The organism is Veillonella intestinalis, assembly GCF_943192895.1.
GTDB classification, from domain to species: Bacteria; Bacillota; Negativicutes; order Veillonellales; family Veillonellaceae; genus Veillonella_A; species Veillonella_A intestinalis.
Genome location: NZ_CALPCB010000006.1, coordinates 114,583 through 171,825, shown reverse-complemented (window position 1 = coordinate 171,825; position 57,243 = coordinate 114,583). Strand labels below are relative to the sequence as shown.

Annotated in this window: 65 protein-coding genes and 1 riboswitch (1 of these 66 only partly in view); of the genes, 58 read left to right on the top strand and 7 right to left on the bottom strand. The window is 37.5% G+C overall.

Going from position 1 to position 57,243, the window contains the following annotated elements:
• The 25 genes from rpsN to NFR27_RS06325 form a co-directional block, all read left to right on the top strand.
• On the top strand, window positions 1-247 hold the 3' portion of the coding sequence (gene rpsN, locus NFR27_RS06445) for a 30S ribosomal protein S14 (protein ID WP_006555666.1). It extends 23 nt beyond the left edge of the window; the window shows 247 of its 270 coding nt (coding positions 24-270); the start codon falls outside the window, past its left edge; it ends in the stop codon at window positions 245-247.
• Between the two features lie 28 nt (window positions 248-275).
• On the top strand, window positions 276-674 hold the full coding sequence (rpsH, locus tag NFR27_RS06440) for a 30S ribosomal protein S8 (protein ID WP_115310812.1): 399 nt from the start codon (window positions 276-278) through the stop codon (window positions 672-674).
• A gap of 23 nt (window positions 675-697) precedes the next feature.
• Entirely contained in the window at window positions 698-1,243 is a 546-nt protein-coding gene (gene rplF / locus NFR27_RS06435) for a 50S ribosomal protein L6 (protein ID WP_115310813.1), read from the top strand.
• Between the two features lie 22 nt (window positions 1,244-1,265).
• Entirely contained in the window at window positions 1,266-1,637 is a 372-nt protein-coding gene (gene rplR, locus NFR27_RS06430; protein WP_443098519.1) for a 50S ribosomal protein L18, read from the top strand.
• 18 nt (window positions 1,638-1,655) lie between these two features.
• On the top strand, window positions 1,656-2,156 hold the full coding sequence (gene rpsE, locus NFR27_RS06425; RefSeq protein WP_115310815.1) for a 30S ribosomal protein S5: 501 nt from the start codon (window positions 1,656-1,658) through the stop codon (window positions 2,154-2,156).
• Window positions 2,157-2,174: 18 nt separating this feature from the next.
• Window positions 2,175-2,354, top strand: coding sequence for a 50S ribosomal protein L30 (rpmD, locus tag NFR27_RS06420; RefSeq protein ID WP_006555671.1), 180 nt, complete (start codon window positions 2,175-2,177; stop codon window positions 2,352-2,354).
• 22 nt (window positions 2,355-2,376) lie between these two features.
• The gene (rplO, locus tag NFR27_RS06415; RefSeq protein WP_251442980.1) at window positions 2,377-2,817 is read left to right on the top strand and encodes a 50S ribosomal protein L15; all 441 of its coding nucleotides are present in this window, start codon (window positions 2,377-2,379) and stop codon (window positions 2,815-2,817) included.
• 1 nt (window position 2,818) lies between these two features.
• Window positions 2,819-4,081 (top strand): preprotein translocase subunit SecY, encoded by a 1,263-nt coding sequence (gene secY, locus NFR27_RS06410; protein ID WP_251442977.1) that lies wholly within the window; start codon window positions 2,819-2,821, stop codon window positions 4,079-4,081.
• A gap of 13 nt (window positions 4,082-4,094) precedes the next feature.
• The gene (locus tag NFR27_RS06405) at window positions 4,095-4,658 is read left to right on the top strand and encodes an adenylate kinase (RefSeq protein WP_251442963.1); all 564 of its coding nucleotides are present in this window, start codon (window positions 4,095-4,097) and stop codon (window positions 4,656-4,658) included.
• A 3-nt stretch (window positions 4,659-4,661) separates the two neighbouring features.
• Window positions 4,662-5,432, top strand: a complete 771-nt coding sequence (map, locus tag NFR27_RS06400; RefSeq protein WP_251442961.1) for a type I methionyl aminopeptidase — start codon at window positions 4,662-4,664, stop codon at window positions 5,430-5,432.
• Between the two features lie 21 nt (window positions 5,433-5,453).
• Complete coding sequence (gene infA / locus NFR27_RS06395) at window positions 5,454-5,672, top strand: translation initiation factor IF-1 (RefSeq protein WP_005377071.1); 219 nt, start codon at window positions 5,454-5,456, stop codon at window positions 5,670-5,672.
• 29 nt (window positions 5,673-5,701) lie between these two features.
• The gene (rpmJ, locus tag NFR27_RS06390; RefSeq protein WP_006555676.1) at window positions 5,702-5,815 is read left to right on the top strand and encodes a 50S ribosomal protein L36; all 114 of its coding nucleotides are present in this window, start codon (window positions 5,702-5,704) and stop codon (window positions 5,813-5,815) included.
• Between the two features lie 22 nt (window positions 5,816-5,837).
• Window positions 5,838-6,206, top strand: coding sequence for a 30S ribosomal protein S13 (gene rpsM / locus NFR27_RS06385; protein ID WP_115310820.1), 369 nt, complete (start codon window positions 5,838-5,840; stop codon window positions 6,204-6,206).
• A 17-nt stretch (window positions 6,207-6,223) separates the two neighbouring features.
• The gene (gene rpsK / locus NFR27_RS06380) at window positions 6,224-6,613 is read left to right on the top strand and encodes a 30S ribosomal protein S11 (RefSeq protein ID WP_115310821.1); all 390 of its coding nucleotides are present in this window, start codon (window positions 6,224-6,226) and stop codon (window positions 6,611-6,613) included.
• Window positions 6,614-6,694: 81 nt separating this feature from the next.
• Complete coding sequence (locus NFR27_RS06375) at window positions 6,695-7,699, top strand: DNA-directed RNA polymerase subunit alpha (protein ID WP_251442958.1); 1,005 nt, start codon at window positions 6,695-6,697, stop codon at window positions 7,697-7,699.
• Window positions 7,700-7,711: 12 nt separating this feature from the next.
• Window positions 7,712-8,047, top strand: a complete 336-nt coding sequence (gene rplQ / locus NFR27_RS06370) for a 50S ribosomal protein L17 (RefSeq protein WP_251442954.1) — start codon at window positions 7,712-7,714, stop codon at window positions 8,045-8,047.
• A gap of 217 nt (window positions 8,048-8,264) precedes the next feature.
• Window positions 8,265-9,107 carry an energy-coupling factor transporter ATPase gene (locus NFR27_RS06365; protein WP_251442951.1) on the top strand — a complete coding sequence of 281 codons (843 nt, stop codon included), beginning with the start codon at window positions 8,265-8,267 and terminating at the stop codon, window positions 9,105-9,107.
• Window positions 9,098-9,967 (top strand): energy-coupling factor transporter ATPase, encoded by an 870-nt coding sequence (locus tag NFR27_RS06360; protein WP_251442949.1) that lies wholly within the window; start codon window positions 9,098-9,100, stop codon window positions 9,965-9,967. The genes NFR27_RS06365 and NFR27_RS06360 overlap by 10 nt, the downstream gene beginning before the upstream one ends.
• Complete coding sequence (locus NFR27_RS06355) at window positions 9,957-10,766, top strand: energy-coupling factor transporter transmembrane component T family protein (protein WP_251442946.1); 810 nt, start codon at window positions 9,957-9,959, stop codon at window positions 10,764-10,766. Before NFR27_RS06360 ends, NFR27_RS06355 begins: the two co-directional genes overlap by 11 nt.
• A 10-nt stretch (window positions 10,767-10,776) precedes the next feature.
• On the top strand, window positions 10,777-11,565 hold the full coding sequence (gene truA / locus NFR27_RS06350; RefSeq protein ID WP_251454726.1) for a tRNA pseudouridine(38-40) synthase TruA: 789 nt from the start codon (window positions 10,777-10,779) through the stop codon (window positions 11,563-11,565).
• 631 nt (window positions 11,566-12,196) lie between these two features.
• The gene (locus NFR27_RS06345; protein WP_308795422.1) at window positions 12,197-13,948 is read left to right on the top strand and encodes a 2-oxoacid:acceptor oxidoreductase subunit alpha; all 1,752 of its coding nucleotides are present in this window, start codon (window positions 12,197-12,199) and stop codon (window positions 13,946-13,948) included.
• Window position 13,949: 1 nt separating this feature from the next.
• Complete coding sequence (locus NFR27_RS06340; RefSeq protein WP_251442903.1) at window positions 13,950-14,828, top strand: 2-oxoacid:ferredoxin oxidoreductase subunit beta; 879 nt, start codon at window positions 13,950-13,952, stop codon at window positions 14,826-14,828.
• 215 nt (window positions 14,829-15,043) lie between these two features.
• Window positions 15,044-15,595 (top strand): QueT transporter family protein, encoded by a 552-nt coding sequence (locus NFR27_RS06335; RefSeq protein WP_251442900.1) that lies wholly within the window; start codon window positions 15,044-15,046, stop codon window positions 15,593-15,595.
• Window positions 15,582-16,079, top strand: coding sequence for a preQ(1) synthase (queF, locus tag NFR27_RS06330; protein ID WP_251442897.1), 498 nt, complete (start codon window positions 15,582-15,584; stop codon window positions 16,077-16,079). Before NFR27_RS06335 ends, queF begins: the two co-directional genes overlap by 14 nt.
• A 335-nt stretch (window positions 16,080-16,414) precedes the next feature.
• The gene (locus NFR27_RS06325) at window positions 16,415-17,518 is read left to right on the top strand and encodes a DUF362 domain-containing protein (protein WP_251442894.1); all 1,104 of its coding nucleotides are present in this window, start codon (window positions 16,415-16,417) and stop codon (window positions 17,516-17,518) included.
• A 353-nt stretch (window positions 17,519-17,871) separates the two neighbouring features.
• Here the strand turns inward: NFR27_RS06325 and rpsD are convergent, their stop codons facing one another.
• Entirely contained in the window at window positions 17,872-18,459 is a 588-nt protein-coding gene (gene rpsD / locus NFR27_RS06320; RefSeq protein WP_162099088.1) for a 30S ribosomal protein S4, read from the bottom strand.
• Between the two features lie 581 nt (window positions 18,460-19,040).
• On the opposite strand from rpsD, the gene NFR27_RS06315 reads away from it, so the two are divergent.
• Window positions 19,041-19,937 (top strand): LysR family transcriptional regulator, encoded by an 897-nt coding sequence (locus NFR27_RS06315; protein WP_251442892.1) that lies wholly within the window; start codon window positions 19,041-19,043, stop codon window positions 19,935-19,937.
• Between the two features lie 193 nt (window positions 19,938-20,130).
• Here the strand turns inward: NFR27_RS06315 and NFR27_RS06310 are convergent, their stop codons facing one another.
• Window positions 20,131-21,285, bottom strand: coding sequence for an iron-containing alcohol dehydrogenase (locus NFR27_RS06310; RefSeq protein WP_251442889.1), 1,155 nt, complete (start codon window positions 21,283-21,285; stop codon window positions 20,131-20,133).
• A gap of 200 nt (window positions 21,286-21,485) precedes the next feature.
• Between NFR27_RS06310 and NFR27_RS06305 the strand changes: the two genes are divergently transcribed.
• Entirely contained in the window at window positions 21,486-21,854 is a 369-nt protein-coding gene (locus NFR27_RS06305) for a CGGC domain-containing protein (RefSeq protein WP_251442886.1), read from the top strand.
• On the top strand, window positions 21,851-23,134 hold the full coding sequence (locus tag NFR27_RS06300) for a nucleobase:cation symporter-2 family protein (protein ID WP_277612539.1): 1,284 nt from the start codon (window positions 21,851-21,853) through the stop codon (window positions 23,132-23,134). Before NFR27_RS06305 ends, NFR27_RS06300 begins: the two co-directional genes overlap by 4 nt.
• Before the next feature lie 132 nt (window positions 23,135-23,266).
• Here NFR27_RS06300 and NFR27_RS06295 read toward each other — a convergent pair whose 3' ends face one another.
• Window positions 23,267-23,422, bottom strand: a complete 156-nt coding sequence (locus tag NFR27_RS06295; protein ID WP_202922098.1) for a hypothetical protein — start codon at window positions 23,420-23,422, stop codon at window positions 23,267-23,269.
• A 269-nt stretch (window positions 23,423-23,691) separates the two neighbouring features.
• Here NFR27_RS06295 and NFR27_RS06290 point away from each other — a divergent pair, with 269 nt between their 5' ends.
• Window positions 23,692-25,005: a sodium/glutamate symporter gene (locus NFR27_RS06290; protein WP_251442880.1), complete on the top strand. Its 1,314-nt coding sequence runs from the start codon at window positions 23,692-23,694 to the stop codon at window positions 25,003-25,005.
• A gap of 218 nt (window positions 25,006-25,223) precedes the next feature.
• The gene (gltS, locus tag NFR27_RS06285; protein ID WP_251442877.1) at window positions 25,224-26,498 is read left to right on the top strand and encodes a sodium/glutamate symporter; all 1,275 of its coding nucleotides are present in this window, start codon (window positions 25,224-25,226) and stop codon (window positions 26,496-26,498) included.
• Window positions 26,499-26,555: 57 nt separating this feature from the next.
• Here gltS and NFR27_RS06280 read toward each other — a convergent pair whose 3' ends face one another.
• Window positions 26,556-26,990, bottom strand: coding sequence for a EutP/PduV family microcompartment system protein (locus NFR27_RS06280; RefSeq protein WP_251442874.1), 435 nt, complete (start codon window positions 26,988-26,990; stop codon window positions 26,556-26,558).
• Window positions 26,991-27,279: 289 nt separating this feature from the next.
• Here NFR27_RS06280 and NFR27_RS06275 point away from each other — a divergent pair, with 289 nt between their 5' ends.
• The 22 genes from NFR27_RS06275 (at window position 27,280) to bcp (ending at window position 46,490) form a co-directional block, all read left to right on the top strand.
• A complete protein-coding gene (locus NFR27_RS06275; protein ID WP_251442871.1) occupies window positions 27,280-27,849 on the top strand; it encodes a cob(I)yrinic acid a,c-diamide adenosyltransferase in 570 nt (189 codons plus the stop codon).
• 71 nt (window positions 27,850-27,920) lie between these two features.
• Window positions 27,921-28,059: riboswitch (adenosylcobalamin (AdoCbl) riboswitch) on the top strand.
• Window positions 28,060-28,542: 483 nt separating this feature from the next.
• Complete coding sequence (locus NFR27_RS06270) at window positions 28,543-29,658, top strand: 1-propanol dehydrogenase PduQ (RefSeq protein WP_251442868.1); 1,116 nt, start codon at window positions 28,543-28,545, stop codon at window positions 29,656-29,658.
• Window positions 29,659-29,683: 25 nt separating this feature from the next.
• Window positions 29,684-30,031 carry an ethanolamine utilization microcompartment protein EutS gene (gene eutS, locus NFR27_RS06265; RefSeq protein ID WP_251442866.1) on the top strand — a complete coding sequence of 116 codons (348 nt, stop codon included), beginning with the start codon at window positions 29,684-29,686 and terminating at the stop codon, window positions 30,029-30,031.
• Window positions 30,032-30,047: 16 nt separating this feature from the next.
• On the top strand, window positions 30,048-30,620 hold the full coding sequence (locus tag NFR27_RS06260) for an ANTAR domain-containing response regulator (protein WP_251442863.1): 573 nt from the start codon (window positions 30,048-30,050) through the stop codon (window positions 30,618-30,620).
• 1 nt (window position 30,621) lies between these two features.
• Window positions 30,622-32,064 (top strand): sensor histidine kinase, encoded by a 1,443-nt coding sequence (locus tag NFR27_RS06255; RefSeq protein WP_251442860.1) that lies wholly within the window; start codon window positions 30,622-30,624, stop codon window positions 32,062-32,064.
• A gap of 85 nt (window positions 32,065-32,149) precedes the next feature.
• Window positions 32,150-33,583, top strand: a complete 1,434-nt coding sequence (eutA, locus tag NFR27_RS06250; RefSeq protein ID WP_251442857.1) for an ethanolamine ammonia-lyase reactivating factor EutA — start codon at window positions 32,150-32,152, stop codon at window positions 33,581-33,583.
• A 15-nt stretch (window positions 33,584-33,598) separates the two neighbouring features.
• Complete coding sequence (locus tag NFR27_RS06245) at window positions 33,599-34,963, top strand: ethanolamine ammonia-lyase subunit EutB (RefSeq protein ID WP_251442854.1); 1,365 nt, start codon at window positions 33,599-33,601, stop codon at window positions 34,961-34,963.
• A 14-nt stretch (window positions 34,964-34,977) separates the two neighbouring features.
• Complete coding sequence (gene eutC / locus NFR27_RS06240) at window positions 34,978-35,886, top strand: ethanolamine ammonia-lyase subunit EutC (protein ID WP_251442851.1); 909 nt, start codon at window positions 34,978-34,980, stop codon at window positions 35,884-35,886.
• A 17-nt stretch (window positions 35,887-35,903) separates the two neighbouring features.
• Window positions 35,904-36,557, top strand: a complete 654-nt coding sequence (eutL, locus tag NFR27_RS06235; RefSeq protein WP_251442848.1) for an ethanolamine utilization microcompartment protein EutL — start codon at window positions 35,904-35,906, stop codon at window positions 36,555-36,557.
• Window positions 36,558-36,567: 10 nt separating this feature from the next.
• Window positions 36,568-37,155: a BMC domain-containing protein gene (locus NFR27_RS06230; RefSeq protein ID WP_251442845.1), complete on the top strand. Its 588-nt coding sequence runs from the start codon at window positions 36,568-36,570 to the stop codon at window positions 37,153-37,155.
• Entirely contained in the window at window positions 37,152-38,624 is a 1,473-nt protein-coding gene (locus NFR27_RS06225) for an acetaldehyde dehydrogenase (acetylating) (RefSeq protein ID WP_251442842.1), read from the top strand. Before NFR27_RS06230 ends, NFR27_RS06225 begins: the two co-directional genes overlap by 4 nt.
• 83 nt (window positions 38,625-38,707) lie before the next feature.
• On the top strand, window positions 38,708-38,992 hold the full coding sequence (locus tag NFR27_RS06220) for a BMC domain-containing protein (protein ID WP_251442839.1): 285 nt from the start codon (window positions 38,708-38,710) through the stop codon (window positions 38,990-38,992).
• 86 nt (window positions 38,993-39,078) lie between these two features.
• Window positions 39,079-39,654 carry a hypothetical protein gene (locus NFR27_RS06215; RefSeq protein WP_251442836.1) on the top strand — a complete coding sequence of 192 codons (576 nt, stop codon included), beginning with the start codon at window positions 39,079-39,081 and terminating at the stop codon, window positions 39,652-39,654.
• Between the two features lie 12 nt (window positions 39,655-39,666).
• Window positions 39,667-40,302: a phosphate propanoyltransferase gene (locus NFR27_RS06210; RefSeq protein WP_251442834.1), complete on the top strand. Its 636-nt coding sequence runs from the start codon at window positions 39,667-39,669 to the stop codon at window positions 40,300-40,302.
• An 11-nt stretch (window positions 40,303-40,313) separates the two neighbouring features.
• A complete protein-coding gene (locus tag NFR27_RS06205; RefSeq protein WP_251442832.1) occupies window positions 40,314-40,913 on the top strand; it encodes a hypothetical protein in 600 nt (199 codons plus the stop codon).
• An 11-nt stretch (window positions 40,914-40,924) separates the two neighbouring features.
• Complete coding sequence (locus NFR27_RS06200; protein WP_251442830.1) at window positions 40,925-41,194, top strand: EutN/CcmL family microcompartment protein; 270 nt, start codon at window positions 40,925-40,927, stop codon at window positions 41,192-41,194.
• An 11-nt stretch (window positions 41,195-41,205) separates the two neighbouring features.
• Window positions 41,206-42,297, top strand: coding sequence for an ethanolamine utilization protein EutH (gene eutH, locus NFR27_RS06195; protein ID WP_251442828.1), 1,092 nt, complete (start codon window positions 41,206-41,208; stop codon window positions 42,295-42,297).
• A 10-nt stretch (window positions 42,298-42,307) separates the two neighbouring features.
• Window positions 42,308-42,754 (top strand): cupin domain-containing protein, encoded by a 447-nt coding sequence (locus NFR27_RS06190; protein WP_251442826.1) that lies wholly within the window; start codon window positions 42,308-42,310, stop codon window positions 42,752-42,754.
• A 52-nt stretch (window positions 42,755-42,806) separates the two neighbouring features.
• Complete coding sequence (locus NFR27_RS06185; protein ID WP_251442824.1) at window positions 42,807-43,280, top strand: hypothetical protein; 474 nt, start codon at window positions 42,807-42,809, stop codon at window positions 43,278-43,280.
• A 194-nt stretch (window positions 43,281-43,474) separates the two neighbouring features.
• Window positions 43,475-43,735, top strand: coding sequence for a hypothetical protein (locus NFR27_RS06180; RefSeq protein WP_251454721.1), 261 nt, complete (start codon window positions 43,475-43,477; stop codon window positions 43,733-43,735).
• Between the two features lie 99 nt (window positions 43,736-43,834).
• Window positions 43,835-45,880: an S-layer homology domain-containing protein gene (locus NFR27_RS06175; RefSeq protein ID WP_251454718.1), complete on the top strand. Its 2,046-nt coding sequence runs from the start codon at window positions 43,835-43,837 to the stop codon at window positions 45,878-45,880.
• Window positions 45,881-46,025: 145 nt separating this feature from the next.
• Entirely contained in the window at window positions 46,026-46,490 is a 465-nt protein-coding gene (gene bcp / locus NFR27_RS06170; RefSeq protein WP_251442820.1) for a thioredoxin-dependent thiol peroxidase, read from the top strand.
• A gap of 112 nt (window positions 46,491-46,602) precedes the next feature.
• Here bcp and pflA read toward each other — a convergent pair whose 3' ends face one another.
• From pflA to pflB, 3 genes are all read right to left on the bottom strand, one after another.
• Window positions 46,603-47,370, bottom strand: coding sequence for a pyruvate formate-lyase-activating protein (pflA, locus tag NFR27_RS06165; RefSeq protein ID WP_251442817.1), 768 nt, complete (start codon window positions 47,368-47,370; stop codon window positions 46,603-46,605).
• Window positions 47,371-47,455: 85 nt separating this feature from the next.
• Window positions 47,456-47,695 carry an autonomous glycyl radical cofactor GrcA3 gene (grcA3, locus tag NFR27_RS06160; protein ID WP_115310840.1) on the bottom strand — a complete coding sequence of 80 codons (240 nt, stop codon included), beginning with the start codon at window positions 47,693-47,695 and terminating at the stop codon, window positions 47,456-47,458.
• A 1-nt stretch (window position 47,696) separates the two neighbouring features.
• Window positions 47,697-49,847: a formate C-acetyltransferase gene (gene pflB, locus NFR27_RS06155; protein WP_251442814.1), complete on the bottom strand. Its 2,151-nt coding sequence runs from the start codon at window positions 49,845-49,847 to the stop codon at window positions 47,697-47,699.
• A 650-nt stretch (window positions 49,848-50,497) separates the two neighbouring features.
• Here pflB and NFR27_RS06150 point away from each other — a divergent pair.
• The 6 genes from NFR27_RS06150 to NFR27_RS06125 all read left to right on the top strand — a co-directional run bounded on the left by NFR27_RS06150 (window position 50,498) and on the right by NFR27_RS06125 (window position 57,225).
• The gene (locus NFR27_RS06150; protein ID WP_251442811.1) at window positions 50,498-51,109 is read left to right on the top strand and encodes a superoxide dismutase; all 612 of its coding nucleotides are present in this window, start codon (window positions 50,498-50,500) and stop codon (window positions 51,107-51,109) included.
• 207 nt (window positions 51,110-51,316) lie between these two features.
• On the top strand, window positions 51,317-52,123 hold the full coding sequence (locus NFR27_RS06145; RefSeq protein ID WP_251442796.1) for a hypothetical protein: 807 nt from the start codon (window positions 51,317-51,319) through the stop codon (window positions 52,121-52,123).
• 87 nt (window positions 52,124-52,210) lie between these two features.
• The gene (locus NFR27_RS06140) at window positions 52,211-53,332 is read left to right on the top strand and encodes an AAA family ATPase (RefSeq protein ID WP_251442794.1); all 1,122 of its coding nucleotides are present in this window, start codon (window positions 52,211-52,213) and stop codon (window positions 53,330-53,332) included.
• Window positions 53,332-54,945 carry a vWA domain-containing protein gene (locus tag NFR27_RS06135; protein ID WP_251442792.1) on the top strand — a complete coding sequence of 538 codons (1,614 nt, stop codon included), beginning with the start codon at window positions 53,332-53,334 and terminating at the stop codon, window positions 54,943-54,945. The genes NFR27_RS06140 and NFR27_RS06135 overlap by 1 nt, the downstream gene beginning before the upstream one ends.
• A 325-nt stretch (window positions 54,946-55,270) precedes the next feature.
• Complete coding sequence (locus NFR27_RS06130) at window positions 55,271-56,815, top strand: AbgT family transporter (RefSeq protein ID WP_251442790.1); 1,545 nt, start codon at window positions 55,271-55,273, stop codon at window positions 56,813-56,815.
• 59 nt (window positions 56,816-56,874) lie between these two features.
• The gene (locus tag NFR27_RS06125) at window positions 56,875-57,225 is read left to right on the top strand and encodes a peptidase dimerization domain-containing protein (RefSeq protein ID WP_251442788.1); all 351 of its coding nucleotides are present in this window, start codon (window positions 56,875-56,877) and stop codon (window positions 57,223-57,225) included.
• Window positions 57,226-57,243: the final 18 nt, after the last annotated feature.

The following is a 57,243-nucleotide window of genomic DNA, read 5'->3' as shown; positions in this document are numbered from 1 at the left end:
ACGCGAAAAGAAACGTGCAAAGATTGTTGCTAAATATGCTGCTAAGCGTGAAGCTTTAAAAGCTGCTGGCGACTACGAAGCATTGGCTCAATTGCCAGCAAATGCTTCCCCAACTCGTTTACATAATCGTTGCAACTTAACCGGTCGCCCTCATGGCTACATGCGTAAATTCGGTATTAGCCGTATTGCGTTCCGTGAACTTGCATACAAAGGACAGATTCCTGGCGTTAAAAAAGCCAGTTGGTAATTGGATTACGGGAGGAGGTTTTTAGAATATGGTAATGACCGATCCGATTGCGGATATGCTTACGCGCATCCGTAATGCAAATGCTGCTCTTCACGAAACAGTTGAAATTCCTGTTTCTCGCATGAAGGCTGCCGTTCTAGAAATCCTTAAAGAAGAAGGATTTGTAAAGAGCGTTGAAACCGTTGAAAGCGGCAAACATACAGTTTTAAAAGTAACATTAAAATATGGTTCCAATAATGAAAAAGTAATTACTGGAATTAAACGTATTTCCAAACCAGGTTTACGTGTTTATGCGAAGAAGGAAGAACTCCCTCGCGTACTAGGTGGTTTAGGTATTGCAGTTATTTCTACATCTAAAGGTGTAATGAGTGATAAACAAGCTCGTAAAGAAGGCCTTGGTGGCGAAGTACTTGCATACGTATGGTAATCAGGCAATAGGAGGTAGAAATAATGTCACGTATCGGTAGAATGCCTATCGAGATTCCTGCTGGCGTTACAGTAAATTACGAAAATCATGTAATGACTGTTAAAGGTCCAAAAGGTGAATTATCTCGTGAATTGCATCCGGATATGATTATTACTGTGGAAGGTAACACAATCACAGTAGCTCGTCCGAGCGAAGATAAAGCGCATCGTTCTTTACATGGCCTCACTCGCGCTCTTGTTGCTAACTTGGTAACAGGCGTTCATGATGGCTTTGCAAAAACATTGGAAATCAACGGTGTTGGTTACAGAGCGGCAAAACAAGGTAACAAATTAGTTCTTACTCTTGGCTTCTCTCATCCAGTAGAAATGGAAGCTCCTGCTGGTATTACCATCGATGTTCCAGCTCCTAACAAAATTATCGTTAGTGGTGCGGACAAAGAAGTGGTTGGTGCTGTAGCTGCTAATATCCGTAAATGGAGAGAACCAGAACCTTACAAAGGTAAAGGTATCCGTTACGAAGGCGAAGTAGTTCGTCGTAAAGCTGGTAAAGCTGGCGCTAAAGGCAAATAATATCAGTAGAATTTAGAAAGGAGTGAACATCTTGGCTCGTAAATCCACAAGAAATATTGCTCGAGCAAAACGTCATCTTCGTATTCGTCGTCACATTTCTGGTACGGCGCAAACTCCACGTTTGAACGTATTCCGTAGCCTTAGCAACATTTACGCTCAGGTTATTGATGACGTAGCTGGTACAACTTTAGTAGCAGCTAGCTCATTAGATAAAGAATTAAACTTGAACTATGGTGGCAACGTAACCGCAGCTAAAGCTGTTGGCGAATTAGTTGCTAAACGTGCTATCGAAAAAGGTATCGAAACAGTAGTATTCGATCGCGGTGGTTACATTTATCATGGTCGTGTCGCAGCCCTTGCAGAAGGCGCTCGTGAAGCAGGCTTGAAATTCTAAGAAGGAGGAACTTTAGACATGGCGAGAATTGACTACACCAGTCTTGATCTTAAAGAAAGAGTAGTATTCATCAACCGCGTAGCCAAAGTAGTAAAAGGCGGTCGTCGTTTTTCCTTCAGCGCTTTAGTTGTTGTTGGTGATGGCAACGGTCACGTAGGCGTTGGCTTAGGTAAAGCGGCAGAAGTGCCAGAAGCAATTCGCAAAGGCATTGATGATGCTAAGAAAAATCTTATTCATGTTGTTATTAAAAATGGTACTATTCCTCACAGTGTTACAGGTACGTTCGGTGCAGGCCGCGTATTCTTGAAACCAGCTGCAGAAGGTACTGGGGTTATCGCAGGTGGCCCAGTGCGTGCCGTTTTAGAATTAGTTGGTGTTCGTAACATCCTTACGAAATCCATTGGTTCTTCTAACCCTAACAACATGGTTCGCGCAACAATTGAAGGCTTAGCACAGTTAAAACGTGCCGAAGACGTAGCAGCTCTTCGTGGTAAAACTGTAGCTGAGATTTACGGCTAATAAGGGGGATTGACTGTAATGGCACAGGTAAAAATTACATTGACCAGAAGCTTAATCGGTCGCCCTGAAGATCAGCGCGCAACTGTAAAAGCTCTTGGCTTAAAGAAAACTAACTCTCAGGTAGTTAAAGAAGTTACACCTCAGATTCAGGGTATGCTTCACAAAGTTAGACATTTAGTTACTGTAGAAGAAGTATAATATAGATAAGGAGGTGCACTGAATGAAACTTCATGAATTAGCTCCAGCAGCAGGTTCTAAAAAGACTCGCACTCGTCGTGGTCGTGGTCTTGGTTCCGGTCTTGGTAAAACCTCTGGCCGTGGTCAGAAAGGTCAAAACTCCCGTAGTGGTGGTGGCGTACGCTCTGGCTTCGAAGGTGGCCAGATGCCTCTTTATCGCCGTTTACCAAAACGTGGTTTCAATAATGTGTTCGCTAAAGAATACGCGGAAGTTAACATTTCCCAACTTAACCGTTTCGAAGACGGTGCTACCGTTGATCCAGTAGCTCTTATCGAAGTAGGCATTTTGAAAAACGTTCGTGACGGTATCCGTATCCTAGGTAATGGTACGTTAGAAAAGAAATTAACAGTTATTGCTAACGGTTTTACTAAAACTGCCGAAGAAAAGATTGTAGCAGCAGGCGGAAAAGTAGAGGTGATCTAGGGTGCTAGAAGGCCTCTCGAACATCTTTAAAATAACAGAGCTCCGTAACAAAGTGGCGTATACGTTACTCATGTTTATCGTGTTCAGGGCAGGCGTTCACATCCCAGTTCCTGGCGTAGATGCCTCTGTTATTGAAAGCTTATTTACCTCTGGTGGCTTGTTCGGTTTACTCGACTTGTTTGCCGGTGGTGCCTTAAGTAAATTTTCCATTTTTGCCATGAGTATTACCCCATACATCAATGCGTCGATTATTATGCAGCTGTTAACAGCGGTGATTCCGACCTTTGAACAATGGAGTAAAGATGGTGAAGATGGACGTAAGAAAATTGCCAAAGTAACGCGATATGGTACGGTTGTTCTTGGTTTTGTCCAAGCTTTCGGTATGGCCTATGCGTTACGTGCCAATAGTGCATTAATTGACAACAGTTTCTTATCGGTAATTGTAATTGCTATCATCTTAACCGCTGGGACATGTCTTCTCATGTGGATTGGTGAGCAAATTACAGCATATGGCATTGGTAATGGTATTTCTCTTATCATCTTTGCTGGTATCGTAGCGCGTTTCCCAGAAGGGTTTAGCACAATTTACGAATACCTACAAGTAGGAACAATTAATATTTTCCAAGCTATATTATTTGCTATTATCGCCATTGCAATGATTGTCTTTGTAATTGCGGTAACTCAAGGTCAACGTCGTATTCCGATTCAATATGCTAAACGCGTAGTCGGTCGTAAAATGTACGGTGGCCATTCAACCTTCCTTCCTCTTAAGGTCAACCAGGCAGGTGTTATTCCAATTATCTTTGCGTCATCCGTTTTGATGTTTCCTGTGACGTTAGCTCAGTTTGTGCAGGTTGACTGGGTGAGAACACTAGCTAACTACTTTACATGGGGAACTCCATTGCAGACTATTTTATACGCTGTATTGATTTTCATATTTACTTACTTCTATACAGCAATCTCAATTAACATTACGGATATGGCAGATAATATGAAAAAATACGGTGGATTTATCCCAGGCATTCGCCCAGGTAAACCTACTGCTGATTATGTAGATCGCGTAATGACACGCATTACCTTCGCTGGTGCTATGTTCTTAGCATTAGTTGCTATTTTACCAAACTTTATTGGTGGTATTACAGGCATTGAAGGTGTGTATTTTGGTGGTACAGCTCTACTTATCGTAGTTGGCGTAGCATTGGATACAATGCAGCAAGTTGAATCATTAGTATTAACACGTCACTACAAGGGCTTTGTTAAATAGGAGGAAAATTGCTATGTATATTTTGTTAATGGGACCTCCCGGTGCAGGTAAAGGCACTCAGGCAACTCGTTTAATTGATAAATATGGTATTCCTCAGATTTCAACCGGTGATATGTTCCGCGCTGCGGTTAAGGAATGTACCCCTCTTGGTCTTGAGGCTAAGAAATACATGGATGCTGGTCAGCTCGTACCGGATAGTGTTACGGTGGGAATTGTACGTGAACGCCTTGCTAAAGATGATTGCAAAAATGGCTTCATTCTTGATGGTTTCCCTCGTACAACCGCCCAAGCAGTATCATTAGATGCTATATTAAAAGAAATGGGAATTGTTCTTGATGCAGTTGTGAACCTCAATGTTCCAAATGATGAATTAGTTCGACGCATCAGCGAACGAGCACGTCTTGAAAATCGTGACGATGATAAACCGGAAACAGTACAGAAACGTCTTGCTGTATACGACGAATCTACAAAGCCTTTGATTGATTACTATCGTAACAGTGGTTTATATGTAGAAATCAACGGATTACAGGATGTGGATACAGTATTTACAGATATCATTAACGCGTTGGAGAAATAATCAATGATTATTTTGAAATCGGAACATGAAATTGAGTATATCCGTCAGGCATGTAAGCTTACCGCTGAAACATTGCAACAGCTTATTGCAGTAGCTAAACCAGGTGTTAGCACCTTGGAATTAGATCAATTTGCCGAAGAATATATTCGCAGCCATGGTGGTGAACCAAGCTGCAAAGGTTACTATGGGTATCCTGCAACAATTTGCGCTTCTATCAATGATGAAGTGGTACATGGTATTCCCAATGCTCATCGCAAACTGAAGAATGGTGATATTATTAGCATTGACCTTGTGTCTTCAGTAAATGGGTATCATGGGGATTCCTGTGTAACCATTCCTATTGGGAAGGTCAAACCTCAGGTTATGAAACTTCTCAAAGTGACAGAAGAAAGCTTGTTTAAAGGTATTGAACAAGCTGTTGTCGGGAACAGAGTGGGAGATATCTCTCATGCTGTTCAGACGTATTGTGAAAAATTCGGATTTGGAGTGGTACGTGACTTTGTTGGTCATGGTCTTGGTCGTGAAATGCATGAAGATCCACAAATTCCAAATTACGGTCCGGCTGGGCATGGCCCTCTTTTAAAGCCGGGTATGGTGCTTTGTATTGAGCCAATGATTACTATGGGTACTTACGAAGTGCAAGTTCTCGGTGATGACTGGACAGCTGTCACCCGTGATGGCAAACCAGCGGCTCACTTTGAACATACAGTGGTTGTTACTGAAAACGGCCCTGAAATTTTGACCATGCGTGATGAACCCAGGTTGATAAAATAACCAGTAGCCGGAGGAAATGATATGTCAAAAGAAGACGTTATTGAAGTGGAAGGTACGGTCGTTGAAGCTTTACCAAATGCCATGTTTCAGGTAGAACTTGAAAATGGTCATGTGGTACTTGCTCATGTGTCAGGCAAAATGCGTATGAATTTTATTCGTATCCTTCCCGGTGATAAAGTTACTATGGAACTGACACCATATGACTTAAATCGTGGTCGTATTACCTACCGTTTTAAATAGTAAGCGGCAGCGACACAAAGGAGGTACTTATGAAGGTTAGACCATCAGTTAAAAAGATATGCGAAAAATGCAAAATCATTAAACGTAAAGGCCGTGTAATGGTAATTTGCGAAAACCCGAAACATAAACAAAAACAAGGATAATTGATAGGAGGTGGATGAATAGATGGCACGTATAGCCGGTGTAGATTTACCACGTGACAAACGTGTGGAAATTGGTTTGACTTATATTTATGGTATCGGACTTACTTTGTCCAAAGAAATTTTGGAAAAAACAGGTATCAATCCAGATACTCGCGTTCGTGACCTTACTGAAGATGAAGTTGCGAAAATCCGTGCTCTTCTTGATGAAGAGTACAAGGTTGAAGGTGACCTTCGTCGTGAAGAAGCACTTAACATTAAGCGCTTAATTGAAATCAACTCCTATCGCGGGAAACGTCATCGTGCGGGATTGCCTTTACGCGGTCAACGCACTAAGACAAATGCTCGTACTCGTAAGGGTCCTAGAAAAGCAATTGCTGGGAAGAAGAAATAATAAAGGAGGGATAAAGCGTGGCTAAAAAGGTAGTAAGAAGCAAAAGAAAAGAAAAGAAACACGTTGAATCTGGTGCGGCTCATATCCGTTCCACATTTAATAACACTATCGTAACAATTACTGATACAAACGGTAATGCCCTTTCCTGGGCCTCCGCTGGTGGTCTTGGATTCCGTGGCTCCCGTAAGAGCACTCCATTTGCGGCTCAAATGGCTGCTGAACAAGCTGCTAAAGCTGCTATGGAACATGGCTTACGTCAGGTTGAAGTATTCGTAAAAGGTCCAGGCTCTGGTCGTGAAGCTGCAATCCGTGCATTGCAAGCTGCAGGTCTTGAAGTTAACAGCATTAAAGACGTTACTCCAATTCCTCACAATGGTTGCCGTCCTCCAAAACGTCGTCGTGTATAATTTATAGTTTAAGCGATCGCTTGGAGCGGTCGCTATGATATACTATAGATGAAAGGCGTGTTTAATAGGAGGATTGTCCTGATGAGCGAAGAAAAGAAATTAAAAATCGAGAAAGTTGAAGTACGCGATGACGGTCGTTATGGTAAATTCGTCTGTGAACCATTAGATCGTGGCTACGGGATTACGCTCGGCAATAGCTTACGTCGAATTCTGCTTTCGTCTTTAGATGGAGCGGCCATTACTTCCATTAAGATTGATGGAGTGCTTCATGAATTTTCTACCATTCCTGGTATTCGTGAGGACGTAACGGATATAATTCTTAACCTCAAACAGTTATGCCTTCGCTTAGATAGCGAAGCACAGCTTCCTTTGGATCTTCATATTGATATTCAAAAAGAAGGTGTGTTAACTGCTGGTGAATTTGGACGAAATTTCCCACCTGAGGTAGAAATTTTAAATCCTGACCTCGTAATTGCTACGATGGATGAGGTAGCTCATCTAGTAATGGATGTGCGCATTGAACGTGGTAAAGGTTATGTGCCATCCACGAAGAATAAAAAGGATGATGATGTAATTGGTCGAATTCCTATCGACTCTATTTTCTCTCCTATTCTTCGAGCAAAATATGAAGTAAGTGATGTGCGCGTAGGCAACGAAATGGACTTTGATAAACTTACTCTTGAAGTAGTTACCAATGGTTCTATTACGGCCGCTGAAGCTGTAGCACGTTCTGCCAACATTATGATTGGTTACTTAAAGAACTTCACTAAATTAGCACATTCTGCTGAGGAATTTATTGTTCCTGGAGTAGATGATACTGATGGCCCTGCTGCAGATGCGTTACCAGCTGGTGACGAACCTGATGATGGTCCATCCAAAATCCTTATCGACGATTTAGAATTATCTGTTCGTGCATATAATTGTTTAAAACGCGCAAGCATTAATACAATTGCGGACCTCTTGGATAAGAGCATGGATGATTTAGGTAAGGTACGTAATTTAGGTAAAAAATCCATTGATGAAATTGAAGAAAAACTTCAAAATCATCCATTGGGACCATTTTACTTGAAGAAAAAAGGCGAATAAGGAGGATGACTAATGTATAGAAAATTAGGCCGTGACAGCTCTGCTCGTAAAGCATTATTCCGCGGTATGTTAACATCTTTCTTCCAGTATGATCGTATTGAAACGACTGAAGCTAAAGCTAAAGAACTTCGTGGTTTAGCTGACCAGATGATCACTCTTGCAAAACGCGGTGATCTTCACGCTCGTCGTCAGGTACTTGCATATCTTATGGATGAAGATGTAGTTAAGAAATTATTTGACGAAATTGCTCCAAAATATGCTGATCGTCAAGGCGGTTACACTCGTGTGATTAAAACTGGCCTTCGTAAAGGCGATGCAGCTCCATTAGCAATTATTGAGCTCGTTTAGTAATTAGGAAGTCGGTGTTGCAACAGATGTTAGCAACACCGCTTTTTTCATGTTATACTGAAATATAGTGGCATTGATACTATAAAAATAAAGGCTAATAAATTGTAAAATAAAAGGATAGATTAACAACCTACTTGTAAATCGTAGGTTGACGAATGACCGCTATTTTTATATTATCAATATAGTAATTATGTATACATTAAGTTGAGGATAAATAATGAGTACACAAGACATTATGATACAGACTAATCATATGAGTCATACCTATGAAGATGAGTCTGGCAATGTAGTATATGCCTTAGATGATGTAAGCCTTACGATTCGTAAGGGTGAATTTGTTAGTATTATTGGCACGAATGGGAGTGGCAAAAGTACCTTAGCAAAGCATTTTAATGTATTATTAACACCTACAAAAGGGACTGTTACAGTACTAGGTATGGATACCAGTGATGTTGACCATTTGTGGGATATTCGTCAGCATGTAGGCATGGTATTTCAGAATCCAGACAATCAAATCGTGGCTGCTGTTGTAGAGGAAGATGTGGCCTTTGGTCCAGAAAATCTTGGCATAGCACCCGAAGAAATTCGTAGCCGTGTCAATGAAGCATTAAAAAGTGTGAATATGACAGAATATGCCTTACATTCACCAGGTTTACTTTCGGGTGGTCAAAAGCAGCGAATCGCTATTGCTGGTGTATTAGCTATGAAGCCTGACTGTATTGTATTAGATGAACCGACGGCTATGTTGGACCCAGTAGGACGTAAAGAAGTATTAGAGACTGTTCATCGTTTAAATAAAGAAGAAGGCATTACCATTGTTTATATTACTCATTTTATGGAGGAAGCGGTTACATCTGATCGTGTAGTGGTAATGAAAAATGGTAAATTACTACATGAAGGCACGCCAAAAGAAATTTTTTCACAAGTACCAATGTTAAAAGACTTAGGTTTAGATGTACCTGTGGCTGCTGAAGTAGCTGCTAAATTGCGAAAAAATGGGATGAATTTACCGGCTGATATTATTACGGAGGAAGAGTTGGGGGACCAATTATGCCAATAGTATTAGACTCTGTTTCTTATGTATATGGTGAAAATACGCCATATCGTAAAGAGGCATTAAAAGGAATTAATTTAACAATAAAAGAAGGCGACTTTGTTGGTATTATTGGCCATACTGGCTCTGGTAAATCAACTTTAGTACAACATTTAAATGGTTTACTGCACCCTACAACAGGAGTTGTTACTATTAATGGTGTTGATGCAGCTCTTAAGACTGAAGAAGCTAAGCTAATGCGTCACAAAGTGGGCATGGTGTTTCAGTATCCAGAGCATCAGCTATTTGAAGAAACTATTGCGCAAGATATTGCTTTTGGGCCTAAAAACTTAGGTCTTAGTGATGATGAAGTGGCTAAGCGAGTGCGCGAAGCTATGGATTTTGTAGGCTTAGACTATGAAACCTATGCAGAACGTTCGCCCTTCCAATTATCTGGTGGGCAAATGCGGCGTGTCGCCATTGCTGGAGTAGTGGCTTTAAATCCTGATTATTTAATATTGGATGAGCCGTCAGCAGGGCTAGACCCTTTTGGTCGTGAAGAGATTTTCCAGAAAATTATGGAACTTCATGAGAAAAAAGGCATTACAGTCGTCCTTGTATCACACAATATGGAAGATATTTCGCGCATGGCTAATCGCTTAATTGTGATTGATAATGGACAAATTCAATTAGATGGTAAACCGCTAGATATTTTTATGAACAAACGCCAAGAATTGCAAGAGGCTGGTGTGGATGTGCCGCCTGTTTCAAAGTTAGTTGAATATTTGCGAGGTCGTGGCTTACCTGTATCACAGCAAGTTATTTCTGTGGATGATGCAGTGAGCGCGATTGAAAGAACGTTAAAGGAGGTACACCATGCTAAGTAATATTACAATTGGCCAATACTTCCCAGGCGATTCTTTTTTACACCGTATGGACCCACGGGCTAAGATTATTGCTACTATGATTTTTATCGTAGCTATATTTTTAGCAGAAACTACCCTAGCCTATGTAGTTGTGGGCTTATTTACGGTCTTTACAGTGGCCTTATCTCGATTGCCTATGCGCCTTGTATGGAACTCTATTAAGCCGTTGTGGATTATTATAGTATTTACTATGACAATTCATATCTTTACTACACCAGGGACAGTTCTTTGGGAGATGGGCTTTTTAAGAATTACTGAAGAAGGTTTGCGCATGGGGAGCTTTATGGCCGCGCGATTAGTATTTTTAATTATCTTTTCTTCTTTGCTCACATATACTACCTCTCCGATTCGTTTGACCGATGGAATTGAGCATTTATTAAATCCTTTTCGGCGTATTGGGGTACCGGCCCATGAATTAGCTATGATGATGACAATTGCGCTACGTTTTATCCCTACTTTATTAGAAGAAACAGACCGCATTATGAAAGCACAAGCTTCAAGGGGCGCTGATTTTACGACTGGGAGTATTATTAAGCGGGCTAAGAATATGGTACCGTTATTAGTCCCTTTATTTATCAGTGCCTTTCGCCGAGCTGATGAATTAGCCGTTGCTATGGAAGCCCGTTGTTATCGTGGGGGGCAGAATCGTACTCGTATGCGTGAATTGACCATTACTTCGTATGATTACATTGGTGTTGCGGGTATACTTGTAGTGACAGGTGTACTTTTAGTATTGCGGTTTTTCCCAATTACAATTTAAGGAGCTTGCATTGGAAATAGTACAACGTAATATACGCTTAATTGTTGCCTATGATGGCACGGAATTAAATGGCTATCAAAGTCAACAGAATGGGATTACGGTGCAAGATTGTTTAGAAAAGGCGTTAAGTCGTGTGTGTAATGAGCCTATTTCTATTTATGGTGCTTCTCGCACTGATGCAGGGGTACATGCTCGTTTTCAGGTCGTTACTTTTTTTACATCAGGACGAATTCCCGTAGAAAATTTAACTCGTGCCCTAATTGCTCATTTACCACCTTATATTGTCATACGACGAGCCGAAGAAATTCCCTTAGATTGGAAACCCCGTTGGAATATTGTAGGGAAGGAATATGTATATACTATTTATAATGATGTTGTAGCCGATCCCTTGAATATGCGCTATCATTGGCATGTGAAAAAGCCTTTGAATCATGAGGCTATCTTGTTGGCTGCTCGCTATTTAGAAGGTACGCATGATTTTACAACCTTGCAAGGGGCTAACTCAACACCGGCCAATCCAGTTAAAACTATATATGCGGTTGTTCCTTTGTTTGAAGGGGATACACTACGTTTACACGTAATTGGCGATGGTTTTTTGTATCATATGGTTCGTAATATTGCAGGTCTTATAGTAGATGTAGGGCTTGGGCGCATTCAACCAGAGGCAATTCCCGATTTATTAGCGCAGCGTGATCGGCGCTGTATCGGAAAAACAGCACCAGCTCAAGGCTTATGCTTGGAAGAGATATTTTTTGATGAAACTAGGCGGACTGAAGTATTGAAATCACTAGGGCGCTAAACTAATTGAATTAGGCTGATTATTCTAAATTGTTTTAGTATAGTAAAAGGGTACAAAAGAGTAGGGATATATCATTTGCTCATAGGCATGGTTATAATTCCTTAATTTAGTATGATATTTTCTTAGATTGAGATATTTCATTACTGAATGGTTTAAATCAAATTACTAATATAATGAGTTAAATTCTAGTTTTGTTAGTTGAATCTTTGCATTTAAAATTAATAAAATATAAAATTTATATGGACGTATTGTAGTTTAGATGATTCTAAAAGGCGTATCTATTTGAGTGGTATGGATGGCATACTATGACTATAGATACGCCTTTTTTACTTCTTAGTGAGCAATACATTTCATAGTAAAATGTATATCTAAAAAATTCATTATAGAGTATAAAAATTAATAAATGAAGAATTAATATTCCGTTTGATATCCTGATGATATATTTTATACACTATAGAATGTACGTAATTTATAAGCTATAATTAGCCTTGCAGGCTAGTCATAATGGAAACCTTAGATTGTGAGAAGTTGTTTGCTGATTTTGTATAAAAATGTTAAAATGATAAGTAGTTGAAAGATTTTACAGATCCACTATACCATGTAATGTTTAATCCTAAGGAGGGTGAATCTTTTGCAAAAACGTAAAGATTTTATCTGGAAAATGGGTGGCCAGCAGGGCGAAGGTATCGAAAGCTGCGGCGAAATTATGGCCACAATCTTAGCTAAAGAGGGGTACTCTTTATACAGCCAACGTCTCTTTGCATCTCGTATTAAAGGCGGGCATACAACCTTTGCATTGCGCATTGCGTTAGAACAGATTATGACTGTTGGCGAATCCGTTGACTTCTTGGTAGCATTAGACCAAGAAACCGTTGATATGCACGGTAATGAAGTTCGTAATGGTGGTTACATTATTTGCGATAGCAAAGTAAACCCTGACTTCTCTAAATTTGAAGGGGCACCAGTTACTTGCTTAGCTGTACCTATTACTGAAACAGCTATGAAACAAGGCTCTTTGCTAATGCGTAATATTGTAGCATTAGGTATGTCTGTAGCTCTCTTAGGATTTGATAAAGCTCCATTTAAGAAAGCTATTTCAGAACGTTTTGCTAAAAAATCACAAGACGTAATTGATAAAAACTTAAGCGCTTTTGAAGACGGTTATACTCTAATCGTTGAAAAACGCGGTGAAGGCGACGTAGATACATTACCAGTACCAGAACCTAAAGATCAGATGTTCTTATTAGGTAATGAAGCGTTAGCGTTAGGTGCTATTGCTGCTGGTTCTCGTTTTATGGCATCCTACCCAATCACGCCAGCTTCTGAAGTTATGGAATACATGATTAAGAAAATGGACAAAATTGGGGCGACTGTTGTTCAAACAGAAGACGAAATTGCTGCCTGCATGACTGCGATGGGTGGTGTATACGCTGGTGTGCGTGGCTTTACTTGTACGTCTGGCCCTGGGTTAAGTCTTATGGCTGAATCCTTGTCCATGGCATCCATGGCTGAATTACCAATGTTAGTTATCGACGTACAACGTTCTGGCCCATCCACTGGTATGGCAACTAAAGTTGAAACGTCCGATATTAATGCAGCTTGTCATAATGCACATGGTGACTATGCGAATATCGTTATTTCGCCAACTAGTATTGAAGAATGTTTCTATGAAATTCAAAAAGCCTTCAACTTGGCTGAAATTTATCAATGTCCAGTTATCTTCATGCCTGACTTACAACAAGGTTTGAATAAACAATCTGTTCCTTCCTTTGATTTGAACCGTGTGCCAATTGAACGCGGCAAAATGATGAAAGAAGAAGATTTACCAGAATTAGAACGTCCTCATTACTTCAAACGTTTTGAATTAACTGAAGATGGTATTTCACCTCGTACTATTCCTGGTATGAAAAATGGTTTATTCTTATCCACTGGCCTTGAACATAATGAAGAAGGTAAACCAGCAGAAGCACCAACTATGCACGTTAGTCAAACTGACAAACGTCTTCGCAAGTTGAGTACAGTAGCTGATGTATATGAACCATTCCTTAACAATGCTAAACATGATGAGTGTGATGTATTGGTAATTGGTATTGCTTCTAGCCGTGGTGCTATTGAAGAGGCTGCTGCTGAATTGGAAGCGGAAGGTGTTAAAGTTAACCACTTACAACTTCGATTGATTAAACCATTCCCTAAAGAACAACTTATGCTTTTCTATGAAAAAGCTAAAAAAGTTGTTATTTGTGAACAAAATGCAACAGCACAATTAGCTGACTTATTCCGTATTAACATGCCTAATAAATGTAAGCTCCATAGTTGCTTAAAATATGATGGTAATCCATTCACAGCAACCTATGTTAAAAAAGCAATTAAGGAGGTTTTATAATATGGCTCAAGTGACTGATTTTAGAAATGATATTCGCCCTAACTGGTGCCCTGGTTGTGGTCACTATGGGGTACAAGCGGCCATTACTGATGCTGTGACTCAGTTAGATATTTCTCCTGAAAAATTAGCTGTTATCTCTGGTATTGGTTGTTCTAGCCGTATTGGTGGCTATTTCTATGCTTACGGTGCCCATACTACACATGGTCGTGCGTTACCATATGCACAAGGTGTAAAATTAGCTAACCAAGATTTAGATGTTGTTGTTTGCGGTGGTGACGGTGATGCTTTCGCTATCGGTATGGGACACACTATCCATGCATTTAAACGTAATGTAAATATTACCTATGTTGTTATGGACAACCATGTATATGGCTTAACAAAAGGGCAAACATCCCCTCGTTCTGACATTGGTTTTGTAACAAAAACATCACCACATGGTTCCTTTGAGTCTCCATTGCCAATTTGCGAAACTGCAATTGCTGCGGGCGCTACATTTGTAGCACAAGGCTACATGACAAACCGTGCTGAATTAGTAGAACTAATCAAACAAGGTATGCAACATGAAGGGTTCTCTTTCATTAACGTATTTAGCCCATGCGTAACATATAATAAACGTAATGGTTACGATTATTTTAAAGATAACTTAACTTCATTAACAAAAATCGAAGGCTATGATCCTTCTAATCGTGCAGAAGCTTTAAAAACATTAGGTGACTATCAAGGGTTATTGACTGGTTTAATTTATCAAGATACAACTAAACCATGCTTCGAAAAAGCATTAGCTGATGCTAATGGTGGACCTCATGCTCGTGCATTGGTACATGATGTAGTAAAACCAGATGCAACTATGTTCCAAGGCTTATGCGATGAATTTAAATAATTAGATTGAATTTGGTGATAGAAAAGGTGAGCAAGTTTTTGTAAATTTAACTTTTTCTATATAAAATCAATTACATACGGTAACAGTTTATGATATAATAAGTCGTAGATGTTACACCACTAACAGGCGATGCGTAGGTATCGCCTGTTAGCATGTATGTAGTGAGACAGTTCGTAACCATCCTGTCTTTAAATAAAACTAAGGAGATTTTAAAAATGAATACTTTAAGTACAACAAAAAAGCTGACTATTTCAGGTCTATGTTTAGCCTTGTATATTGTGATTATGATGGTCACGCAAGGCTTTGCGTTCGGTCAATATCAGGTGCGTATTGCTACGGCGCTATATGGTTTGGCCGCTTTATTTCCATTTTCTATTTTGGCCTTTGGCTTTGGCAATTTGATTAGTAATTTAATCATGGGGGGCTTAGGTCCGATTGATGCCATTGGGGGCTGTATAGTAGGTCTAGTTACTACGAGTGGTATTGTATTAGGGAAGCGGATGGGACTTGGTAATTGGATTGTTATTCCATTTATTACATTGGTACCAAGTTTAGTAGTTCCTTTATGGCTATCTCCTATTTTAGGCGTGCCTTATGTAGTATTAGTATCCTCTTTATTAGTGGGGCAAGGGATTTCTGCAGTAGTGAGCTTTTTTATTGTAAATGGCTTAGAACGTTTTAGCCATTTAATTATGGGTACAACACCAGTTGTGGTGGAGGATGACATAGATTTACAAAGGGAGGTGCCATCATATGGCAAGCGGTAGAACAAGTGAAGAATTGCAAGGTGTACATGGATTAGGGCAAAGTACAACCTATCCAACTGACTATGCGCCAGATGTGCTAGAAGCATTTCCTAATAAACATCCTAATAATGATTACTTTGTTAAATTTAATTGTCCAGAATTTACCAGTCTTTGTCCTATGACTGGGCAGCCTGATTTTGCGACAATTTATATTTCCTATGTGCCTGATGAGCGTTTAGTAGAAAGTAAGTCCTTAAAGCTTTATTTGTTTAGTTTCCGCAATCATGGCGATTTTCACGAAGATTGTGTAAATATTATTATGAAGGACTTAATTGCCTTAATGAGCCCTAAATATATTGAAGTGTGGGGGAAATTTACGCCTCGTGGTGGTTTAGCTATTGATCCTTATGCTAATTATGGCAAACCAGGGACAGAATGGGAACAGGTAGCCAAAGAACGTTTACATTTCCATGATATGCAGCCAGAACGTGTAGCATATCGCTAGTATGGTATTGATAAGTGGTTGCGTTTTATGGTGTTGTGTAATTTAAAAAATTAAAGATTTAGATAAGATAGGCTCTTATGGGTTCTAATTTATATAATGTTTATATAATCACTGGACATCCAAAGGAGCCTATTTTTTTAATAGAGTAGTATGGACTAAATTGAATAAAAAGAAATATGGACTAAATTAAATAAAAGGAATATGGGCTAAATTGATAAAAAGGTATATATCAATTCTTTCTCAATTACGGCTATATTTGATATAATATAAATAGAGTTAATTGAGCCTGAGGAGGCTATAATTTCTTTGTAAAAAGTAAAGGAGATGGCATAGGTATGTCAGAGGTATTTTTTACGTCCTTACGGACTCGAGTAGGGGAAAGTTTATTAGATAAATTAGAGCGCTTAGTGCGTCGTGCAGGGATGGATAAAATTGATTTTAACAATAAATATGTGGCTATTAAATTACATTTTGGAGAACCAGGGAATTTAGCCTTTATTCGCCCTCAATATGTAGCACGAATCGTTCAGTTAATTAAAGAATGGGGTGGCAAGCCATTCTTAACAGACTGTAATACTTTATATGTAGGCGGTCGTAAAAATGCCCTTGACCATTTAGAGTCGGCGTATCAAAATGGTTTTAATCCATATAATACAGGGGCTCATGTAGTCATTGCAGATGGGCTTAAGGGGTTAGATGAAGTATTGGTGCCAGTGCCAGATGGAAAGCATGTAAAAGAAGCTAAAATTGGGCGTGCGTTAATGGATGCGGATATTATTATTTCGCTTACTCATTTTAAGGGCCATGAAGCAGCTGGCTTTGGTGGCGTAATTAAAAACATTGGTATGGGTGGTGGCTCCCGAGCTGGTAAAATGGAACAGCATAGTGCGGGCAAACCATTTGTACAGCAAGAAATTTGTGTAGGTTGTCATAAATGTGAACAATATTGTGCGCATGATGCGGTTCATGTTACGGATGGTAAGTCTTTTATTACTGAAGAAAAATGTGTGGGCTGTGGTCGTTGTGTTGGTGTATGTCCAGTAGATGCGATTTCACCAATGTGGGATGAAGCCAATACTGTATTAAGTGAAAAAATGGCTGAATATACAGCGGCTATTGTGCGCAATCGTCCACGATTCCACATTAGTTTTGTTATGGATGTATCACCATACTGTGATTGCCATGGTGAGAATGATATGCCAATCGTACCTGACGTAGGGATTATGGCCTCTTATGATTTAGTGGCTTTAGATCAAGCTTGTGTGGATAAAGTAAATGCGCAGCCACCTATGCCAGGTAGTATGCTCGATGAAAAGGAAGAAAAAAGTTGGGATCATTTCCATACTATTGCGCCTGAAACTGATTGGGAAGCTGCTTTAGTACGAGCTGAGCAATTAGGCTTAGGTACACGAAGCTACTCCATTGTGGAAGTAAAATAAACTGAAATATATGGCAGTAAATAGGGAGTACAAAAAATAAACAATTTCAGCAAATAGCAAGACCAAATTGTAATGAGTAGAAATATTTGATTTTAGTAAATAAAAAAGAATCTAAAAACGGCTAGGAGTAGACTTAATTAGTTTACTTCTAGCCGTTGCTTTTTTGTAGATTTTCTACTTAGTATTTTAGCTGATTAGTTTTACAGATTGCTTTTGCTGATTAGATTTACTGATTGTTCTTGCTGATTATTGTAAATGAGTATTTAAAATAATTATTTTAAATGATTCTAATTGGTTTACATCGCATTATAATAAAAAAGCCTCCCAAAAGGGAGGCTTGAAATAGCAAGCTATTATTTGGAGTACAATTCGACGATGAGCGTTTCGTTAACTTCGATTGGAAGTTCAGCACGTTCAGGAAGGCGAGTTAAAGTACCTTTGAAAGCTTCTAATTCTTTAGTAATGTAAGGAAGTTCGAAAGAACGAAGTTCCTGGAAGTTAGATTTGAACATTTCGTTGTCACGGGATGCTTCGCGAAGTTCGATTACATCACCAGGTTTGCACTGGTAGGAAGGAATGTCTACGCGACGACCGTTAACAAGAACGTGGCCATGGTTAACCATCTGACGGGATTGACGGATGGAGTTACCAAAACCGATGCGATATACAAGATTGTCAAGACGGCATTCTAACAAGATTAACATGTTTTCGCCGGTAACACCTTGCATTTTTTTCGCTTTATCATAATAGCGTACGAACTGGCGTTCTAGCAAGTTGTAGTATGCTTTAACTTTTTGTTTTTCTAATAATTGTGTGCCATATTCAGACATTTTTTTCTGACGTTGGTCTTTTTTTACGCGCTTTAAAGCTTTGGAGTGACCGAAAACGTTCACACCGAAGCGACGACATAACTTAAAGCGTGCTTCTCTTCTCGTTGCCATGTGATTATCACCTCATGATTAAAAATAAAAAATATAAAATTAGTGTACTCAGAAAGGTACTCGATAATAATAGCACAAATACAAGTTCAGTGTCAATTATTTCCTAGCTTTTTTGCAATTCTTCTATAGTAGGTATTTACACAAATAGTGCAAAGGGCTTTTTAAAAGCTCTTTATAGAAGAAAATAGAGTTTTGTTGAATTTATATGCCAATATTTTGCATATTGTGAAAAATATATGAGTTTCTGACAGGTTTTTGAAATAGAAAATTATAAGAAAATTTAACAGTTATGTTTGTTTTAATTATATACATTAAAAAGGGGAAAATAATCTCATTGCTTTAGTATAGTATAAATGTTATTTAACAATAGACAGTTGATAAATTCAGTTGTAGTAAGCCTCTTTTAATTCATTAAAGTGATAAAAATGTAAAATTTTTGTATCTATCTCTTTTCTAAATTAATGAATACATGGTATACTAAGGTAAAGAAAAAAGAGATACCTTCAATTATTAATGGGGGTATTTTTTAGTATTAATTATGAACGTATGATTATGTATTGCGTAAAAAGGAGATGATACGAATGGATGAACTACCTACTCTGCAAGAGTTGCAAAGTTTTATCACGTATAGCAAAATGGGCAATTTTACGTTAGCGGCTCAAGCTGCTAACATTACACAATCTGCTTTTAGTGCGCAGATGAAAAAATTGGAACGCTTAGTGGGGGTTAAGTTAATCGCCCGATCCACTCGTGGTAGCCGACTAACAGCAGAAGGTGAAAAGTTCTTACCAGAGGCGGAGCATATCATTGAAACGCTAGAACGAGCTATTCATAGCATCCGTTTAGCGAATAAATTGGAACGACCTATGTTAAATGTCGGAATTTTGCGTAGCATTGGCGACGTACGGATGAATGCTCATGTATCATATTTTCAACAAGCTAATCCAAATTTCTCTATTTCCATTTATGACATGGAAGAAGAGGAAATGTTGCTAGATCTTCGTGAAAACCGTATCGATATTGGAACTTGTTACTTACCAAATAACAAGGATATGAGTAGCTATGAAAGTATTGCTATTCGTGAAGACTCGGTTGTTTATTATGCACCAAGACGTGAATTTCTAGGAGACAAGCAATTAACTTGTGAAGAATTATTAGATTATCCAATGGTAATGTACCCGCCTAAATATTTTATGAGTCATCGATTGAAATCTTACTTCTCTGAAGAAGGTCGTCAATCCTTGCCTCAATTAGTTCGTTTGTCTAATCCATATGCTATGATTGATTATTGTCAACGCAATGATGCGGGGGCGTTAATTTCTCGTCACTTATTGGATACGTTAGGCATTACGGAAGGTTTTTATGCACTAGCTAAGCCATTAAATTTACAGGTTTGCTTCGTATATCGTAATAATAATTCTAAATGGGATACAATGAAGACATTTATGGATTATATTGTACAAAAAGTAGGTCAGTAATATTGATGTGCACAAAGCTATAGTGCGAGTAAAATTTTATAATGGATTACCCATTCCTTATACTTTGCTATAGTGATATGTAAGTAGTGATTAAAAACGCGGTTTGAACCGAGGGGCTCAAACCGCGTTTATCATTTTTTTTAAGTGAGTAGACATTTTGTTTATATGAGTTAAGACTCTGTTGTATTACCTATTAAAAGTCGATAGGTTTGCCATAATAGGCTGCTTCGTAAATCTTTTTAATATCTTCTACAGTAGGTTTACGTGGGTTAGTTAATGTGCAAGCATCTTCGACAGCCCGTGGGCTCATACGGTCAAGCACTGCATTAAAGTCTGCTTCGCTAATTACTGTATTTTGTCCTTCTTTAATAGTTCGTGTTAGACCAAGCCGTTGGTTTAGATTCCATATAGCATCTTCTAGGCTATCAATACCTAAAATACCTTCTAATTTAGCATATTTGGAGGTAGCTTTTTTATTGTATTGAATAATATATGGCAATAAGATGGCATTCGCTTCGCCGTGAGTAAGATGGAATTCACCACCAATTTTATGTGCCATACTGTGTACAATGCCTAACGAAGCGTTCGTAAAGGCCATACCTGCCATAGTGGAAGCGTTGTGGATTTTTTCACGAGCGACCATATTATCTGGCTCTTTGTAAGCTGTTTCTAAGTATTCAAAAATAAGTTGAATCGCATGAAGTGCTAATGGGTCAGTGTAGTCATCGGCTGCTTTTGATACATAGGCTTCAACGGCATGAGTCATAACATCCATACCAGTTTGAGCCGTAATAAGTGGTGGCATTTTAGCGGGGATACGATTATCTAAGAGGGCAATATCAGGGACCATATCTGGTGATACGAGTGGATATTTAATATTATTTTCTGTATCAGTGATTACACTAAAAGCAGTGATTTCAGAAGCGGTGCCGCTAGTGGAAGGAATACAAATTAGCTTTGCTTTGGTGCGCAATTTAGGGAAATTAAATTTTACAAGTTCCATAAAGTCATACCCTGGATACTCATAGTATACCCACATAATTTTGGCTGCATCCATAGGGGAGCCGCCACCTAATGCCACAATCCAGTCTGGCTGAAATTCAGCCATTTTAGCGCCCCCTTCAATACAGGTTTTGATGGAGGGATCTGGTTCTACGCCGTCAATGATTTGCACTTCCATGCCTGCCTTTTCAAGTTGGGCTTTAGTTTCATCTAAGAAACCGAAACGGCGCATAGAGTTGCCACCAGTTACGATAGTAGCGCGCTTACCTTCAAGTTTAGCTAGATGACAGAGGGCGTCATTGCCGTGAATAATTGTGTTAGGAATGCGAAATGTTGTGTAAGCCATAGTAAACCTCCTTATATAATTATAATCCGAACGATATTATAGTTTCATTGTACGCTTCTTCTTGAATAATATCAATGATTTAAAAGCAATTTATTAATGAAAAATATGAATTATGGAATATAGTTTATAAGTGCTAAATTATTTTATATTTGTGGTAAGCTATAAAGTAAGTACTCGTCTAATTAAGTTAAGGAGATAGAATGAAAAAAATAGCAATTTTAGTTAATGAAGATACCATGCAACGCTGCTCCTGTGGTGGTTGTTTAGGTGCTTTTATGGGAAAACGAGATTCGTTTGCTCGTTATGAAAATGAGGAAATTGAGTTAGTTGGTTTTACTCATTCAGGTGGTGATTTAGCTAAGAAGATAGCTACCTTACGGAAAAAAGGGGTAGATGTAGTTCATATTTCTACTTGTACTAAAAGTAAGAATGAAGATTACGAAGCAATTGCAGAGGCATGTGCAGAATATTTTGATGTAGTGGGCTATACTCATGGGAGTCCTGATGGTAAAGGAACTGGTAAAATGGCTCTTGAATTAAAAGCACGTACACCTAAGGAGGCTGAATGATGGAATTACAAAAAAGTCAAACTTTTTTCTTAGGTTTGCAACATGTATTAGCTATGTATGCAGGGGCGGTTATAGTGCCTATTATTGTAGGTAGTAGTTTAGGCCTTGACACTATGCAGATTGCGTATTTGATTGGGGCTGATTTACTGACCTCTGGGATTGCAACATTATTGCAAGTTTGGCGCAACCGATTTTTTGGTATTGGTTTACCGGTTGTACTAGGTTGTACCTTTACCGCTGTGTTTCCTATGATTGCCATTGGTAAGGAATTAGGCATGGGTGCAATCTATGGTGCTATTATTACCTCTGGACTTATTGTATTTCTTATTTCCCATTGGTTTGGTAAATTAGTTAGATTTTTCCCGCCAGTAGTAACGGGCTCCATCGTAACCGTTATTGGGGTAACTTTAGTGCCAGTAGCTATGAATAATTTGGCTGGTGGTCAGGGGAGCCCTGATTTTGGAAGCGTTTTAAATCTAACCTTAGGCTTTCTGGTACTAGCTTTTATTTTGATTTTAAATCGTGTATTTAAAGGCTATATTCAAGCTATTTCTGTGCTACTAGGGTTAGTATTTGGTACTTTATTAGCTTTATGCTTAGGCCTTGTTGATTTAACTCCTGTTATGGAAGCTTCATGGGCTCATATTCCACAACCGTTTTACTTTGGCTTGCCAACGTTTCACGCTAGTGCGATTCTTACCATGACAATTGTAGCGATGGTAAGTATGGTAGAGTCTACCGGGGTATTTTTAGCACTTGGTGAAATTTGTGAGCGGAAATTGACGCCTAAGGATTTAGCCCATGGATATCGGGCAGAGGGGTTAGCATCTATTATTGGTGGTATTTTTAACTCCTTCCCTTATACTACCTTTTCACAAAATGTAGGTTTAGTAGAACTATCTAAGGTACGAAATAGTATAGTCATTGTAGTATGTGGTATTTTATTGGTGATTTTAGGCTTAGTGCCTAAATTTGCAGCGTTAGCTACGATTATTCCTACCCCAGTATTAGGGGGCGCCATGGTTGCCATGTTTGGCATGGTGTGTTCTGCAGGGATTCGCATGTTAGGAAAAGCTGATTTTAATGATTCAAATACGATGCTTATTGCTGCTTGTTCTATTACGTTAGGGCTTGGTGTAACTGTGACACCTAATTTATTCGCTCAATTTCCATCGGCGATTCGGATTTTATTAGAAAGTGGTATCGTAGTAGGTGCTTTAACAGCAGTGGTACTGAATATTTTATTTAATTATGATAAAATCCGTCGTAATGAAATGTAAATTATAGGGCAGACTGATAATAGCTTGTTTGGAATGCTACAATTTATAAATAATATATGGGTTAATATAAAAAGACTATCCTTGACCTAGGGCAAGGATAGTCTTTTTGTGTTATGTAGATACGTGAGTAGCCTATTTGAAAAGTGCATAGTAGATAACGTAAAGCCAGCCAAAAATCCCGTGGATAATAGCCCAAGGGATAGAATGCCAGTTGGCATAGCTGATAACCATAGCTAAGGCAGATCCAAAAGAAATGCCAGTAGTTACGGTGGACGATAAGAATTTCATATGAAAACCTCCTTGCCATGTAAAATCTCATATAGAGAGAAAATATAAATAAGTAACAGAAGTTTCTGTTACTTTAATATGATTATAACGCATTATATATTATTTTGTACAGTTTTCATGAAAGTAACATTTAGCTAAAACATTCTATATTCTATATTTTTAAAAAATTTAATTATCAAGCAGGAGAAATAATATTATGTATAGAAGTAATGTATAGTATGTTTGTCAGGTATGATTAATGTGTTGTAGTTTTGTTAGGAGGCCTTACTATGTCTTTTGTATGGGAACAAGGTGTTCCAGTGATTCAGCTCGATATGTTGGCTACGTTGGCATTAGCTATGTTGCTACTATTATTAGGGCGTTATTTAGTTAATCGTATTACGTTGCTAAGTCGTTTTTGTATTCCTGCACCTGTAGCTGGGGGGGTATTATTTTCCATCTTAATGTTAATTTTACAGCAAACAGGTATTTTATTAATTAAAATGGATACGTTATTACAAACGCCCTTTATGTTGGCTTTCTTTGCTACAATTGGGTTAATTGCTAGTTTGCGATTAGTAAAAAAAGGTGGCAAGTTACTTTTATTTTATTGGGCGTTATGTGCTTTTTTATCGTTTATGCAAAATGTGATTGGCGTAACTTGGTCAGAAGTATTAGGTCTTGATCCACTCCTTGGGGTACTAATGGGAGCTGTTTCTATGGAAGGGGGCCATGGCAATGCGGCTGCTTTTGGGCCTGAAGTAGAAGCTATGGGCGTATATGGTGCTACCGCAGTCGCTATGGCGGCGGCAACTTTTGGCCTCGTTTCAGGGGGCTTAATTGGGGGACCAATTGCGCGTTTTTTGATTCAAAAATATAACTTACATTCTACTGAAGTTGAAGAAGAAAAAGCGGCTGAAGGCAAACCGGTTTTAGATCGAAAGACGCAGCCTGGTGATGCCACGACTATTGAAGAAGCTACTACAGTAGAAGCAAAAGAACAAATGGCAGAAGGGGAAGAAGTTTCCTATGAAGTGGCAGCGCATGTGTTTATTATTCATGGTGCGTTAGTGGCCTTATGTATGGTGGTAGGCTTGGAATTGGCATCTTGGATAAAAACAGCCTTTGGTATTGCTGTACCTAGTTATGTAGGAGGCATGTTCTTTGCTGTACTTTTACGTAATGTAAACGACCAGTTTAAAATTGTTAAATTGCATACACCAACAATTGGCCTTATTGGTGATGTATGCTTAGGTATTTTCTTGTCCATGGCGTTGATGACCTTAAAACTTTGGGAATTAGCTGATTTAGCGTTACCAATGCTCTTAATTTTAGGCTCTCAAGTTGTGTTTATGATTATCTATAATTTATTTATTGCTTTCCCATTATTAGGAAAGTCCTATGATGCGGTAATTATGTGTGCTGGTATGGCTGGTCATGGTTTAGGGGCGACACCGAATGCGATGGCAAATATGAAAGCTGTTACGGAACAGTTTGGCCCATCTACCAAGGCCTTCCTTATCGTGCCATTGTGCGGGGCATTCTTAGTTGATTTATTTGCTGTGCCTTGTATCGTATGGTTCATTAATTATTTTGCCCATTAACTTTATAAAAATTCTTCTATAAAAGCATAGGCTCATTTGAAGAGTATGTTTGAAAGTAAATTGGAAAATTTGACTCTTATAATTAAAAATAGACGAATTTTAGATGAAGATAGAATATATTAGACGTATTAAAATTAAATTTGCTAGTAAATAGTAAATTTAAAACATTATATCCGCGTGATATATGTTAGGGTAGTTACACAAAGGAGGGCAAAGGTATGTCATTTTTATGGGAGCAAGGTGTGCCAGTCATTAAGCTAGACATGATTGCTACGCTAGCATTGGCTATTTTGCTATTATTGTTTGGCCGTGTACTAGTAAATCGCATTAGTATTTTAGGTCGTTTTTGTATTCCTGCACCAGTAGCAGGGGGCTTATTATTTTCTATCCTTATGCTAGTATTACAACAGTCCGGACTTTTACTTGTAAAAATGGATACCTTATTACAAGTGCCTTTTAGTTTGGCGTTCTTTACCACTATTGGTTTGATAGCTAGTTTACGCTTAGTAAAACAAGGTGGTAAATTACTACTTGTATATTGGTTCTTCTGTGCGTTGTTATCTTTAATGCAAAATTTAATTGGTACTTCTTTGGCCCAAGTATTAGGTATCGATCCTCTACTAGGAGTACTTATGGGCGCTGTATCTATGGAAGGTGGTCATGGTGCGGCAGGTGCCTTTGGTCCTGAAGTGGAAGCGATGGGTGTTTATGGTGCAACGGCCGTTGCTATGGCGGCAGCTACCTTTGGTCTTGTTTCAGGGGGCTTAATTGGTGGGCCAATGGCGAAGCATTTACTAAATAAATATAATTTGCACTCTACGGAATTAGAAGACGTAGCTGTAGAGGGCACTGCTACTGAGGGTAGTACTTCAGCTAAAGCTGAGACGTCTACTGCAGAAGAAAGCGAATATGTAACAAATGAAGTATCGGCGCATTCTTTCTTGCTTCATAGTGGTGTAATTGCCATCTGTATGAGTGTAGGCCTATGGGTTGCATCTTGGTTAAAAGGATCTCTAGGGATTGCTTTACCAAGTTATGTAGGGGCTATGTTCTTTGCCGTAATTTTGCGAAACCTTAATGATCAATTAAAAATTGTGAAACTTCATACGCCAACAATTAATTTAATTGGTGATGTGTGCTTAGGTGTCTTCTTGTCTATGGCGTTGATGACCTTAAAACTTTGGGAGTTAGTAGATTTAGCAATTCCAATGCTTGTAGTTTTAGGTGCTCAAGTACTTTTCATGATTTTGTATTGTTTATATGTAGTATTCCCTATGCTTGGTCGTTCTTACGATGCCGTAATTATGTGTGCGGGGATGGCAGGGCATGGCCTTGGGGCGACACCAAATGCGATGGCGAATATGAAGGCTGTTACTGAAAAATATGGCCCATCGACCAAGGCATTCCTCATTGTTCCTTTGTGCGGGGCTTTCTTGATTGACCTATTTGCCTTGCCTTGTATTGTGTGGTTTATTAATTACTTTGCCCATTGAGGTAGTTGTAGTGCAATGAAAAAACGAGTGATAACTTTGTTATCACTCGTTTTATTATTATAAAGAATTTAAATAGTTTAATAGTGATTTTATACCAGTTTCATCGTGAGCGCCTACTTTGAAAATTGGAGAAGCTCCTGTCATTAGCAGTTGTTCTTCAATATAGTTAATATCATCTGTTTCATCGGCTAGATCCATTTTGGTAATAATTCCTATAGCTGGTTTATTAAAAAGACTAGCAAACCCAGGTGGAAACATTTGCTCTTTTTCTTTGGCTGAGATAAGGAAGCCTAAAATGTCAGCCTCAGCAGAGGTTACTAATAGAGCGTTATACATGAGCCTATGTTGTACAAATTCACCAGGGGTATCAATAATATTGTCATGAAACTGTACAGTTTGTGTTTTGGCATAAGTAATGTCAGCCCCTTGAATACGTTGAGTGAGTGTTGTTTTACCAACGCCAATAGGACCAATAAACATAATCTTTTTCATAAGACACTCCTTTTATGAATAGTTAAGTTGTAAAAGGAATGTTAAACAGGAGTCTAATTTGGTGTGTAATTTCAAGATACCGCAATTTAATAAAAAAGTAAATAGATAAAAGTAAATAGATAAGTGAAATATATAAATTAAGAAATTGACAAAATGATTACTTATTTGTATTATCAAAGTAACACAATGGGGTGTAAGTAACAGCATTGAAGCTAATATATGATTAATTTATATTAGGGTATTTTGTTTATTAAATATACCTAGATGTATATAAAGAAAGGAGCTTTTTATGCGTATTTACACAAAAACTGGAGATAAAGGTATGACTCGCTTAGTGGGGGGCGTAGCTGTGGCAAAAGATTCAGATCGAGTTGAAAGTTATGGCACAATAGATGAATTAAATTCATGGGTAGGGTATGCAATCTCTCAATTTAGTGAAGACTTTGTTGCTGAAAGAAGCGAGTTGCAATATTTACAACACTTTTTGTTTGATGTAGGAACTGATTTAGCCACACCAGAATCTTTAGATCGTTCGCTTACATTACCAGATGGGGCAGTAAGTTGGCTAGAAGAACGGATTGATGTGTATACAGAAGCGGCTCCGGAAATCAATCGTTTTATATTGCCAGGAGGCACATCAGAAGCGAGTATGATGCATGTAGCTCGTACTATTGCTCGCCGTGCAGAGCGTAGGATAGTTCGTTTGCAAACTACCGCAAGAGTGTCGTCAGAGTTGGTAATGTTTGTTAATCGACTTTCTGACTATTTTTATGCATTGGCTCGTTATATCAATGCAAAACAAGGTCGTGAAGACATATATTATAGTCGTAGTGCTGAAGTATTTCATAATGGAAAGTAGAAATACATTAGCGGTGTTTAATGTGACAGGCGCTTGCCTTGGCAAATTATATGTGCTACTATTACTATAAGATTAATAGAGAAATGGAAATCATCGATGGAAGTTAGTGAAAATCTAACACGGTCCCGCCACTGTGAAGGCTTTGCCTAAGTCAGGTCTTTCGTGATTTTCATCGCACATGCTGTTTCGAGGTAAGACAGGATGTTGTTTTTGTGGCCTTAAGGGCTACTAATTCATTGTCTGATGCGAGGAACTGAATGGCAGTATTAGTCTAGTTTTGCACAAGGTAGTGCAATCAGTGAAGGATGATGCGAGGCTTTCAGTGGTGAAAACATTAGACACAATGGAGTGAGGTATTGTCCTTATTAAAATGAAGAGCATGATGTGATTCATGCTCTTTTGTTATATTATAAATAAAAGCCTTTATTTAATAGGGTTATAGTAGTTAAATGTTTTAGTAGTTTTATAAATCATCTGCATTATGCGTAAGAAATATGCGAAAAAAAGGATATGTATACGTATTAGGCATAAGTAAAAATGATGAAATTCATTGACTTTTTGTTTGGTAAAGTATAAATTATGGTTATAAGGTTATTCGTGTACAACGGCGTACATGGTTTGCAATGAAGCTTAAACGGAAGAGGTGTGTTCCGTGAAGGCTTCTTTTTTTGTTTGTTAAACAGGAGAACATGTATGCAGAAAATAAAATTTCCTACGACCTTATGGGTCGGGGCAGATGTGTTGCAAGGACTTCGTGATCTCCCCGTGAAAAAAAGTTTTGTTGTGACAGACCCTTTTATGGTTCAGTCAGGCATGATTAACCAAGTTATTGAAAACTTAAAACATACTGAAGTTACAATTTTTAGTGACATTGTACCAGATCCACCTACTGAAGTAGTAGCAGCTGGCGTGAATCGTGTTTTAGAGAGCAAACCAGATGTTATTATTGCTGTTGGCGGCGGTTCGGCTATAGACGCTGCAAAAGCTATGTTATACTTTAGTAAGCAAGTTGATAATACACGTAATATTGAGTTTGTAGCAGTACCTACAACAAGTGGAACTGGCTCAGAAGTTACTAATTTCTCAGTTATTACAGTAGCTGAATCTGGCATAAAACACCCTATAGTAACTGATGAAATTCAACCCAATATTGCAATTTTAGATACACGGTTAGTTTTGAGTGTACCTCCAGCTATCACGGCTGATACAGGTATGGATGTATTAGTTCATTTGATTGAGTCCTATGTATCTTCTAATGAAAATGTTATGGCTAAAGCTCTAGTAGAATATGCAGTTCAACTTGTTTTCAAATATTTGCCAGAAGCTTATACGCATGGAGATAATGTAGAGGCTAGAGAACAAATGCATGTAGCTTCTTGCATGGCTGGGATGGCATTTAATTTAACTAATTTAGGTTTGAATCATGGTATGGCTCATGCAATTGGTGGACGTTTTCATATTCCTCATGGCCGAATTAATGCGATTTTATTGCCTCATATTGTGGCTTTTAATGGCAGTCAAACAACGAGTGAAGCGGCTAAACGTTACACTCGATTGGCAAATATTATTGGAGCGACGTCTTCGGCTAATCCGCGAATGGGAGTTGCCGCACTAGTAAGAAAAATAAAGCAGTTACAGCAGACCGTAAAAGTACCTATTTCGTTGAGTGAATGTGGGTTTAAATCAAATGATGTATTAGCTGCTAGTGATGATATTGCTCAGGCTGCATTAGCTGATGCTTGTACGGCTGCTAACCCGAGAGTACCTACTTTAAGTGATATTAAAGCTTTACTAGAAGCAATCATATAACTAGTAGGTATGAAAAGGAGTGGCTATGGAAGAAAAACAGCGCATGATTCAGGAATATGTTCCTGGGAAACAGATAACGTTGGCGCATATTATTGCCAATCCAGCAAAAGAGATTTATAGTAAGCTAGGATTGCCAAGTGATGTGTATAATGCATTAGGAATTTTAACTATTACACCTGCTGAGGCAGCAATTATCGCTGTTGATATTGCTACAAAAAGTGGTGATGTTAAGATTGGTTTTGTAGATAGATTTTCTGGTTCAGTTGTTATTTATGGAGATGTAAGTTCAGTTGAAACTGCTTTGAGTGCAGTTGTTGATGGGTTACAAGGAATTTTAAAATTTGCACTAGGTTGTGAGATTACAAGAACTTAGTAAATAAAGGAGATATATGCGAGGAACTATAGTTATTGTCGATGATGAGCCAATAACTCGGTTAGATATTAAAGATATCTTGACGGAAGCGGGCTACGAAGTAAGTGGCGAAGCAGCCGATGGCTTTGAAGCGGTAGAAGTATGCCGAAAGGTACGACCAGATTTAGTATTAATGGATATTCAGATGCCTGTGTTGGATGGGTTAAAGGCAGCCAAAAAAATTGCTCAGGATAAATTGGCTAAAAGTATTGTATTTTTAACAGCTTATGGTGATTTTGAAAATACAGAGAAAGCTAAAAAAATTGGTGCTACAGGTTATTTAATTAAGCCAATTGATGAGAAATCCTTAATTCCAACAATTGAAATGGCCATTGCTAAAGGGCAACATACAGAAACTCTTGAGCAGGAGATCGAAGATCTTAAGACTCGTCTGGAAGAACGAAAAATCATTGAACGGGCAAAGGGAATTTTGAGTCAAGAATTTAATATTTCAGAAGAAGAAGCATATAAAAAATTAAGACGTTTAAGTATGGATAGACGGGCTAAAATGAGCGAAATTGCAGAGTTAATTATAATGGATAGTGAATAATATGAGCCATGATATAGCAAGTTTAGAAGAGGCTGTATTACGTGAATTATGTGTCGAGTATTCTAATTTAACATCTGAAGAAGTTCAAGAGCTTGTCAAAGTAATTTATAATTTAGCGGATTCAGTATTGTACCCTGATGCGGATGTTTTTATTGACATTTATAATGAAGTGAGTAAATCTGCGTTAGTGGTGTATCATAGACAGCCATTAATTAAAGAATCCATGTATGCTAATAAGGTAGTAGGTTTGGATGCTTTATTAGAAAATGAACCAGGTGTTTTGAGGTCTATGCAAACAGGGGTAAATTCTATTGGTTTAATTGCAGTTTCGCAAGAAGGCAAATTGATTACACAAAGTATTTATCCCATTAAGCTTAAAGAAAAAACGCTAGGTGTTTTGATTATAGAAACCGATGCTAGTGCACCGACAGTAGGTAATACAGCAGAGCCTAAGTTGAGTACAATTATACGTGGTGAAGAAGAGGCAGATAATTTTTTTGTTGACCGATTATCAGAAAATGTGCTTATTTTTGATGGTGATGGATATTTAGTTACGGCTAATGAAGGAGCAAAACAATTATATCGTCAATTAGGATATAGAGATGAAATTATTGGTATGTTTTATGATAATTTGACATTAGATTATTTGACTTTTGATTATATTAAGTATCGAGCTGAGCGAGCTACTAATAATTGGTTTTTTGATGCTGAAACTAGATTTTTACAGTATTATTTCACTATAAAATATAGTTGGATTAAAACAAATCAGCGATTGGTAGTTATCATTCAAGACACTACAGAGTTTAAAAAACGTGAAGAAGAAATTGTGCTGAAGTCAGTAGCAATTAAAGAGATTCATCATCGTGTAAAAAATAATTTGCAATCTATTGTATCACTTCTTAAAATTCAAGAGCGACGTGCTCAATTAGATGAAACAAAAAAAGTTTTACATGATAGTATTTCTAGAATTATGACTATTGCATCAACTCATGAATTGTTGTCACAACAAGTAGATAGTTATACTTCATTGCAACAAACATTGACGACGGTTATTCATAATTTTCATCATATGTTTGGCAATTTTAGAGATATAGAAATCTTCTTGCAAGTAGATGATAATGTCTATATTACTACAGATCAAGTAGTAACAGTTTCACTAATTGTAAATGAACTATTACAAAATATCTTTGATCATGCTTATTTACCAGAACAATCTGGTAAGGTACAAATTATAGGTAAAGCTATAGATTCTATGATATCAATTGAAGTTTCAGATGATGGTTGTGGTTTCGATGTAAAGACTGTCAAAGCAGATAGTCTAGGTTTATTAATAATTAATGGGTATGTAAAAGATAAGTTAAAAGGTAAATTAAATATTGAGTCTAATAAATCGGGAACGAAAGTAAATTTTCGTTTTCAAAAAAGCAACGATGTAGTTGTATAGCAAAAAGCAAAGGCGCTTAAGCAAAAGAAAGTAAGTTTTTTCTTGTGCTTAAGCGCCTTTTTGTATCCTTCAGAAAGGAGGATGTATGAATAAAGAGACATTGTTAACAGTAGGTATAGATTTAGGCACTTCGACTACACAATTAATTTTATCTGAATTGACGGTGGAGAATTTTGCGTCAGCTTTTACTGTGCCTAGAATAGAAATATCTGATAAAAAAGTAATTTACAGAAGTGAAATTATGTTTACACCTCTATTAGCACAGACTGAAATTGACGAAGAGCAAATTAAAGAGTTTGTTGCAAAAGAATATAAACGTGCTGGAATTGCAAAAGAAGATATTCAAATGGGTGCTGTTATTATTACTGGAGAAACTGCACGTAAGTCAAATTCAGCTAAAGTATTACAGGCATTAAGTGGATATGCAGGTGATTTTGTAGTTGCTACCGCAGGCCCTGATTTAGAAAGTATTATTGCCGGGAAAGGTGCAGGTACAGAATCCTTATCACGGCAATATAGAGGTAGTATTGTTAATTTTGATATTGGTGGAGGAACAAGTAATTTAGCTGTTTTTCAGGCCGGCGATGTTATTGATACAGGTTGTTTTGATATAGGTGGACGACTTATGAAGATTGATCCTACTAGTAAGATGGTAACCTATATTGCACCTAAAATTATGACGATTATCGAGAAAATGGGTTTGCCATTGGGCCTAAATAAACGAGTTACGCCTGAGGATATAATGCCTGTTATTGATGAGCTTGTAAAGGCACTGGAACAGTCTATTGGTTTAGGTGATGGAACCCCATTTTATGATTTATTAATTACGCACCATGGACTTAAGAAATCAGGATCCATAGAGGCTGTAACTTTTTCGGGTGGTGTAGCTGATTGTATTCGGAGTGATCAAGTTTCAGACTGGTTTCAATTTGGCGACATAGGTTTATTATTGGGCAAAAGAATTAGAGAGTCAGAATTCTTTAATACTTGTAAAGTATTAGATACAGTTGAAACTATACGAGCTACAGTAGTTGGTGCTGGCTCACATACTGCTGAGGTTAGTGGTTCCACTATTAGTTATACCGAGGAAATATTACCGATTAAAAATATACCAGTACTAAAACTGGCTAAAGATGATGAAGCTTTAGATTCTGTATCTATGGCTAAGCAAATCCAGAATAAATTAGAGTGGTTTGTTACTGATGGACAACATACTAATGTAGCACTTTCGTTAGTGGGATTAAAATCTCCTTCGTTTGCTGATATTCAACGATATGCAGCTGGGATTACAGAAGGATTATCTACATTACGTGAGCAAGGATATCCATTAATTGTTATTGTTGCAGAAGATATGGCTAAAGCTTTAGGTAATAGTATATATGCTTTATTACCAGAAAAAAGTTCTTTTGTATGTATTGACTCTATTCGAGCAGAGAACGGAGACTACATAGATATAGGTACGCCTGTGGCTGGTGGCAACGTGTTGCCGGTCATTATTAAGACATTAGTATTTAATTAAAGGAGTGATGAACGCATGATTTTAAAAACTCGACTCTTTGGCAATACTTACGAGTTTGCTTCTGTGAAAGAAGTATTAGCTAAAGCCAATGAAGAAAAATCGGGAGACCGATTAGCTGGGGTTGCTGCTACTACAGCAGAAGAACGTGTAGCGGCAAAAACTGTATTAGCACAACTTACATTGAATGACTTATATAATAATCCTGTTGTGCCTTATGAAGAGGATGAAGTAACACGTATTATTGTAGATCAAGTAAATACTCGAATTTTTAATTCAATTAAAAATTGGACAGTAGAAGAGCTTCGTGAATGGATTTTGTCAGATACAACTACAGATAATGATATTAAATTTATTTCACGTGGCTTAACATCTGAGATGGTGGCAGCAGTATGTAAGCTAATGTCTAATATGGACTTAATTGTAGGCGCTAAAAAAATTCGCATTGAAAAAACAGCAAATACTACAATTGGTAGACCAGGTACATTTTCTGCGCGTTTACAGCCAAATCATACAACTGATAATATTGATGGAATTATGGCATCTGTTATGGAAGGTTTATCTTACGGTATAGGTGATGCAGTTATTGGTTTAAATCCCGTAGATGATTCTGTTGAAAGTGTAAAACGAATTTTAAATAAATTTGAAGAATTTCGTAGCGAATGGGCAATTCCAACACAGACTTGTGTATTAGCGCATGTAACAACTCAGATGGAAGCTATTCGTCAAGGCGCACCTACAGGTCTTGTATTTCAATCGATTGCAGGATCTGAAAAAGGAAATACGGCATTTGGTTTAAGTGGTGCTACGATTGAAGAGGCTAAAGCACTTGCTTTAGAACAAGGTCAAGTAGCAGGACCTAATGTAATGTACTTTGAAACGGGGCAAGGTTCTGAATTGTCCTCAGATGCTCATCATGGTGCAGATCAGGTAACTATGGAGGCTCGCTGCTATGGATTTGCTAAAAAATTCGATCCATATATTGTGAATACTGTAGTTGGTTTTATTGGACCAGAATATTTATATGATTCTAAACAAGTAATTCGTGCAGGTCTGGAAGATCATTTTATGGGGAAACTAACCGGTATATCTATGGGTTGTGACGTATGTTATACAAACCATATGAAAGCAGATCAGAATGACATGGAAAATTTAACAATTTTATTAGCTAGTGCTGGGTGTACATATATTATGGGTATCCCTCATGGTGATGATATTATGTTAAATTATCAAACTACAGGCTTCCATGAAACGGCAACGATTCGTGATATGTTTAATTTACGTCCTATTAAAGAATTTGAATTATGGCTTGAGAAAATGGGCTTTATGTCAAATGGTAAATTAACTCCACTCGCCGGCGATGCTTCGGCATTCTTAAAATAAGTGAGGTGATAGGAATGAATGAAACTGAATTAAAAGTAATGATAGAGTCTATTTTAGGGGAATTAGTGAAGGCTAAAGGTTTAGATGAATCTCAGGCTATAAATAATTCAAGTAGTACACAAGCTAATAGTAAGGTTCAAGTTGGGAGTACGATTGATCCAACGGGTATTTTGCCAGACATTTCTGAAGTGGATTTAAAGAAACAATTATTAGTTGAGGAGCCTAAGGATAAAGAAGGATACTTGAAAATGAAGGGCTATACGGCAGCTCGTTTAGGTGTAGGGCGTTGTGGAACAAGATATAAAACGCAATCAGTTCTTCGTTTCCGTGCAGACCATGCAGCGGCACAAGATGCAGTATTCTCTGATGTAAATCCTGAATTAGTAGAAGAAATGGGTTTTATACCAGTTCGAACAATTTGCAAAAATAAGGATGAATATATTACGCGTCCTGATTATGGTCGTATGTTTGATGAAGCTAATACAGAAATTATTAGACAAAATGTAACTAAAGGGGCTAAGTTAGTTGTTGTAGTAGGGGATGGTTTAAGTTCTGCTGCAATTGAGGCTAATATTCGTGATGTAATCCCTTCATTGAAACAAGGGCTTAAGAAATATAATTTAGACTTTGATAAGGTTTTATTTGTTAAATATTGCCGTGTACCTGCTATGGATCCTATTGGTGAAATTAGTGATGCTGACGTAGTCTGTTTATTCGTTGGCGAGCGTCCAGGTCTTGTAACTGCTGAATCGATGAGTGCTTATATTGCTTATCGTCCAACTGTGGGGATGCCAGAATCTCGACGTACTGTAGTATCTAATATTCATAAAGGTGGTACTCCAGCTGTAGAAGCAGGTGCATATATTGCAGATATTATTAAAAATATGCTTGAAAAGAAAAAATCAGGTATTGAATTGAAATAAAGTGAGGAGGGACGTTTGTGAAGAATCAACGCCTAGGTGCTAATGTATTAAGCGTTCAGATAATTCCTAATGTTGATGCAGGCTTAGCATCACAACTAGGATTATCAAAGAGTCAGCGCTCATTAGGGATTATTACAGCTGATTGTGATGATGTTACTTATGTAGCATTAGACGAGGCAACTAAAACGGCAGAAGTTGAGGTTGTTTATGCAAAAAGCTTTTATGGTGGTGCAGGCAATGCATCCACTAAATTAGCTGGCGAAGTAATCGGAATTTTAGCAGGGCCAAGTCCAGCAGAAGTAACAAGTGGTTTAGATACAGCAGTTCATGTAATTAATGAAGAAGCAAGTTTTATTAGTGCTAATGATGATGGCTCTATACCGTATTTTGCACATGTTGTTTCAAGATCTGGTAGGTTCTTATCTAAATCCGCCGATATTGCAGAAGGTGAAGCAATTGCATATTTAATTGCGCCTCCGTGTGAAGCTCTGGTGGGGCTTGATGCAGCTTTGAAAGCGGCAGATGTTAGACTTTGTGTATTCTATGGGCCTCCATCAGAAACTAACTTTGGTGGCGGTTTATTAACTGGTAGCCAATCTGCTTGTAAAGCAGCCTGTGTAGCTTTTGCACAAGCTATTCAGAATGTAGCAGATAATCCACTAAGCTACTAAGGAGGTTTTGATGAAGGCACTAGGAATGGTAGAAGTACGAGGTTTCTTAGGTGCTGTTAGTGCAGCTGATGCAGCTTTAAAGGCAGCTAATGTAGCGTTAAATAGTGAGGAACGCGTTGGTGGTGGTCGACGTACAATTTTACTTGTTGGCGATGTGGCCGCAGTACAAGCCGCTGTGGAGGCTGCTGTTGTTATAGCTAAGCAATTAAATTGCTATTGTACAAGCCATGTGATTCCAAGAGCTGATAAAGCATTGGCAAAATTAATGGGTGGTAAGTTACAGGAAAGTGCTGAAGCTGATGCTAATAGTACAGCAAAAAAACTGTCAAATGATGAGGTTTCAGCTGTTTTAAATAAAACAGTAGATGCAAATTTTAGCGTGAAGGATTTAGTTAGTGATGAGGCAGTTGTAAAAGCAGAAACTATTGATGAAATCGGATTACGTGAAGAACTAGCTAAATATAAAGTCGTTGACTTACGTAAAAAAGCATATGCTATGAATGTGCATGGTATGAAACGAACTGCTATTAAGTTTGCAAATAAAGAAAGCCTCATTGATGTAATCATAGAAGAAGTGAAACGAGGTGGAATATTTTGAACTTAGTTGATAAGGATTTACAATCCGTTCAAGAAGTTCGGATTCTCTTAGCAAAAGCAAAAGAGGCACAAAAAAAGTTAGCTACTCTTAGTCAAAGTCAGATTGATGAGATAACTAAGGTAGTATGCGAAGCCGCTTATAATGAGCGCGTTCGCTTAGCTAAGCTAGCTCATGAAGAAACTGGATTTGGTAAATGGGAAGATAAAGTATTAAAAAATGCGTTTGCTTCTCGTCAAGTATATGAGTATATGAAAGATATGAAAACTGTAGGAGTCGTTAATGACGATCGTGCTAATAAAGTAATGGAAGTCGCGGTTCCTGTAGGTGTTATTGCGGGGCTAGTACCGTCTACCAATCCAACATCAACAGTTATTTTTAAATCGCTTATTGCGTTAAAAGCGGCTAATAGTATTGTATTTTCGCCGCATCCTACTGCTATCAAATGTATTGGTGAGACTGTAGCAGTTATTCGTAAAGCACTTAAAGCTGCAGGTGCTCCAGAAGATGCTGTATCTTTTATGACAATGCCTACTATGGAAGGTACAGCAGAATTAATGAAGAGCGATAATACGGATTTAATTTTAGCGACAGGTGGCTCTGCAATGGTAAAAGCAGCCTATTCGTCAGGCACACCAGCTTTAGGTGTAGGACCTGGTAATGGGCCAGCTTATATTGAGCGTAGTGCAGATGTTAAGTTAGCAGTAAAACGTATCATGGATTCTAAAACATTTGATAATGGTACAATTTGTGCTTCAGAGCAGTCAATTATTGTTGAAACAGTCAATAAAGAAGCTGTTATGAAAGAACTCGTTGCTCAGGGAGCATATATTTTAGATCCAGAAGAGGCTGCTAGATTAGGAGCTTTTATTCTTCGTGCTAATGGCACTATGAATCCTGCTATCGTTGGTAAGTCGGCCCAAGTTATTGCTAAATTGGTAGGTTTAGATATTCCTGCTGATAGACGTTTATTGGTTGCGCTAGAAACGGGAGTAGGTCCTAAATATCCATATTCTCATGAAAAACTAGCACCAATTATTGCTTTTTATACAGTGGATAATTGGGAAGAGGCCTGTGACTTATCTATTCGGATATTAGAAAATGAAGGCGCTGGTCATACGTTAATCATTCATACTGAAAATGCCGATATTGTAAAAGAATTTGGTTTACGCAAACCGGTATCTCGATTGCTTGTTAATACGCCTGGCGCTTTAGGGGGCATTGGAGCAACTACTAATATTACACCTTCGCTTACGTTAGGCTGTGGGGCTGTTGGTGGCAGTGCTACTTCAGATAATGTAGGACCACAAAATTTATTTAATTTAAGACGAGTGGCATATGGTGTGCGAGAATTAGATGATTTACGTAAAGCAGAATCTTCAGATATTCATGTAGGAGCTACTCTAGGGTGTGAATCGCAAGAAGTAGTTATTCGCGCTATTGTTGAACAAATTATGGCTAAGTTAAGCTAATTAGAAATTGGTAATTATAAAATTTATATATTACAAATATTTTATTTTAAACATATTATTAGTTACTTTAGGAGGTAATCACTATGTCTAGCACAAATGCATTAGGAATGATTGAAACAAAAGGTTTAGTTGGCGCAATTGAAGCAGCTGACGCAATGGTAAAAGCTGCTAATGTTACTTTAATTGGTAAAGAGCAAGTTGGTGGTGGTTTAGTAACAGTTATGGTTCGTGGTGATGTAGGGGCTGTAAAAGCTGCTACAGATGCTGGTGCAGCTGCTGCAGAACGAGTAGGGGAACTTCTTTCTGTTCATGTAATTCCTCGTCCACATGCTGAAGTAGATGCTATTTTGCCAGGAAAAAGTGAATAATTTAACCGTTGATTAAATTACGGGCAATGCGTAAGTAATAATAGAGAGCGCGTAAGGCGCTCTCTATTTATAAGAAAGGGTTTTCTATGAAAGTAATTACTGAAAATAATATACGCCAATTATTACGGCATAAAAAACTTCATAGAGGAGAACAACTAACGTTGACGGAGCCTAGTATAATTACGCCATCTGCTCAATCGTATTTACGAGAGTTTCAAATCGAAGTGAAGCAAATAAACAATGGCGAAACATCACCAAGAAGTTTTAAGAAAGAAATTCAAGCAGGTACTTCTAATATAAGAAGTGGTGATTTAATGAATCTCGATAATGAAATTGCTAAATTACGTGAGTTATTCTATTTTCCTTTATTACCAGATATTTTTTTTGATGAAAGTTTATGGCATTATTGGAAATTACAACAAGATTTACTCGAACAGTTTAAACAGTCACGCTATACTGTAGTGATAAAAACGTCATTACCTATTAAGCCTCAAACTTTTCAGTTTAAATCATGCCCATGGCGGACTTGGCAATATTCTACAGCTGAATTATTAAGGCAAATGAAATATGTAGAAGAATTGATAAAGCTATTTCCGCAAGTATCAGAATCATTTACTGCATGGTCAAAAGAAATTATAGCGGTTATTAATAATGAGCGTTAAGGAGGTGATTAAGTGAATTTAGTAGATGATATTGTTAGTAAAGTATTAAAGCAACTTGAAGAAAAGAGCATAGAGAATAATAAAAAATTCATTATTGAAGGTTCAGGTCGACATATACATTTAAGTCAAAATGACGTAGATCGTTTATTTGGTGAAGGGTATCAGTTAACTAAAGTTAAAGATCTTTCCCAGCCAGGACAATATGTATGTCAAGAAAGAGTTAATCTAGTTGGACCAAAGGGCATGTTTACTAATGTCGTTATTTTGGGTCCTGTTAGAGAACAATCACAAGTAGAAGTTTCATTAACTGATGCAAGAACATTAGGAATTAAAGCACCTGTTAGGGAAAGCGGTGATTTAAAAGGTTCAGCAGGTATTATTATCGTAAATAAGGAACGACATATTTCTTTAACTGAAGGTTGTATTGTAGCTAAACGACACGTGCATGTAGCAGAAGATGATGCAAAAATATTAGGTGTTAGGAATGGACAAATTGTAAAAGTTAGAACTAATACAGCACGACCTCTTATTTTTGATGATGTGGTAATTCGAGTTAGTCCAAAGTATCACACATATATGCATATTGATTTTGACGAAGCTAATGCGTGTGGATTACATGATGGCGATTTTGGTGAGATTATCGAATAGGAGGGTGGTTTATGAAAACAAGTGAGTTAGAATCTATCATCCAAACTATTACTGATAAAATTTGGAATCAATATGTAGCCAGTGAAAAAGATGCTAATTTAAATCAAGTATTTAAATCGAACCCGTCCTCAGAGGCTATGCATATGATGATAGGGGCTACTTCAAAGGGTAATTCAACAAATTCTAATAGCTCTGATTTAGTCATCGATGAATTAACTTTAGAGGAGCTGAGTGAGGTGGCGTACCTTATGCCTCATTCAGAAAAAAGTAAGCAAATTATACAGTGTATTTTAGAAGGAAAGCCTGTAGTTGTCAAACAAAGGCCTGTAATGCCGACTCATATAGAGCGCCTTCCATATGCTTTAAAACAACAGTGGCGAGAAATTGTACATGCTTGTGAAAGTTATGGAATTCAATTTGGCACAGAGGTTTGTAGTAGACTGAAGAAGAAAGACTCTAAGATATCACAGCCGATAAAAAGTAGTAAGTCAATATTTATTACAGTAGCTAAGTTAGTTCAGCTACAACAAAATGGTGAAAAAATGCCAATTGGTGCGAGATTAACCCCATTAGCTCGTGATTATATGCGAGAACATGATTTAAAACTATAAGGAGTGATATTGTGTTAGTCGCTAAGGTTATTGGTAGCTTGTGGTCTACTCGAAAAGATGATAAATTAAATGGTTGGAAATTCATGATTGTTAGGGCTTTAGAGGCTGATGGCATAACTGAAAAAGATTCATTTGTAGCAGCTGATAATGCTGGTGCTGGTATAGGTGATACTGTACTGGTGGCATTAGGTGAAGCAGCTAGAATATCAGCCGAGAATATGAATACGCCAATTGATGCAATGATTGTGGGTGTTATTGACTCAATTGATACAGATGGTTAGGAGATACAACTATGAGTATTAATGAAATTATTATGTATATCATGGTCCTTTTTATGATTATAGGGGGCTTAGATAAATGTATTGGCAATAAGCTTGGTTTAGGTGAAAAGTTTGAAGAAGGCATTATGGCTATGGGTGCATTAGCAATGTCAATGGTTGGTATTATTACGATAGCACCTATTTTAGCTCAAGTGTTAAGCCCTATTGTAGTACCTGTTTATGCTATGTTAGGCGCTGATCCTTCTATGTTTGCAACAACATTATTGGCGAATGATATGGGTGGATTTGCTTTAGCTCAGCAGATGGCTTTAACCCCAGAAGCGGGGCTGTTTGCAGGTACAATTTTAGGCGCTATGATGGGACCTACTATTGTCTTTACTATTCCGGTAGCCTTAGGAATTATTGATAAAGAAGATCATCAGTACTTGGCTACAGGTGTTTTATGTGGTATCGTTACAATTCCCTTGGGATGTTTGGCAGGTGGTCTTGTAGCGGGCATGAATTTAAGCATGATTTTAGTTAATTTAATTCCTATTGTTATTTTTGCGTTACTTGTAATTTTAGGGCTATGGATGATTCCAGAAACAATGATTAAATGTTTTACTATATTTGGTCAAGGTGTAGTTATTGTTGCTGTTTTAGGTCTTATTTTAGGTGCTTTGCAATTATTAGTTGGTATTACTGTAATAGAAGGGATTGCTCCAGTTACAGAAGGTATTGAGATTGTTGGTGGGATTGCATTAACATTAGCAGGTGCGTTCTGTTTAGTTGCTTTTATTACTAAAGTATTTAATAAGCCTTTATTAAAAATGGGGGCTGCTTTAGGGATGAATGAAGTTGCAGCTGCTGGTATGGTGGCGACCTTAGCCAATAATATTCCAATGTTTCAAATGCTAAAAGATATGGATACTCGTGGTAAAATATTAAATGTTGCATTTGCTGTATCTGCTTCATTTGTATTAGGTGATCACTTAGGTTTTACTGCAGGTGTAGCCAAAGAGATGATATTCCCAATGATTGTAGGTAAGCTTGTTGCAGGTGTAACTGCAATTTTAGTAGCGATGTTTATGTCTAAACATATTGTGGCTAAAGCTAAAAAATAAGGAGTATATAATGGGTAATATGACACGCGATATGATTGAAAGTTTAGTTCGTCAAATAGTAACTGAAAAACTAATGGCGACTAAACACATATCAAATAGTGGTGTTGGGGTTGTAAAACTACCTCAAATTGATGTAACCGAAGCAGACCGTCTTGATACGGGTAATCCTAATGATAAGGTATATACTAAAGATTTATTTTCATTAGATGAAAGTCCTAGATTAGGTTGTGGCCTTATGGTTATGGAAGACACTACATTTGATTGGACTTTAAATTATGATGAAATTGATTATATTATTTCCGGAGAGTTAAGTATTATTATTAATGGTGAAACAATTACAGCGGGACCTGGTGAAATAGTATTAATTCCTAAGGGGAGTCCGATTCAATTTTCTGTAAAAGGAAAAGCTAGATTTGTATATGTTACATATCCAGCAGATTGGCAATCGCAAGTATAATATAAGATAGGGACGGCATTTGCCGTCCTTTCATTTTATAAAGGAGAAACTGATGACTGAAAAGGAAAATTTAGCTAGTGTTTTGGCTGGGGCTTATAAATTAGGCTATCGTTGGTTGGTTATAGATAGTACCTTATTACAAATAAAGGTGTATAAAGAAGAACCCTCTACCAATGAAGTTCCATTAGAATTGAATTTTGACCCGCAGTTTGCAAGATATATAGTTGAAACGTGTAAATCAAAACAAAATCCTATTATAATTTCAGAAATACTAGTGGAATTTTGTGCTTCGGAAGCTCATGCTTTATATTATGATGAGAAGGGTTATAGTGAGAAAGCTACGATTATTCGTCATAAACCTAATAAGCTAACGGCAATTCGAGAAGAGGGGACTAGATATTTATTGACATTAAATGGTGTAGTAAGAACTAATCCTGGTGATTGGGTTATTAGAGGTGTTAATGGTGAAGAATATCCTTGTGACCCAGAAATATTTAAAAAGCTTTATGATATTGTGGAAGAGTAAAGAATTAACATTTAATACATAAGTAAATTTACAAGAGCAATGAATAAAAACATTGCTCTTTTTTTGTGTTTAGTATTTGTTTAGTGATTATTTTGAAATTTATAAAATAAGTTATATTTGAAAATTGTTGTATATTTTAAAATATGATAATATTTATATTATTAGTTTTGTTTGTGTGTTGGTTGGAGGTTTGCATGAGAAATAAGAAAGTAGTAGGAACATTAATAACAGTATTAACTATGGGATATTCTATACCTTATTCATATGCAGTTCAAGAAACTACATATGTAAGCGGTGAAAATAATAAGGTTAGTGCATATACACAGACTAGTACTGTTGTAGGATATAAAAATAATGTAAATAGTGCGGGGCTTAATAGTGATAATGATGTCAATATAGTAAATAATGCTACGATATATGGGACTGAAAATAGTGTGGAATTTGATAATGAATAGGATATTAGTCAAGCAACGGCCATTGGTTATAAAAATAAAATTACGAAGTTTAATGATACTGCTGTAGGTATAGAAAATGAATTAAAGGGGAATTCTTCAGTGGCAGTAGGTGTGAGTAATAAAGCTTCCATAGGTGTAAGTAATGCCATTTTAGTTGGTACTGGTAATACTACAGAGCTATTTAAGTCAGTTATGATGGGGAATGGTAATAGTATAAAAGGCAAGTTAGGTAGTAGTGAGGCATTAGCTGTATTTGGGAATAATAATATAATAAATAATAGTGGTGCTGCGGTAGTTATTGGACATAGTGTGAATTTGAATTCTGCGAATAGCGGTATTGGCATAGGTTATAGAGCTAATGTGAGTGGCCAATCGGCTATTGCGTTAGGACTTGATGCTGAAGCAAAAGGATTCGGTATTTCTATTGGTGGCTGGGATACAAAGGCTTATGATCATGCCCTTGCTATGGGGCATACTGCTCATGCGTTAGGTTATAACACGATTGCATTAGGTACAAATGCAAGTGCTGATAAATCTTCTAATGTAGCTATTGGAAATAAAGCAACGGCTATTGTCGTTGATAATGCTGTAGCGTTAGGTTCTAACTCGGTGGCTAATCGTAATTTTATACTTAATGCTACAGTAGCTAGTGAAGCTTCGGTAGTTAATAACTCTGTATATGGATTCGAGTTTGCTAAGTCTGCGGATTTAGATGAGATTCGTAATACGGTGAAAGGTGACTTAGCTGCTATTTCTATTGGTAATGAGAGTGGAAGCCGTCAAATTATAAATGTGGCGGCCGGAACAGAAAATAGTGATGCTGTTAATGTAGCTCAATTAAAGGCTGTCGCTAATAGTGTAACGAATACAATTGTTAAAGCTGGAGATAATATAACTATTAAACCTGAAGTGAAAGGCAATACAACTACATACACTATTTCGGCTGATGTAAGCAAAAAAGATGTTGAGGATTTACAATTACAAATTACGTCTAACGAAGATAGAATTACTGTGTTAGAAAATAAGCCGATTGTAGATAGTGATACGATTACTACAGTTAGTGCTGGTGATGATTCAGTAGTAGTTAGTGATGATGAAAATCATAACTATACTATAAAAGTATCAGATGAATTACAAAATAATGTTAAAAAGAATAGTAAGGATATTAATATAGTCAGTGAAACTGTAAAAGAAAATATAACGAAAATTGATAATAATAGCACACAGATTAAAGAAAATATAGTACAAATAGATAAAAACAGTAAAGGAATTAAAGAAAATACTTTAAAAATAGAGAATAATAGTAATCGTATTACTCAGAATACTGTTAATATTGAAAATAATCGACAAGCAATACATAATGTTAATGCTCGTGTGAATCATTTAGATTCTAAAATTAATAAAGTAGGTGCTGGGGCGGCAGCATTAGCAGGCTTACATCCATTGGATTTTGATCCTGATGATAAGTGGACATTTTCAGCAGGATATGGCAATTATAATAATGCTGATGCTATAGCAATAGGGAGCTTTTATCGACCAAATGAAGATACTATGTTTAGTATAGCTGGATCTATGGGAAATGGCGAAAATATGGTTAATGCAAGTATTAGTTTGAAGTTTGGCCAAAAGAGTACTGTAACTAATACACGAGTAGCTATAGCTAAAGATTTAGAGGACTTAAAAACAATTGTAAAAGCACAACATAAACAGATTGAGTCGTTGCGACAGCAACTGAATAATTTTACTGGGCAGCAATATAATACTAAAGGTGTATTTTTTGAAGATGTACCAGAACAGCATTGGGCTTATGAATATGTAAAAACTTTAGCAGAGAAAGGTCTTTTAGTTGGATATCCTGACGGAACTTTTAAGGGTGAAAAAACTATGACGCGCTATGAATTTGCTGCTATTATTTATCGAGCTATGGAAAATGGAGCTCATATGGATGTGGAAATGAAACAGCTGGTGAATGAATTTGATTATGAACTACGTGAATTAAGTTTGGATCGAGTTAGAATTGACCGCATTTCTGGTGCAGATAATGATCGGCATAAAATTGAGCGAGTTAGAGTTAATAGCAAAATGAATAAACAAGAAAATGATTTTAGAGATGTGTATGGTAGTTCTATTACTCCCGTAGTATAATAAATAGTAGCTATTCTCAATCAGTCTAGCTGAACAAAATAGCCTTTTCATACATGATAATATGTACAACAATTAATCATTAAGGCTATAGTTAAAAGCACTGAATTGGGAATAAAAGATATGAACTATGTAAGGAGTGATATGTATGGCAGACTTAAAAGTCGGTGATAAAGCACCTGAATTTTCAATTGTGAATGATGCTAATGAAGTTGTTAGCTTAAAAGAATTAATGGGACAAAAGGTGATTTTGTACTTCTATCCTAAAGATAATACACCTGGTTGTTCTGTAGAGGCACAACAATTTAACGAGGCCTATGAAACATTAAAAAAGGCAGGCTATGTTGTGCTTGGCGTAAGTCGAGATACAGTAAAACGTCATGTTAATTTTAAAGCTAAATATGATTTGCAATTTGATTTACTGGCTGATACGGAAGAAACTTTATGTAATGCCTATGGTGTTATGAAAGAGAAAAAATTATATGGCAAAGTATCAATTGGTATTGAACGCTCTACTTTTGTCATTGATGAAAAAGGCATTCTTACTCATATTTATCGTGGTGTAAAAGCCAAAGAACATGTAGGGCAATTATTACTAAATCTTGGCTTATAAGGGCTGAGAAGCATTAGTCATTTATGTTGGTTTTTCTTTCAATCCTCTTTTGGCCAAAGTCGTAGTATGGAGGGGAGAAGTATTTCTTCTTTGATTTACTATAAGTATTTATTTAGATAGAGGGAGATTGTAAGGGACTCCACCAATGTCTACGATAGGCTTTGATACCTTCTAAAACAATAGCCGAGGCTTTACTAGCTAATACTTTGCTAGCAGGTGGGATACCGTCTAAGCGATAGGTAATGCCGAGTTCTTTATATTTTGCTTGGCCCATTACATGATAAGGGAGGCAGTCTATAGTTTCTAAGTTTTTCAGACGGCCAATAAAGAAACCGAGACGATACCAACGATCTGCATTATCTGTAATTGTAGGGACTACTACATGGCGAATCCAAATTGGTACATGGTGTTCATCAATAAACTGAGCAAATTGTAAGATTTGTTGATTGCTTTGGCCTGTTAGTTCTCTGTGTTTCGTATCGTCGATTTCTTTGATATCCAAAATAACGAGACTGGTAACGGACATGAGAGTTTCATAGGCTGCTCGTTGGCTCTCTTCGAAATAGATGCCGCTTGTATCAAGGCAGGTGTGCACGCCACGGGCTCTAAAATATTTGAATAATTCAATAACAAAAGGTAATTGCATTAGGGCTTCGCCACCAGTTACGGTAAGGCCACCATTTTTATAGAAACTTTGATTTCGTTCAAATTGTGCCCATACTTCTTTGATGGTTATATTTGTACCTTGCTGCGCATCCCAAGTATCAGGATTGTGGCAATACGCACAGCGTAAAGGGCAGCCCTGTAAAAATAGAACCATACGTACCCCAGGGCCGTCAACAGTGCCCATAGTTTCTAGTGAGTGAATTCGTCCAATCATAGTTTACCTTTCTAAAAATAAGATAATAGGCTCCTCGTAATGGGGAGCCTATTATGCTATATATTACAGCGAGGAGGGGGATTTATTACATTTGTTCGTGGAATGTACGGGAAATAACTTCATCCTGTTGCTGTTTTGTTAATTTGTTGAAATGTACAGCGTAGCCTGATACACGAACTGTAAGTTGTGGATATTTTTCAGGATGTTGTTGGGCATCGCGAAGCATTTCACGGTCAAATACATTTACGTTAAGATGGTGGCCACCTTTTTCAGAATAACCATCTAATAATTCTACTAAATTGTCAATTTGTTGTTGGTTGCTCATATTATTTGTCCTCCTTTTCAGCGATGGAAACATTGGGCTCACGGCACGCTAAGTTTTCATTATTAACAGGTAAGTCGGTAGGTAAATCGCTTTGTAAAATGGAATCAAGATCTAAATCAATGTCTAAATCGCTCATGCGAATCATAGTTTCCCCATTTTTACCGAGTGCATCAGGAATAATGGAGAATGTATTGGAAATACCATCACTACAATCACGCCAAGGCATTTTCGCGACGGAAGCCATAGAAGAAACGGCGCCATGTGAATCGCGGCCGTGCATTGGATTAGCCCCTGGTGCAAATGGCATACCTTGTTTACGTCCGTCTGGAGTGCTACCTGTGGCATTCCCATATACTACATTAGATGTAATAGTTAAGAGGGACATAGTTGGGATGCTTTCACGGTATGTAGGATGTTTACGAATTTTATTCATAAAGGCCGATACAACTGTAGCGGCTAAATCATCAACGCGGTCATCATCATTACCATATTTAGGGAAGTAGCCAGTGATTTCAAAATCCACAGCAATACCATTTTCATCGCGAATTGGTTTTACTTTTGCATGTTTAATAGCCGATAAGGAATCGGCAACTACTGAAAGACCAGCAATCCCAGTGGCGAACCAGCGCGTTACTTTGCGGTCATGGAGGGCCATTTCCAATTTTTCATAGGCGTATTTATCGTGCATATAGTGAATGATATTGAGAGCATTCACATATACGCCAGCGAGCCATTCCATCATATCATCGAATCGTTCCATTACTTCGTCAAATTCAAGATATTCAGAGGTAATAGAGCGATATTTTGGACCTATTTGTTTCTTTAGCTTTTCATCAATACCTCCATTGATGGCGTAAAGCAAGCATTTAGCAAGGTTACAACGAGCACCAAAGAACTGCATTTCCTTACCGATACGCATTGGTGAAACACAGCACGCAATGGCGTAATCATCACCGCTGTTAGGTCGCATTAATTCATCGTTCTCATACTGAATAGAAGAGGTTTCAATAGACAATTTAGCACAGAAGCGTTTGAAACCGTCTGGTAAACGAGGGGACCAGAGGACTGTTAAGTTTGGCTCTGGTGCAGGTCCTAGGTTAGTTAAGGTGTGAAGATAGCGGAAGGCCATTTTAGATACTAATGGACGACCATCAGATCCCATACCGCCGATGGATTCAGTAGTCCAAACAGGATCGCCTGTAAAGAGGTTATTGTATTCAATGATACGTGCGAAGCGGACCATGCGAAGCTTCATGATGAAATGGTCGACCATTTCTTGAATTTCTTCTTCTGTATAATGGCCTGTTTGTAAGTCTCGTTCTGCATAGATATCTAAGAAAACGGTGTTACGGCCAATTGACATAGCAGCGCCATTCTGCTCTTTGATGGCTCCTAAATAACCAAAATACAACCACTGAATGGCTTCTTTCGTATCTTTGGCTGGATGGCTAATATCAAAGCCATAAGAAGCAGCCATTTCTTTTAGTTCTTTTAAGGAACGAATTTGATCACGGATTTCTTCGCGGTCACGAATTAATGTGGCGGTCATGTCGCCCATGGTGATGGAAAACTCTTTTTCTTTTTCCTCGATTAAGCGATCAACCCCGTATAAGGCAATACGACGATAGTCGCCAATAATACGGCCACGGCTGTAAGCGTCTGGTAGGCCTGTAATAATATGAGCTGAACGAGCAGCCCGCATTTCTGGCGTATACACATCAAATACGCCGTCGTTGTGAGTTTTTCGATGTTTGTGGAAGAAATCTTCCAGCTGTGGATTCATGTCAAAGCCGTATTCTTTGAGGGCCATTTTGGCTGTGCGTAAGCCACCATAAGGGAACATAGCCCGTTTTAACGGTTTGTCTGTTTGTAGGCCTACAATTTGCTCTAGGTCTTTAATAATATAGCCTGGGCCATGGGAAGATACTGCTGTTGCTACATCAGTATCGGCGTCGAGTACGCCACCTTTAGCTTTTTCTTCTTCGTAAAGGCGTAATACTTCTTGCCAGAGTTGTTGTGTCCGTTCGGTTGGACCTACTAGGAATGAGTCGTCCCCTACATAGGGGTTATAGTTACGTTGGATAAAGTCACGTACATCGATGGCTTTATCCCATACACCTGTAATGAAGCCTTTCCATGCAGTATGTTGCATTATAGCACCTCCATTAAGGAAATAAAGAATGTTTAAGATACTTTAAGTGTATACTGTATTGATAAGTAATTCAATATTTGTAATGATATTATTTTTCGATTTAATCTATGCTAAAAATAAAAGATGAAGAAATGAAGAAGTTTTATAATTTGAAATTTAAATATCTATGTTTAGATTTTGTATAATTTATGTAAGAGGGGATTATAGGTTTGAGTTTAAGTTTGTCTGAATGGATTATTTTGTTCGCACAAAGAAGATTTTCTGCCTATAAATGTTTTAATAGACCAATTATAATCAGTATTTATCTGCTATATATACTGAAATGATAGGAGTTTATAAATTTTGAATTATTATTGTTTTAGCTTTCATGGAACACAATAGTTATCGACATTAAATATGTTTGTAAAATATATAATTTATTCACCTATTTTTAGAAGATGACTCTTTTTATGAAAAATAAATCGATATTTTTAAAACTAGTTATAGACAAACTAAATGAAAAATGTTATCATTAATATATCGAAAGATAGAAAAATATGAATTTAGTTTTTGAAACTTACTTCAAATATTTTTAATATGTTATGTATATGAGTAGGATAATAAAGAATCCTACATTATGTTTACCCCAATATGGGGGAGGAGGTATTTTTATGGCATACACATTACCAGAATTACCATACGCTTATGAAGCTTTAGAACCGCATATTGATGCAGAAACAATGCATTTTCATCATGATAAACACCACAACACATATGTTGTGAACTTAAACGCTGCGATTGAAAAACATCCAGAATTGGGTGAAAAAGACGTAGAAGCGTTAATTACTGATTTGAACGCAGTGCCAGAAGATATTCGTACAGCTGTGCGCAATAATGGTGGCGGCCATGCGAACCACACATTCTTCTGGAACATTTTAGCTCCAAATGCTGGCGGTAACCCTACTGGTGCTATTGCTGGTGCAATTGATGAAGCATTTGGTAGCTTTGAAAACTTTAAAGCTGAGTTTGGCAAAGCGGCTGCAGGTCGTTTTGGTTCTGGCTGGGCATGGTTAGTAGTTAACAATGGTAAATTAGAGATTGTTTCTACACCTAATCAGGATTCTCCATTAACTGAAGGTAAAACACCTGTGTTGGGCCTTGATGTATGGGAACATGCATATTATTTAAAATATAAGAATGCTCGTCCTGACTATGTAACAGCTTTCTGGAACTTAGTAAACTGGGATCAAGTAAATAAACATTACGCAGCAGCTACAAAATAAGAGCTGACTGGTGACGGACATTCTCGCTAGTCCGTATATATAATGGGAAGGAGCCCCTTCGGTCAATTGGCCGAGGGGGCTCTTTTTGTTATTTATAATTTTTTAACGACAAAATCATTGAGAAATGGTATCATATACATATAAACGAAATTATTCAATATAATAGAATGCAATTAAAATGCAAGTAATAGTGAGTAAGGAAGTCACATGGATAACGAAAAGAATTTACGTATTGTAAGTATCAATCCATATGCGATTGCACAAATAGATAATCCTACAGAGGAAATGAAATTGACAGCACTTCGCAAAAATGGCATGGTACTACAATATATCAAAGACCCTACACCTGAAATGGTGGATATTGCGATGACTAATGCGCCACGCGCCATTCAATACATTAAAAATCCATCCCGCGAATTGTTAGAACTCGTAGTTTCAAAAGGGTGGAATAATTTAGAACTTATTGATAATCCTGATGAAGGATTAATTCGTATAGCCTTAGCACAATCAGGTTGGGCCATTCAATATTTAAAGAACCCTAGTGAGGAATTGCAGTTGGAAGCAGTGGCCTCTAATTATGATGCTATTAAATTTATTGAAAGTCCCTCAGAAGCGGTGCAATTAGCGGCGGTTAAGCAAAATTATCAGGCCTTAAGTTATATTAAAGAGCCTACGGCAGCAGCTATTGATTTAGCCGTAGCGTTAGATCCTCAAGCTGTTCGTTTGTTAGGGGAGGTAACGGTTGATCAGGCTTTGCATTTCATTACAATTAGTAGCTTAATTACTAAATATTTACCAGCGGGTTATATGATTCCACCTATTTATTTAGAGGAAACTTTAAAAGTGGTATTAGCTGATGAAAACACGACTGAGCAATATGTGCGAGATTTAATAAACTGTACGTATATTGGTAAACATAATAAAGGCTTTGAAGCGGATGTAGTAGGCTTGATTGATAAATATGGTAGTCAAAAAGCTCGACGGGTTGCGGTTGATGAATTGTTGAAGTTTTAATAGTAGACTATAAAAAGAGTAACGTATAAAAATAGAGTATTAAAATACAGAATAGTAAAATAAAGTAAGGTAAGAAGGATAGTATATATGAATTTTGTTGAAACAATGAAAAGTGTAGAATTAGTGTTGGCAGCAGGTCAAGTACCGTTGTTGATTGGTGAAACCGGGATTGGTAAAACCTCTTTAGCTCATAAATTAGCTGTTCAAAAAGATTGGGCGTTGGTGACTATTGATGGGAATTTGTTAAAAGAAGGGGAAATCGGTGGCTTACCTACGGTAGATAGTTTTGTTCGTCAATTGGATGATGGCACTATGGCTACTGAAAAAGTAACCGTTTATGCGATTCATTATAAATTAAAAACGATTGCTGATGAATTAGCCGCAGGACGCACAGTATTATTATTTATAGATGAAATTAACCGCTGTGAACATGCGGTACAACAAGAATTAATGAATTTAATCTTGAATCGTGAAATTAATGGTTTTACGTTAGGGAAAGATGTTCATATTGTAGCGGCCATGAATCCTACTAATAGTTATGATTATCAGACAGTAGAGATGGATGTGGCACAGCAGAACCGTTTTGTATGGCTTCAAATGGAACCAGATTATATGCAATGGCTTGATTGGGCGGCTGAAGTTAAATTAGAACCAATGGTAATGGAATTCATTAGTACGTATCCTGAATATTTGCATAAGATGAACGAAGACGATATTTATGCTACCCCTCGTAGTTATGAGCGTGTGTCTGCTTTATATGCCATGTATAAAGAAAATCCAGATGCCGTTGGAAAAGATGTATTCTTTAATGTTATTCGTGGTAATGTGGGTAAAGTAATTGCACAAGAGTTTGTGAGCTTTGTTGCCGCTGATCATGAGCCATTGATTACTTTTGATGAGGTATTTAGTGGCGAAACTTTGGAGGAAGGCATTGTTGCTCGTTTGCAAAAAGAAAGTCATACTCGTTTGTATTTGACTGCTAAAAATTTAATGAGACATATGGAATTACGGGCCCATCAGTTATTTGTGGATGAAAAAACAGCACAAGATTTAATGAGACGCTTCATGACATTCATGCAGCAGTATCCAGAAGATTTGCAAATGGCAGTAATGAAAGATATTCGTAATAATTTTCCTAAGTTTTATGCAGAAGCCATTAAAAGTGATGACTTTGTAAATACCTTTTTTGATTTACAACGGAGTTTATAATGTCTATTAATAGTGAAATTGATATTGTTACTCGCCGGGATTCTGTGGTTACTGTCACACCTACGTCAAATGATCCTTTAGAAGCTACAAGAGTTGCTTTGTTAAATGAAGCAAAGCAGATTGTAACAGCTTGGCAACAAGAGCGAGACGCGCTACAGCGGGCTCAAGAGATTAAAGATAATGCCTATACAAATTCTATTGGGTATGCGATTACAGAAGCCGCTGCATTAGCCGCAGGCAAACGCGATTTAGCTGTGGGCATGGTTGATTTAGAAGCTAGTGAAGATTTTAAACAGCGATTTTTAAAATTCGTTTCAAAATTAAATTTACGATTAATTGAAAATGATTCTTTTTATGGCTATTTCTTTTTACAGGTAGGACAGGAAATTCGCTTTACTATGACTAGTGGCACGGGGATTAATTTTAAAGGTAGTCGTTATGTTATGTACTTTAATCCTCTCATATTCCTTGATATGACACCGGCTCAAATGATGAGTTCTATTAAGCATGAAATTTTGCATGTTATTTCCTTGCACCTCATTCGTGCTAAGCGGCTCTATGAGCGGTATACACCTTTAGCTATCAACCTAGCTATGGATATTGTGGTGAATAACTATATTGAACCGTTGCCACCAGGGGCTATTGATGTAAAATGGTTAAATAAAAATTTTGGCACTCATGTAGTAGCTTTTAAGCCATTGGAATATTATGTAGATGAGATTCAAGCCCATATTGATATGGCGCGTGAAACGGACGGTGCTACAGAAGTGGAAGATGGTTTAAGTGATGTGCCCATGAGATCTACTGATGTATCTGATTCTTTTGATGCAGCGAAAAGTCATGATATTTGGGCTGAGTCTGATCAAGTGGATGGGGATTCACAGCAGCAATTGACTGATAAGGTGGTTGATAATTCAACTAAAGGTGATTTGCCAGGATATTTGGCGGGGTTACTTAGTGAAATGAAGCAACATCGTGCTAGTTTGCCTTGGTCAGTTTATTTGAAACGCCTTATTGGCTCAGTCGCTTATGGCCATCGTAAAACGACCACGCGTCGTAGTCGTCGTCAGCCAGAGCGTTTAGAGTTACGTGGTACGTTGCGAAAACGGCGTGCTAAAATTGTAGTAGCTTTAGATTGTAGCGGTAGTATTACAGATGGGGCCTTTCGTCAAGCTATGCTAGAAGTGCTTGAAATTACAAAGAGTTATGACTTTGAAATTACTGTAGTAGAGTGTGATAGTATTATTCGACGCACTTATACAGTGAAGAAAATTCAAGATGTAGAACCTCGTGTAACGGCTCGTGGGAGCACATTATTTACACCAGTAGTGGCATATGCCAATGATTTACAAGCAGACTTAGTCATTTATTTTACCGATGGTAAAGGGGAAAAGCATTTAAAAGTTGCGCCTAAGCATTATAAAATTTTGTGGGTCCTTGTCGGTGAAGAGGCTAAGTTATCCCTTGAAACTCCATGGGGCTTAGTGAAACGCTTGGCACAAACTGTTAAAGAATATGATATGACTATCGATTATGAACGAACGGATGGATATTCTATGAATAACCAAGAAGGTTTTTCGATGGCTAATCAAGAAAAGGACTGGGACGACTAATTGGGGGCGTCGTTTCAGATACAGTGTTTTATGAATAGTAAAAGCCTTATTTTGGGTAATCACTCACAGTAAGGCTTTTTTGTTTTTTAGAAAGTTCGAGGTATGCGTAATTGGTATAGAGTTCACATAAGATGTAATAGTGTTTCGTTGACATGGACTGTTCTGTAATGGTAGTATTATTCTATAGAAAAATAAACTCAAAAGGGGAATCTAATCAAAATAGTAGTACAAATCGTAGAGTAGTACGAGGTCTTGATTAGATTTTTATTTTTATTTTTATGTTTATGTTTATATTTATGTTGTATGTCATAGAGGAGGAGAGAGAATGGCAGAACCAAATATAAAAAGTAAGAAAACGGTTATGGAATTATTTTTAAGTGGTGTAGAAACCGTTGGTAATAAACTACCGGATCCGGCATCCTTGTTTATTATTTTAGCGGCTATAACGATTTTAATTTCCGCAGTATTAGGCAACTTAGGGGTGGAGGCTGTTCATCCTGGCACGCAAAAGGTGATTAAGATTGTTAATTTGCTTTCCGTTGATGGCTTTAGACAAATTTGGTCTAAGGCAGTTAGCAATTTCTCTAATTTTGCTCCGTTAGGTATGGTACTAGTTGCTGTTATCGGTGCTGGCGTTGCAGAAAAAAGTGGCTTTTTATCGGCCTTTATGCAGAAAATGCTAGGAGACGCCTCCAAAGCAATGGTAACGTTTGTTATCATTTTTGTAGGTATTAATGGCAATATTGCAGGCGATGCTGCCTTTGTTGTGTTGCCTCCAGTAGCAGGGGCTATTTTCTTAGGCATGGGTCGAAATCCTCTATTAGGCGTATTTACGGCGTATGCTAGTGTAGCGGCAGGCTTTGCAGCTAATTTGTTACTTGGTATGTCCGACTCCCTAGCATATGGGTTCACCGAAGCAGCAGCTCATATTGTAGATCCAGAGTATGTAGGGTCGCCGGCGATTAACTATTACTTTTTAGTGGCATCTTGTATCTTATTAAGTATTACAGGGACGTTTGTTACAGAAAAAATTATGGCGCCTCGTTTTTCTAATGAAAATTTAGATAAATATGAGTTAGATGCTGAGTCCATTACATTAACTGAAACGAAAAGTAAAGCGGTTAACAAGGGCTTATTGGCGCTACTTGTTACAATTATTGTGGTAGCTTTATTATGTATTGGTGAACGGCCATTATTAGGAAATCCTGAAACAGGTTCTATTATGGATGCGAAATCGCCATTCATGGAAGGTATTATTTTATTGGTAACGATTATTTTATTTGTGCCTGGTTGTGTGTATGGCTTTGCGTCAGGAAAATATAAGAATGATAAAGATTTATTTGGTGATATTTCGCTAGCTTTTAAGGATATTTCTTCTTATATCTTACTTTGTTTCTTTTGTGCACAATTTACAAATTACTTTAACTGGTCTAATTTAGGGGCTGTACTAGCGATTAAAGGAGCGGGTACGTTACAAGCATGGGATTTTACAGGAATTCCATTGATTATTGGTTTAATTTTAGTATCTTGTATAGTTAATATTTTTATTGGCTCTGCATCCGCTAAGTGGGCGATTTTAGCACCTATTATGGTTCCTATGATGATGATGCTTGGGTATGATCCGGCCTTAACTCAAATTGCCTATCGTATTGGTGATTCTATTACGAATCCATTGTCACCTTTATTCTATTATTTCCCATTAGTATTAGGTTTTGTTCGTAAATATGAAAAGGATGCAGGGATGGGTACCGTTATTGCGAATATGATTCCGTATTCATTTTTCTTTACGATTGTATGGGTTATCATGATTACCGTATGGGTTCTCTTTAATTGGCCATTAGGACCAGGTGGCAATATTTATTTACCATAAGTATTGTTTTAAGGCATATACATTAAAGAAAAGAAGTCTTTATAAGTAAGGAGTTATATATGAAATTTTCTGAACGAATAACGTTTGAGATAGAAATTACAGGGTCCTCCGCACATGCGTCAACACCTCATTTGGGACATGATGCTATTTTAGCAGCGAGTTCAATTGTCTTAGCTTGTCAGTCCTTAGTGAGCCGCGTTAATGATCCGCGTAATCCATTAGCCCTAAACTTAGGAACTATTAAAGCGGGTAAGCAATTTAATATTATTGCGGATTCAGTTTTAATTGGGGGCTTATTATTAGCACAAGATAAGAGCCAAGGTGAGATGATTTTCAAAGAGTTGAAAGAATTAGTGAATTCAGTTGCCTTAGGTTTAGGCTGCCGTGGTGTTGTACAGGTGAAAGCATAGAATTAGCACATTAGAGTA

What these genes read in the sequence shown, in the direction of transcription:
- rpsH (WP_115310812.1), top strand. Translation starts at nt 276, where the DNA reads ATGGTAATGACCGATCCGATTGCGGATATGCTTACGCGCATCCGTAAT.
- rplF (WP_115310813.1), top strand. Translation starts at nt 698, where the DNA reads ATGTCACGTATCGGTAGAATGCCTATCGAGATTCCTGCTGGCGTTACA.
- rpsE (WP_115310815.1), top strand. Translation starts at nt 1,656, where the DNA reads ATGGCGAGAATTGACTACACCAGTCTTGATCTTAAAGAAAGAGTAGTA.
- rpmD (WP_006555671.1), top strand. Translation starts at nt 2,175, where the DNA reads ATGGCACAGGTAAAAATTACATTGACCAGAAGCTTAATCGGTCGCCCT.
- rplO (WP_251442980.1), top strand. Translation starts at nt 2,377, where the DNA reads ATGAAACTTCATGAATTAGCTCCAGCAGCAGGTTCTAAAAAGACTCGC.
- NFR27_RS06405 (WP_251442963.1), top strand. Translation starts at nt 4,095, where the DNA reads ATGTATATTTTGTTAATGGGACCTCCCGGTGCAGGTAAAGGCACTCAG.
- map (WP_251442961.1), top strand. Translation starts at nt 4,662, where the DNA reads ATGATTATTTTGAAATCGGAACATGAAATTGAGTATATCCGTCAGGCA.
- infA (WP_005377071.1), top strand. Translation starts at nt 5,454, where the DNA reads ATGTCAAAAGAAGACGTTATTGAAGTGGAAGGTACGGTCGTTGAAGCT.
- rpmJ (WP_006555676.1), top strand. Translation starts at nt 5,702, where the DNA reads ATGAAGGTTAGACCATCAGTTAAAAAGATATGCGAAAAATGCAAAATC.
- rpsM (WP_115310820.1), top strand. Translation starts at nt 5,838, where the DNA reads ATGGCACGTATAGCCGGTGTAGATTTACCACGTGACAAACGTGTGGAA.
- NFR27_RS06375 (WP_251442958.1), top strand. Translation starts at nt 6,695, where the DNA reads ATGAGCGAAGAAAAGAAATTAAAAATCGAGAAAGTTGAAGTACGCGAT.
- rplQ (WP_251442954.1), top strand. Translation starts at nt 7,712, where the DNA reads ATGTATAGAAAATTAGGCCGTGACAGCTCTGCTCGTAAAGCATTATTC.
- NFR27_RS06365 (WP_251442951.1), top strand. Translation starts at nt 8,265, where the DNA reads ATGAGTACACAAGACATTATGATACAGACTAATCATATGAGTCATACC.
- NFR27_RS06360 (WP_251442949.1), top strand. Translation starts at nt 9,098, where the DNA reads ATGCCAATAGTATTAGACTCTGTTTCTTATGTATATGGTGAAAATACG.
- NFR27_RS06355 (WP_251442946.1), top strand. Translation starts at nt 9,957, where the DNA reads ATGCTAAGTAATATTACAATTGGCCAATACTTCCCAGGCGATTCTTTT.
- NFR27_RS06340 (WP_251442903.1), top strand. Translation starts at nt 13,950, where the DNA reads ATGGCTCAAGTGACTGATTTTAGAAATGATATTCGCCCTAACTGGTGC.
- NFR27_RS06335 (WP_251442900.1), top strand. Translation starts at nt 15,044, where the DNA reads ATGAATACTTTAAGTACAACAAAAAAGCTGACTATTTCAGGTCTATGT.
- queF (WP_251442897.1), top strand. Translation starts at nt 15,582, where the DNA reads ATGGCAAGCGGTAGAACAAGTGAAGAATTGCAAGGTGTACATGGATTA.
- NFR27_RS06325 (WP_251442894.1), top strand. Translation starts at nt 16,415, where the DNA reads ATGTCAGAGGTATTTTTTACGTCCTTACGGACTCGAGTAGGGGAAAGT.
- rpsD (WP_162099088.1), bottom strand. Translation starts at nt 18,459, where the DNA reads ATGGCAACGAGAAGAGAAGCACGCTTTAAGTTATGTCGTCGCTTCGGT.
- NFR27_RS06315 (WP_251442892.1), top strand. Translation starts at nt 19,041, where the DNA reads ATGGATGAACTACCTACTCTGCAAGAGTTGCAAAGTTTTATCACGTAT.
- NFR27_RS06310 (WP_251442889.1), bottom strand. Translation starts at nt 21,285, where the DNA reads ATGGCTTACACAACATTTCGCATTCCTAACACAATTATTCACGGCAAT.
- NFR27_RS06305 (WP_251442886.1), top strand. Translation starts at nt 21,486, where the DNA reads ATGAAAAAAATAGCAATTTTAGTTAATGAAGATACCATGCAACGCTGC.
- NFR27_RS06300 (WP_277612539.1), top strand. Translation starts at nt 21,851, where the DNA reads ATGATGGAATTACAAAAAAGTCAAACTTTTTTCTTAGGTTTGCAACAT.
- NFR27_RS06295 (WP_202922098.1), bottom strand. Translation starts at nt 23,422, where the DNA reads ATGAAATTCTTATCGTCCACCGTAACTACTGGCATTTCTTTTGGATCT.
- NFR27_RS06290 (WP_251442880.1), top strand. Translation starts at nt 23,692, where the DNA reads ATGTCTTTTGTATGGGAACAAGGTGTTCCAGTGATTCAGCTCGATATG.
- gltS (WP_251442877.1), top strand. Translation starts at nt 25,224, where the DNA reads ATGTCATTTTTATGGGAGCAAGGTGTGCCAGTCATTAAGCTAGACATG.
- NFR27_RS06280 (WP_251442874.1), bottom strand. Translation starts at nt 26,990, where the DNA reads ATGAAAAAGATTATGTTTATTGGTCCTATTGGCGTTGGTAAAACAACA.
- NFR27_RS06275 (WP_251442871.1), top strand. Translation starts at nt 27,280, where the DNA reads ATGCGTATTTACACAAAAACTGGAGATAAAGGTATGACTCGCTTAGTG.
- NFR27_RS06270 (WP_251442868.1), top strand. Translation starts at nt 28,543, where the DNA reads ATGCAGAAAATAAAATTTCCTACGACCTTATGGGTCGGGGCAGATGTG.
- eutS (WP_251442866.1), top strand. Translation starts at nt 29,684, where the DNA reads ATGGAAGAAAAACAGCGCATGATTCAGGAATATGTTCCTGGGAAACAG.
- NFR27_RS06260 (WP_251442863.1), top strand. Translation starts at nt 30,048, where the DNA reads ATGCGAGGAACTATAGTTATTGTCGATGATGAGCCAATAACTCGGTTA.
- NFR27_RS06255 (WP_251442860.1), top strand. Translation starts at nt 30,622, where the DNA reads ATGAGCCATGATATAGCAAGTTTAGAAGAGGCTGTATTACGTGAATTA.
- eutA (WP_251442857.1), top strand. Translation starts at nt 32,150, where the DNA reads ATGAATAAAGAGACATTGTTAACAGTAGGTATAGATTTAGGCACTTCG.
- NFR27_RS06245 (WP_251442854.1), top strand. Translation starts at nt 33,599, where the DNA reads ATGATTTTAAAAACTCGACTCTTTGGCAATACTTACGAGTTTGCTTCT.
- eutC (WP_251442851.1), top strand. Translation starts at nt 34,978, where the DNA reads ATGAATGAAACTGAATTAAAAGTAATGATAGAGTCTATTTTAGGGGAA.
- NFR27_RS06230 (WP_251442845.1), top strand. Translation starts at nt 36,568, where the DNA reads ATGAAGGCACTAGGAATGGTAGAAGTACGAGGTTTCTTAGGTGCTGTT.
- NFR27_RS06220 (WP_251442839.1), top strand. Translation starts at nt 38,708, where the DNA reads ATGTCTAGCACAAATGCATTAGGAATGATTGAAACAAAAGGTTTAGTT.
- NFR27_RS06215 (WP_251442836.1), top strand. Translation starts at nt 39,079, where the DNA reads ATGAAAGTAATTACTGAAAATAATATACGCCAATTATTACGGCATAAA.
- NFR27_RS06205 (WP_251442832.1), top strand. Translation starts at nt 40,314, where the DNA reads ATGAAAACAAGTGAGTTAGAATCTATCATCCAAACTATTACTGATAAA.
- eutH (WP_251442828.1), top strand. Translation starts at nt 41,206, where the DNA reads ATGAGTATTAATGAAATTATTATGTATATCATGGTCCTTTTTATGATT.
- NFR27_RS06190 (WP_251442826.1), top strand. Translation starts at nt 42,308, where the DNA reads ATGGGTAATATGACACGCGATATGATTGAAAGTTTAGTTCGTCAAATA.
- NFR27_RS06185 (WP_251442824.1), top strand. Translation starts at nt 42,807, where the DNA reads ATGACTGAAAAGGAAAATTTAGCTAGTGTTTTGGCTGGGGCTTATAAA.
- NFR27_RS06180 (WP_251454721.1), top strand. Translation starts at nt 43,475, where the DNA reads ATGAGAAATAAGAAAGTAGTAGGAACATTAATAACAGTATTAACTATG.
- bcp (WP_251442820.1), top strand. Translation starts at nt 46,026, where the DNA reads ATGGCAGACTTAAAAGTCGGTGATAAAGCACCTGAATTTTCAATTGTG.
- pflA (WP_251442817.1), bottom strand. Translation starts at nt 47,370, where the DNA reads ATGATTGGACGAATTCACTCACTAGAAACTATGGGCACTGTTGACGGC.
- grcA3 (WP_115310840.1), bottom strand. Translation starts at nt 47,695, where the DNA reads ATGAGCAACCAACAACAAATTGACAATTTAGTAGAATTATTAGATGGT.
- pflB (WP_251442814.1), bottom strand. Translation starts at nt 49,847, where the DNA reads ATGCAACATACTGCATGGAAAGGCTTCATTACAGGTGTATGGGATAAA.
- NFR27_RS06150 (WP_251442811.1), top strand. Translation starts at nt 50,498, where the DNA reads ATGGCATACACATTACCAGAATTACCATACGCTTATGAAGCTTTAGAA.
- NFR27_RS06145 (WP_251442796.1), top strand. Translation starts at nt 51,317, where the DNA reads ATGGATAACGAAAAGAATTTACGTATTGTAAGTATCAATCCATATGCG.
- NFR27_RS06140 (WP_251442794.1), top strand. Translation starts at nt 52,211, where the DNA reads ATGAATTTTGTTGAAACAATGAAAAGTGTAGAATTAGTGTTGGCAGCA.
- NFR27_RS06135 (WP_251442792.1), top strand. Translation starts at nt 53,332, where the DNA reads ATGTCTATTAATAGTGAAATTGATATTGTTACTCGCCGGGATTCTGTG.
- NFR27_RS06130 (WP_251442790.1), top strand. Translation starts at nt 55,271, where the DNA reads ATGGCAGAACCAAATATAAAAAGTAAGAAAACGGTTATGGAATTATTT.
- NFR27_RS06125 (WP_251442788.1), top strand. Translation starts at nt 56,875, where the DNA reads ATGAAATTTTCTGAACGAATAACGTTTGAGATAGAAATTACAGGGTCC.